We start from the raw sequence: 56,973 nt of genomic DNA, 5'->3' as shown, positions 1-56,973 counted from the left end.
GCCGATATTCGACGGATCCCTTATTACGGGAAGCGTTTGTAGCCAGGGCATGACCGATCTTTAGACCGGTCCTCTTACAGTCTGTACACGGGAGGCTTCCACAATGCTTCCACTTTCCGCAGCAGAAACCAGAATTTGGTCTAGACAGACCCATGACCAGCATCGGCCAGTTCCAGCTATCTGTGAAATTGTGCATAGAGGCTTGACGTAGACCAAAGGCGACATTCCACTCAAGGCGTGGAGGCTCTCGCCGAATCACACTATCCAGCTCTTTTTCGGGCGGCTGACACGAGCGCGGCGTCCGGGCAGCAGCGGCTGCTCGTCGCGACCGCGCTCCGGCTCGTCGCCCTGCTGACCGCCGCCGTCCTCGGCACGTTCACCTTCGAGGTGGGCCGGATCGACGCGGCGGCGATCATCGCGGCCGCCGGGCTCTGCGTCGGCCTCGTCGTCGAGGTGTACCTGCTCACCGAGCGTCCCGACCGGCAGTGGTACGAGTCGAGGGCGGCGGCGGAGTCCGCCAAAACGCTGGCGTGGCGGTACGCGGTGGCCGGGCAGCCGTTCGGCGCGGAGGACGTGGACGACCGCGCCGCCGAGTCGCTGCTGCTGCACCGGTTCGGGGTGATCCGCGGCAACCTGCACGCCCTCGTCGTCGACGCCGACGGCGGCGGCCTCCAGGTGACCGACGAGATGCGGCAGCTCCGGGGCCGTCCGCTGGACGTCCGCAGAAGCGCCTACCGGGCCGGCCGGATCGAGGACCAGTACCGCTGGTACACCCGCCGTTCCATGGAGCACGGCCGCAGCGTCGCGCGCTGGTCGGTGCTGCTGGCGACGCTGGAGGCGTGCGGGCTGGTCGCGGCCGTCCTCAACGCGGTGGGCATGCTCGCGCTCGACCTGCCGGGCATCGTCGGCGCCGTCGCCGCGGGCGGTCTCGCCTGGGTGCAGACCCGGCAGCACCAGCAGCTCGCCACCGCGTACGGCATCGCGGCGCAGGAACTCGCCGAGATCGCCTCGCGGATCGAGTGGCCGGAATCGGAACCGGAGTGGGCGCACTTCGTCGACGAGGTCGAAGAGGCCATCTCGCGGGAACACACCCTCTGGTGGGCGTCCCATGTGTAGGCCGGCGGCGGCCGAGAGGAAGGCAGGAACACGATGCGGATCGCCATCACCGGACACCGCGACCTCGACGAGCGCACCACCGCCCTCGTGGACGCCGCGATCCGCCGCCTGCTGCGGGACCACGGCACGCGGGACATCGTGGGCGTGTCGTGCCTGGCCGCCGGCGCCGACCAGATCTTCGCCCGCGCCGTCCTGGAGCTCGGCGGGCGCCTGGAGGTCATCGTGCCCGCCACCGGCTACGCCGCCGTGCTCGGCGCCCGCGCGCGGCGCGGCTTCGAGGAGCTGAAGGCACGCGCCTGGAAGGTGCTGCCGCTGAAGCACTCCACGCCGGGCCCCGGCCCCTACCGTGACGCCGGGCTGGCGATGCTGGCCCGCGTCGACCACCTCATCGCCGTCTGGGACGGCGCCCCCGCGCGCGGACGCGGCGGCACGGCGGAGATCGTCGAGTTCGCCCGGAGGCGTGACCTGGCCGTGCACGTGGTCTGGCCTGACGGGGCGAGGCGGCTCGGCGCCTCAGGCGTGTCGTGAAGTAGCACGTCAGACGCTGTCGACGGCTTGGAGGAGGCCCCAGACGAAGTGGGCCGCGAACGTGCCGTCGGGGGTGGTCAGGGTGGCGTGCCAGCGGCTCGGGGCGTCGCCGTCCTGGTGGGCGACGGTTCCGAAGCGGGCGTTGAGGTCGCCGACGACGCAGGTCCAGGGGACGAGGTCGTCGACGGTGTCGAGGCGCGGCACGGGGACGCCGTCGTCGCGGACGAGCCATTCGTGCGCGACCGATCCGTCCGGGGCCATCATGATCTCGAAGCGCAGGCCCGGCCACAGCGGCAGCGGCGTCCACCAGGCGATCTCGCAGGTCACGTCGCCGATCCGGCGCTGCTCGACGGAGGTGGGCGGGCCGAGGACGGTCTCGTAGCGGCGCCGCCCGCGCGGGAACGTCCGCGACCGGAGGATGCGCTGCCAGCGGGCGTTGACCTCCCGCATCTCGGTGCGGGACGCGTCCAGCGCGCGCATCGCGTCCTCGACGAGGCCCGGCTGGTAGTCGGCCATCCGGCGGAGCAGCACGAGCTGGAACTCCCGGCGCGCGAATCCCTTCACCGGCGTCACGCTACCCGCCGCCCCCGACAGCCGCGGTTCCGCTATTCGTCGTCGATGAAGCCGAGGCCGTGCGCTTCCTCGGCGTCGGGGGTGAAGGGCTCTTCGGGGTCGTAGTCGGACGGGCGCGGCCGCTCGGGGCCGTCCGGGCCGACGCGGACGACGTACTCGAAGCGGATCACGCGGAAGCGGCGTCCGAGCACGGTCAGCTCGGCGCGCCGCGTCCCGTCGCGGAGCAGGCCGGCGGCGGCGCGGTACTCGGCGAGGACGTCCGGCGACGACGGCAGCATCATCGGCACGATCGTGTCGAAGTAGGTGGCCAGGTGGTCGCGGACGTTGGCGGGGCTGTGCAGGAACGGGCCGTGCGGCGGCCACGTCCCGCTCTCCTTCTCGGCGGCGGCGAACCGGACGGCGAGCCGGGCGACGCGGGGGTGGGTGGTGAGCGCGCGGCGGGCGTCGCGGGTGACCTCGGCCGGGACGACCGGCCCCTCGGGGACCTTCTCCCACCGTTCGCCGAGCAGTTCGGACGACCCGGGCGCGTGCGCGGGAGGCAGCAGCCCGTGGTCGAACCGGCCGGCGTCGCGCCGCGTGCGGGGCTCGGGCAGGTCGTCGGGGTCGGTGGGGCGCGGCGGCTCCGGGCCGTCCACCCCGAAGCGGCAGAACCGGTCGGCGCGGACGATGCGGAACGAGCGCCCGGCGACGGTCACCTCGTTGGGACGGCCGAGTTCGAGGAGCGCCGCCCCGTCCCGGTACTGCTCGCGGTCGGCGGCGGAGACGGCGGACGTCCGGGCCATGTTGCGGAACCACCAGGCGAGGGAGTCGCGGGCGTCCTGCGGCGTCATCCGCTCCATCCCGGACATCATCCAGCCGGCGGCGACGCGTTCCATCACGCCGTACGTCGGCCCGTACCAGAGCACGAGCGGATGGGTCCGCTGCGCCCGCACCTCGCCGAGCCACGCCGACGACGACGCGGCCGACAGTGAAGGGGGCAGGTCACCAGCGAGAGCCGCACCATCACTTCCTGTCATACGTCCCATCGTCACAGGGCGCGGGGGGTCGGCGCTCGCGATTCGGCGATTACGCGGGTCAGCACGTGCGGGCACCGAAGGCGTCGGCGGGCATGGCCGAGCGGCTGCGGGGCCGATCATGACGGCGAGCGGAGGCACGGCGGGCCGACGCGGTTCCCGTTATGGCGATTCTCTGTCATTCTCTGGGTTCTTCCGGACGGATCGACTGCGCGTGCCGGAACACGTTCAGCGGATCCCAGTCGCTTTTGACGTCCTGAAGTCTCGCGTAGGAATCCTTGTAGTAGAGCGTCTCCCACGACTGCCCCGACTGGTTCCACCGCTCGTCGTTCAGGTCGACGTCCGGGTATCCGATGTAGCAGCCGTCCGTGATGTCGCCGCCCGCGACGGGCACTCCCCCAGTGTTCGCGAACGTGGCCTTGTAGGTGTCGCGGATCCACGCGATGTGCGTGTCCTCGTTGACGTCCCCTTTCGTCCAGTAGACCTGGTATTGCGTCTTGAGAATGGAGTCGCGCTGCCGCGCCGCCGTATCGTGCAGGGGGCTGTTGACGGCGCTGCCGTACGAGTCGACCTGGATCAGCGCCTGCTTGTTGACGTAGTCGGTGTACTTCTCGTTGCCGAGGTACGCCCACATCGCGTCGATCTGCCGCCCGGTGAACGGTCTCCGCAGGTAGGCCGACTTGTATTTCCCGCAGCGGTTCTCCCCGCTCGCGTTCAGCGCCTGCGTCGCCGTCAGCCACGGCATCACCCGCGGAATGTCCAGGTGGACGAAATGCTCGCCCATCGCCGTCCTCATCGGCGTCGCGGCGGGGCCGATCCGTCCGTCGACGGCGGCGATGAAATCGGTCATGGCCTGCTGGCCGTCGGGGTCGTCCACGTCCACCTGCGCCAGCATCCCGATCTGGCCGTTGCTGACGTGGTTGAGCTTGAGCATCGCGAACAGTTTCCCGGCCGCCGTGGAAGCGTCCTGATGGTCACGGAAGTACTCGCCGAACGCGGTCACCAGCGTGGCGAACTCGTCCTTGGTGAAGTCTTTCCAGTCCCAGGCCATCGCGGTGAGGAGCACCCGCGTCGGTGGCTCGGGCAGGCCGCGGAACCAGAACCGGGTGACCACCCCGAAGTTCCCCCCGCCGCCCCCTGTGTGCGCCCAAAGCAATTCACGCAGCCGGGTCTCTTTGTCGTCCCGCTTGGCGACGACCAGCCTCACGGTCTTGTCGGCCTTCACCACTGCCACTTCGACCGCGTACAGATAGTCGACGGTGAGCCCGTGCTGCCGTGACAGAAGCCCGAACCCGCCCGCCGGAATGTGCCCGCCGAGCCCGACCGAATAGCACGACCCGCCGGGCAGCGCCTTTCCGCTCGCCGGATACAGATGGCTGTAGACGTGCCAGTTCGTCGCCCCGGCCTGGACGCAGTAGGCCTGAATGGCGTCGTCGTAGTACATGCCGTACATCGGGCTCACGTCCAGGATCACCCGCACGTCCTCGCCGCAGACGAAGTTCTCGTAGCAGTGCCCGCCGGCCTTCACCGTGATCCGCGTCCGCTCCGGGTCCTGCGGGGGCTGGCGCACCGCGTCGGCGAGCGCCGCCGCCACCTCCTGGGGCGTCCGCACCAGCCGTACGTACTCCGGCTCGGCGATCCACCGCTGGTTGAACCCGCGGCTCACCGCCGGAAACCGCTTGTCGCCGGGACGGATCGTCGTGCTGGGCAGTGCCGAGATCTCGCTCATCCCATCGCCTCCGCGCCTCGAACCAGAACCGCGAAGAACCCTTCCCAACCACCCCAACAGGTAGTCGATCAGCAACACACAGTTATCGCCCCGGCGAGGTCCGGCAGCAGGAGCGCCGGGGCAGCGTCGTCATGGAGCGCCGTCCAGGCCCTTGATGAACTTGATGAAGGCGTTCAGGGCCCGGGTGTGCTCGTCGCGGACGCCCTCCGGGCTGAAATGCATGACGTCGTTGCGGATCACGCGGACGCGGTCGAGCTTGTCGACGAAGACCTGATGGTCGATGTCCGCCCACCCGCAGCGCTGGAAGAGCGCCGTGTCCTCAAAGATCTTCTTGTAGTCGCCGAACATCAGGTCGTCGGCGCCGTCGGTCTTGTGCGGATAGCGGGCCTTCTTCCGCATCTCGTCCAGCGTGCAGATCTTCCGGACCAGCCGCCTCAGCCGCTGCTCGATCTCGCTGAGCAGCACGAACGGGTTAGCCAGGCCGACGAACTGCTCGGCGAGGTCGGCGAGCGTGACGATGCCGACCAGCTGCCGGTCCTCGTCCTCCACGAACGCGAATCCGCCGGCCCAGATCCGCGACGCCTGCTTGAGCAGATCGTCATCGCATTTCAGCACCTCGGGGAGCGGATCGAGTGCGGACCTGAGGTCGCTCCGGCCGCGCGCCTTCGCGAGACGAATGGAGTCCCAGGTGATGGCGCCGCGCAGCCGGTCGTCCTGGAGGACGGCGAGCTGGGAGAAGTCGTCGCTCAGCATCATGGTCTCGGCCTGCGCCAACGCATCGTCGATATGCACGGACGTGACGCCGCGGGTCGCGCTCGGCAGCTCCCGCACCCGCAGCGACACCCGGACGGGCGCCTCGTCGTCCGCCTCGGTCACGGTCGTCGGGTGCTCCGGTTCGGCGGTCTCCGGCGCCGGCACGAGTTCGACCGTCCGCCCGGCGTCCCCAAGGTCCGGGACGGTGGAGAGCCCGTGCGAGGCCAGGTCGGACGTGATCTCTTCGACCACGGCGTCGCTGCGGACGGCGTACCCCCAGTGACCGAGCAGTTCGCGGACGCCGATCTCCACCGGTGCGGACGCCTGGCAGCGCTTGACGGCGTCCTTCAGGAATTCCGACGCGGCGCCGATCACGCCGTCACGTCCCGTCCCATGGCGCGTTTGATCAGCTGGACCAGTTCTTGCATCCGGTTCCCGAAGAAGGCGTCGAACTCGGAGAAGCGCACGTACTCGGGCTGGACGAAATGGGAAATCAGCGCGTCGTCCAGCCAGTTGGGCCGGATGCCCGTCTCCCGCTCCAGCATCTCCAGGCCCATGCGGGGCGCGTTCTTCCCGAGCGTCTTGGCCGCGCGGCCGGAGAGCAGCGTCTTGTTCACCACGCTGTCGCGACGCTGTGCGTCGATTCCGTGCTTGTCGCACCAGGCGGCGGGGAAGATCCGGTGGATGTCGACGGTGCCGTCCGCGACCTGGTCGCCGGTGATCGGCTTGTCGGTGTAGTACCAGTCGATGCACTCCCCTTGGAGCAGCAGCGCGAAGACGCCCTTGTAGGCGGCGCTGTTGCGGCTGTTCATGGTGAGCAGCCGCTGCCGGACGAAGTTGGCCTCCTGGATCGACTCCGGCTCGCGGCCGCCGTCCAGCCATGGCACGACCTGCTCGACGTCCCGCGGGAATCGGCTGTCGGCCGTCCCGCCGTACTGCTCGCCGAACACCCCGCACCAGTACCACTTGGCGAGCTTCTCGCGCGCCTCCGGCTCATCGGTCGCGCGCCCGAGGACGGTCCGGATCGCGGCGAGCGGCGGGAGTTGCGTCCGGTAGGGCAGGTCTTCGGCGCGGAAGACGCATTGGTCGGTGAGGAACTCGCCCGCCCAGTGCAGCGCGTCGGCGATCTTCGGGGCCCACTCCAGGTAGTCCGCGAGCTCCAGGTCGAGCAGGTCGCGCCGCTTGCAACTGGTCGGCACGTTCCGCTTGTTGTAAGTGGACGCGAGGCACACGGCCTGGAGGAAGTCGGTGTTCTGGAGACCGCCCAGCACCGGATAGGCGGCGGTCAGCTCGTCCCGGGTGGCCTTCCAGTGGTCGGGCAGATGGAACTCGCCATGCTCCCCGGTGTACTCCTCGTCGCCCGCGAAGGTGGCCGTGAGCAGCTCGAACACCGTGAGCTGGACGCCCTTCGTGTTCACCTTCTCGAAGACCGTGCAGACGGCGTCGCGCGGCGTGTCCTTCTCCAGCCTGATGAGCGGCACGGAGTAGCCCTGCACCTTCTCCAGCACCGCCACGCGGAATTCGATCCAGGCCGCTCGCCGTTCCGGGTCGCCCTCGGTATAACCCCATTGCCATTGCTCGATCTGCGAGCTGTCGAAGACGTACCAGAGCGGGAAGTAGCCCTTCTCGTATTCGAGGCCGGTTGTGGACAGATCAAGCCCGGCCCGCCGGCCCAGCGGCTTTATGATCTTGTCTTCGGGAAGGGACCGGATCGCCGATTCCCGATCGGCCTTGGGGTCGATCGCCGTCTCGATGTGGATGTAGTACCAGAGGTTCTTCGGGTCGTCCCGCTGGTCGACCGTGTCCACCGGGCGTCCCGCCTTGAGCGCCTGGTAAAGCGCGGTCATGCGCTGCTGCCCGTCCAGCAGCAACTGCTCCGGCTTGACGCCGTCCGCGGGCTGAACTCCCTGCAAGGGACGGGTCTTGAACTTCCCCCCTGGCCCGCCCGTGGCGAGAGTCATGACGACACCCATCGGATAGTCCATCGTCACGGTCGCCAGGATGGAAATGATGTGCTCGTCGTCCCACTTCCACTCCCGTTGGAAATCGGGTAGCTGGATGTGGCCGGCGGCGACGTCGTCGAGCATTTTCCCCAGCGGACGGCTGTCCAGTGCCATAGCCCGAACGGTACCGAGTCAGAACGGGTCAGTGCAGACTTTTGGGGCGCTTCAAGCGCCCAGGCGGTCGTATGCTGTCCGGCACGGGGTCAGTGCCGGGACGTTGGTGAAGAGGTGGCGCGGGGTGTCCAACCGGTGGTGGGGGCCACGGTCCGACTTCACCTGGGAAGAGGAGGCCCTCCAGCACGTCCGGGCGCAGATGCCCGGGACGGAGCCGTACCGGGCGTGGCAGACGTTCTCGTTCGCGGCGCAGTCGGGGCACGTCCCGCAGGTGGACCTGCTGATCGCGACCCGCGCAGGGCTGTTCCTGGTGGAGATCAAGAGCCATCCGGGACGGGCCGTCAACAGCGGCAGCACGTGGATCTTCCACGGCGACGACCGCACCCGCTCCTTCGAGAACCCCCTGTTCGCCACCGACCTGAAGTGCAAGCAGCTCCGCCAGCAGCTCGAATGGGCCCGCGACCAGCTCCCCGGCATGCGGAACCTCCGCATCCCGTTCATCCGCCCCGCCGTGTTCCTGTCGGCGCCCGACCTGCGCTGCCTGTTCGACGACTCCCAGAAGCTGAACGCCTACGGACGCGACGGCCTGGAAACCGACACCGGCCTCCCCGGCATCTGGACGGGCCTGCTCGGCGGCCCGCCCCGCAGCCGCCGCGACATCGTCGAGCCCGCGCTGTCCAGGCAGCTCCACAAGCTCCTCACCAAGGTCGGGATCTCGGGGCTGCGCAAGCACCGCAAGATCGGCCCGTTCGAGCTGGCGCCGCAGTACTTCGACGCGGGCCCCACCTGGGAGGACTATCTCGCCGAGAACACGGCGCTCCCGGACGACCAGCCGCGCCGCATCCGCATCTACCTGTCGGAGCTGCGCGCCGACCGGGAGGAGCGGGAGTCGACGCGCCGCGCCGCCCGCCGCGAATACCTCGCGTTGCAGGGCATCTCCCATGAGGGGATCGTCCAGGCGGAGCAGTTCAGCGACGAGCACGAGGCGGGCCCGGCGGTCATCTTCCGGCACGGCGCCGGCTGGACGCGCCTCGACCATTTCATCGCCGAACGCGGCGCGGACGTCCCCATCGAGACACGCGTCGAGATGGTCAGGCAGCTCGCCGAGGCCCTCGACCACGCGCACCGGCGGCACCTGTTCCACCGGGCACTGGCGGCCCGCAGCGTCTACGTCGAAATGGACGGCCACTATCCGCGCCTCCGCATCTGCGACTGGCAGGTGTCGGCGCGCCCGAACTCGGGCTCATCAGGACGGCCCACCGCCCTGGCCGCCCGGAGCACCCTCTCCGGCTCAAGCGGCGGCCCGTCGCTCGCCGCGCATCTCGAAGCGGCGTCCGGCCCCTACCTCGCGCCCGAGTTCGGCAACGGCGACGCGCAGGGCACGCCGCTCGACATGTTCGGGCTGGGCGCGCTGACCTACCTGATCCTCACGGCGCAGCCTCCGGCCCGGGACCGGGCGTCCCTCCAGGCCCGCCTGTCGGATCGGCAGTCGCTCGTCCCGTCGGCCGTGTCGGACGCCGTCACCCCGACGATGGACGGCCTCGTCGGCGGCGCCACCGCCGTCCAACCGGTGGACCGGCACGAGACGGTCCGGGAGTTCCTCGACTGGCTGGAGCAGGTCGAGGAGGAGATCACCGCGCCGGACGAGTCGGACGAGCCCGACCTGCTGGAGGCGGTGAAGGGCACGGTCGTCCAGGGCTGGGAGGTCGTCCGGATCCTCGGCAAGGGCTCGACGGCGAAGGCGCTGCTGGTCGAGCGGGACGGCCACGAGCAGGTACTCAAAGTCGCGTTGAACGAGGCGAGCCGCGAACGCCTGGAGCACGAGGCCGCGCAGCTCAGCCGCCTCGGGGGCGGACACATCGTCCGCTGGATCAACGGCCCGATCAAGATCGGCGAGCGGCACGTGCTCGTCCTGGAGCAGGCGGGACGGCAGACGCTGTCGCAGTTCCTCCGCAGCCAGGGCCGGTTGACGATCGACGACCTGCAGAACCTCGGCACCCATCTGTTCCGAGCGGTCGCCTACCTGGAAGAGGAAGGCGTCTGGCACCGCGACATCAAGCCCGACAACCTGGCCATCAGGGAGCTGCCGAAGAAGGGACGCCGCCTGGTCCTGTTCGACTTCTCCCTCGCGAACGCCGCCGCCCGCGACACCGGCGTCGGCACGCCCCCGTACCTGGACCCGTTCCTCGGCACCGAACGCCGCCCCGAGTACGACGACGCGGCCGAACGGTACGCGATGGCGGTGACGCTCCACGAGATGGCCGGCACCGAGCTTCCGTCGTGGGGGGACGGCGTCGCCGCCCCGAACCTCCTGGACACCACCGAGGAGGTTCCCCAGCTCGCCGAGGACAGTTTCGACCCGCTGCTCCGCGAACGTCTCGTCGCGTTCTTCCGCAAGGCGCTGCACCGCGACGTCGCGCACCGCCACGCGTCGCTGCGCGAGATGGAGTTCGCCTGGCTGGACGTGTTCCAGGGCCTGGACGAGACCCTGCCCCCGACCACCCCGCGGACCGTCCACACCCAGTCGGACGACCCGAAGTCGGCTCGCGAGCAGGCCGCGACGGCGGTCACGGCGGACACCCCGCTCGTCGCCGCGGGCCTCACGTCCCGCGCGCTGTCCATCGCGTTGCAGCAGCTTGAGGTGTCGACGGTCGGGGAGCTGAGCAAGGTCCCTTCGGCGCGGATCCAGCGGTTGCGCGGCGTGGGCCTCGGACCGCGCAACGAGCTGGTGAAGCGGGCCCGCGAGTGGCGGCAGCAGCTCGCGATCGCCGAGAAGGCCGGGGACGCCGGGCGCCCCGCCGCCGCGGACCCGCGGACGCTGGGCCTGGACGAGGTCGCCGAGCAGCTAGTCCCCAAGGACGTGGGACGCAACGGCACCGAGATCCGCGTCATCCGGGCCGTCCTCGGGCTCCCGGACGACGGCGAGCCCGCGCCCGTCCCGCAGTGGTCGTCACAGGCCGCGGTCGCGAAGGAACTGGACCTCAGCCAGCCGCACGTCAACCGCCTGCTCGGCAACGCCCGCAACCGCTGGGCGAAGAGCGTCCCGGCCGTCACCGCGCTTCGGGCCACGCTGCTGGACGTCCTGCAAGCGCACGGCCGCGTGATGGAGGCCCACCGCCTCGCCGCCGCCCTCCTCGCCGAGCGCGGCTCCGAGCTGGACGACCCCGCCGCCCGCCGCGCCCTCGCCAGCGCGTGCCTCCGCGCCGCCGTCGAGACCGAAGAGCATCTGGACAATCCGCGCCTCGCCCGCCGCCGCGCCGGCGACCGCGTCCTGGTCGCCTCCGTCGCGGAGGACGACCCGTCCGCCCCCACCGAGGAGGAACTGCTCGACTACGCCGCCGAACTCGGGCGCCACGCCGACGGCATCGTCGACCTGCCCGACTCCGCGCCCCTCCCCGGAACGGCACAGGTGCTGGACGCGCTGAACAGCGTCCCGCGCCCCGAGGGCATGCCGCCCCTGTCGGACCTGGACCTGGTGTCGCTCGCCGCGGACGCGTCCCGCAACGCCGCGATGACCGCGAGGCTGGAGCTGTATCCGCGCGACCTCGCGCCGCGCAAGGCGCTCCAGCTCGCCCAGGCGGCCAGCTACCTGGGCCCGCCCGGCCTCCTGCCCCACCAGCTGCGCGACCGCGTCCTCGCCCGCTTCCCCGAGATCGCGCACCTCCCCGACCCGGACGAGCTCCGCACCGTCCTGCGCCGCGAGCTGAACATCACCGTCAACGTGACACCCGGCCCGGACGGCGAGAACCGCTACGTCGTGCCGAGCCGCACCATGCTCACCCCGCTGAGCGGGCGCGGCAGGCCCGGCCGCACGACGAGGCTCGCCACGGCGTCGCCGAGCGCGGAGACCTGGGCGCGACTCGCCGGAGCCGCCGAGGAGGGCGGTTTCCTCGCCGTCAAGGCATGGATGGACGAGTCGACGTCCGTCCTCGGCGTCCTGACCACCATGCCGGAAATCACCCCGGTCAACGTCGCCCGGACATTCCTCACCACACTCCGCGCCATCGTCACCGAACGCGGCAGGCCCCGCTGGGAGACGGTGCTCGCCGCGGACTCCCCCGACGCGTCCCCCACCGCCCGCGCGGGCTTCGAGAAGCTCGTCGCGGAAGTCTGGGACCGCATACAGGACGAAATACGGAACGCCCCCGGGACAGTGCTGCTCCACGACGCCACCCCGCTCGCCCGCTACAAGGGCGGCATGGAACTGCTGACCCGCCTCAAGCTAGCCGCGCTCACCCCGGACGAGGGACCGCACGGCCTGTGGGTGTTCTGCCCGATGCCCGACCCCAACGCGGAAGCCGCACTGGACCACACGGTCGTCCGCGCCATGGGTGAGAATGAGCAGCTCGCCGTCCCCGGCGGGTTCGCGTTGCAAGACACGAGGAGCGCTTCATGATCGACCCGGACGCCCTGCTCAACGACTTGAAACCGCGGGTCAGGGCGCTGGAGAACGATCTACGCGAACGCGCCGCAGAACCCGAATTCGCCGGACCGCTCCACCTGGAGTGGACCACGGCCGTCCGCCGCAACCGCACAGCCGCCCAGTACCCGTCCTGGCTTGAGGACCAGATCACCCAATCCGCCGTCGCCTGGGTGCTGAACACGGTGTTCCTGCGCTTCTGCGAGGACAACCACCTCATCGACGACGTGTTCCTCTCCGGCCGCGGCGAACGCTTGGACCTCGCCAGGGAACGGCAGCAGCTCTATTTCGAGCAGCCGGACAATGCCAGCAAGACCGACCGCGAATGGATCGAAGAGGGCCTCGCCACGATGGCCAAGGCGTCCCCGGTCGCCGCCCGGCTCTTCGAACGCGACCACAACCCCATGTGGCGGATCACGCCGTCCCTTGAGGGAGCGAAAGCCCTCATCGACTTCTGGCGCCACTCCCGCCCGGCCCAGCCGGAGGACGAGACGGACGCGGCGACCGTGCCCGTTCACGACTTCACCGACCCGTCCTGGAACACCCGCTTCCTCGGCAACCTCTACCAGGACCTCTCCGAGCACGCGAAGAAGAAATACGCCCTGCTCCAGACCCCCGAATTCGTCGAAGAGTTCATCCTCGGCCTCACCCTGGACGAGGCCCTCAACGAGTTCGGACTCGACCCCGAACCCCCGGAAGCCTGCCCCGAAGAACTCGCCCTCCCCCGCGGCCTCCGAGTCATCGACCCGACCTGCGGCTCCGGCCACTTCCTCCTCGGTGCCTTCCACCACATCCTCGAACGCTGGCAGGCCCAAGCCCCCGCCGCCGACAAATGGGACCTCGTCACCCGCACGCTCTACTCAGTACACGGCGTCGACAAGAACCCCTTCGCGGTCGCCATCGCCCGCTTCCGCCTCCTGATCGCCGCCATGCAAGCAGGCGACATCAAGCGCCTGAAGGACACCCCGGACTTCGCCCTCAACATCGCCGTCGGCGACTCCCTCATCCACGGCCGAGGCGGCCCCGAACTCGACCAGGGCCGCTGGGAATTCACCGAAAACGGCGAACTCGCCGAGCCCGAACCCGTCTTCACCTACGCGACGGAAGACGTCGGCGACTACATCAAGACCGTGGACCTGCTCGGCGTCGGCAGCTACCACGTCGTAGTCGGCAACCCGCCCTACATCACCGTCAAGGACAAGACGGAGAACAAAAACTACCGCTACTACAAGAGCTGCTCCGGCTCGTACGCGCTCTCCGTGCCCTTCGCCGAACGCTTCTTCCAACTCGCCATCCGAGCCGGACAGGACCGCCGAGGCGCAGGCTACGTCGGCCAGATCACCGCCAACTCCTTCATGAAGCGCGAGTTCGGCAAGAAGCTCATCGAGGAATTCTTCCCGACCATCAGGCTCACCCACGTCATCGACACTTCCGGCGCCTACATCCCCGGCCACGGCACCCCCACAGTCATCCTCATCGGCCGCCGCGCATATCCGCGTGCCGAGCCGATCCGCGCCGCTCTCGGGATTCGCGGGGAGCCCACACAGCCCGTTGACCCCGCCCTGGGTCATGTTTGGCGGGCGATCGTCGATACGATCAACCGCCCGGGCACTGATGATGAATGGGTAACTGTCACTGATTTGAGCCGGGAAGATCTTAGTAGGTACCCCTGGAGTCTGACCGGCGGTGGCGCCAGCCTCCTGAAGAAGAAACTCGAGAGCGCCTCCAGTGCAACCCTTCGTACAATTACAGACAGTGTAGGCTTCAATCTCGTGACCAGAGAGGATGACGCCTTTATCCTCGGCTCAGGACCCCTCTGGCGACTGGGCGTAAGCGAGGCTCACAGCCGGGTACTAACTGAAGGCCAGGCAGTTCGCGACTGGTCGTTTAACGGCGGCATCGAATCAATATTTCCATACAACCCAACTACCTTCAGAGCTGAAATAACGCACAACGAGTACAAGATTCTGTGGCCAAACCAGGCACCGCTAGGCGCCAGAAAGGCCCTCTCAGGAACTCAAGAAGAACAAGGTCTTGAGTGGTTTGAGTATTCAAGCTTCTCCGCCGACCGCAGTGGAGCCAAGCTTCTGATCTCTTTCCCCTTCGTGTCGACGCATCCTCATTTTTCACTTCGCAGAGATGATCGAGCCTTTATTCGCACCGCGCCTGTCATTAAGCTGAACGATCAGGCAACCGAAGAGTTGCATCTTGAGCTACTTGGCACTCTAAACAGCTCGACAGCATGCTTCTGGCTCAAGCAGGTCAGCCACAATAAAGGTGCCCAGGGAGTAAACGAAGGCTTCAAGTCACAAGAATGGGAGCGCTTCTACGAGTTCACCGCAACAAAACTCAAAGAATTCCCACTACCCGATGAAATGCCACTTTCCCTGTCTAGGGAACTAGATAGTCTAGCAGACGATGCCACGGACCGCGATCCGGCAATTGTTGTCATGTCGGAACTGCCCACCGCATGGAAACTCACACGAGCTAATTCAACCCAAGATTCCATCCGGCAGCAAATGATTGCACTCCAGGAAGAGTTGGACTGGAAGGTCTATCGGCTCTATGGGCTCCTGGCTGAGGAGGAGGCGGCGGAGCTGGTTGCTGAGCCGGGGGCGGTGCCTGGGGTGAAGCTGGGTGAGCGGGCGTTCGAGATTGTGCTGGCGCGGAAGATGGCGGCCGGTGAGGTCGAGACGCAGTGGTTTGCGCGGCATGGGTCTACGCCGATCACGGAGGTTCCGGGGCACTGGCCGGAGGAGTATCGGCGGGTGGTGGAGAAGCGGATCGAGACGATCGAGAAGCTTTCGCAGACCATTGGGCTGATCGAGCGGCCGGAGTACAAGCGGCGGTGGGCGTCGGAGCCTTGGGAGAAGAAGGAGAAGGACGCGCTTCGGGGGTGGTTGCTGGATCGGTGTGAGGATCGGGAGCTGTGGTTCGCTCCGGATGAGGCCGGTCAGGAGCGGCCGAGGATGGTGACGGTCGGGCGGTTGGCTGATCGGCTTCAGGACGATGCCGATTTTGTGTCGGTGGCTCGGTTGTATGCGGGTGAGGAGGTCGAGCTGATCGACGTGCTTACCGAGATTCTGGATGCGGAGCATGTGCCGTTCATTCCGGCGCTTCGGTACAAGGATGCTGGGTTGCGGAAGCGGGCGCAGTGGGAAGAGACCTGGCGGTTGCAGCGGGAAGAGGACGAGAACGAGGAGCGGCTCGACATCAAGGTTCCGCCGAAGTACACGAGTGCGGACTTCGTGAAGAACTCGTACTGGCGGAATCGGGGGAAGTTGGATGTGCCCAAGGAGAGGTTCATCTCGTATCCCGGGGCCAGTCCGGATGGGGACAAGACGTTGCTGCTCGGGTGGGCCGGGTGGGATCACGCTGAGCAGGCGCATGCGCTTGTGACGCTCATCGAGGAGCGGACTTCTCGGGATGGTTGGGAGCTTGAGCGGCTTATGCCGTTGCTGGCTGGGTTGGACGAAGTGTTGCCCTGGGTTAAGCAGTGGCACAGTGATGTTGACCCGGCGACTGGGTTGAGCCCGGCCGTCGCCTACGAGGGGTATCTCTCGCAGCAGGTGGAGCGGTACCCGGAGCTGTCTCGGGAGGAACTTGCCAAGTGGCGGCCTCCAAAGAAGGGCAAGAAAAAGTAGGCGGACGGCCAGGCTCATCGGCTCGTGATCTCCCGGAGGCGCTCGCGGAGGACGATGCCGTCGCTGGCCCTGATGAATATCTCGTCGCCCTTGACCGCCATCCAGATGGGGCGGCCGGGGTCGGCGATGATGCCGAAGGTGGGGAATTCCGCCCTCAGCTCGGCGAGGTAGGCGGCCGTGTCCTGCTGCCAGGTCCCGATGTCGGTGGGATTCAAGCGGGGGCTCCCAGGTAGCCCTTGATCATCACCAGGGCGTCGGTGATGCGCTCCGTCTCGGCGATGGGCTGCTGCCAGGACGTGAAGTACCAGTAGCGTCCGTCGTCGTCCTCGTGGGGGCGGCACGTGATCGTGTCGCCGGCGACTCCTCGGGCACCGCAGCAGGTCCGCGCGGTGGAGGTCGTGTTGCGGACGACCAAGCCTCCCGCCACCTGGTGGATCGTGAACCCGTGGGCCCTGAGGTGCATTCCCAGCATCTTCAGCCGGACGTACGACTCGACGGCCGACCCCTGCTCGCCCCGCTCCGGCTCCTGCTCCTTCTGTTGCTCCTGTTCATGCTCCGGGGTGCTCACCGCCGCCTCCTCATGGATTCGGCGAGGGCGATCCGCACGGACAGGCGCGTCTGCGCGTCGCAGAGGAGCCAGAGCTCGCCCTCATCCCGTGCCTGTACCTGGTCCAGGCACCCGTTGAGTAGTTGGTAATCGCTGAGCCAGCCGATGCGGCGTGCGGTAATTCCGTCGTCCATCTGCTCGCGGAACCATCCGGACATGAGGGGCATTCGTCCCACTCTCGTGGAATTGGTCGATATCATCCTCTTGTGCATCTCGGGAACCTCGTTGTGTGTCGTTGCGCCGAAAAGCTTGCATTCACACTCGCGGTCCGGGTTAAAGTGCGGTAGTGACCGTTCCACACTGACGGTCAATCTGAGCCAAGATCACGTTCACCACCCCCGTGGTTAACCCCTCCGGAGGCTCCAAATGGGCGACAATCGAGCACGCATCTTCTTCGGAAACGAGCTCCGCCGTATGCGTGACGGTGCTGGGCTCACGGGCAAGGAACTGGCGGATGCACTCGGATGCACGCCGCAATGGATCAGCACGATGGAGAGTGGCCGCAAGGTCTCCGAACAGAGCGCGCACGACCTCGACACGTACTTCAAGACGGACGGTCACTACCACCGCCTGTGGAAGCTCGCCAAGGAAATCGAGATCCAGTTCGTCCTCCCGCCCGGCTTCCCGGAGTACTTGGAGTACGAGAAGAAGGCATCGTCCTACCGTGTCTTCTGCGCACTGCTCGTCAACGGTCTCTTCCAGACCGAGGAGTACGCGGGAGCCGTCCTCACCAACACCGACGGAGCGAACGCAACAGAGTTCACAGCGAAGCGCATGGACAGGCAAGCCGTCCTGACCCGCGACAACCCGCCGCACGCCTGGCTTGTGTTGGACGAGTCAGTGCTACGACGAACAGTGGGAAGCCCCGACATCATGCGGGAGCAGCTCAATTACCTGCTCGCCGCCTCCGAGCGAATCAACACGATGATTCAAGTCATCCCCAACAACACCGGATACCACGCCGGACTCGGTGGGAGCTTCACCATCCTGAGTTTCGACGACGAAGCAGACCTCGCCTACACCGAGTCGGCTGGTGAAGGACTCCTGATCGAGAAACCTGCCAGAATCAGGCACAAGGTCGTAACCTGGGACCTGATCCGGGGCTATACGCTCCCTGTTGAGGAGTCAAGGGCCCTGATAAGGAAGGTGATGGAGGAGCTATGAATAACGTGCTCCGAACTAAGTGGCGTGCGAGCAGCCACAGCGGCCACAGCGGCGGCGACTGCGTTGAAGTAGCAGGTCTGTGGCGCAAGAGCAGCTACAGCGACCACAACGGCGGCGACTGCGTTGAAGTCGCGAACCTCTCTCCCTTGGTCGGGGTGCGGGACTCCAAGGATGCGGACGGGCCGAAGCTGACCTTCAGTGTTGCGGCCTGGTCGGCGTTCACTCGCGAGGTCAAGAACAGCGCTCACGACCTGGCCTGACGTCCCCCAACCAAAGCACCCCCCACGAGCCCTCGGCCGTCCAAGCATCAGGCCGGGGGCTCTTCCATGTCCGGACTACGGGACGGTGCCGCCCAGTTCTCCGTCCATCCCGGCCGGGACGGTCTGGACCTCGCGCGGCACCGTCCGCCACGTCCTTCCCACCGTGCGGGCCTGCTCCACCCACGCGTACGGGACGGTGTGCGCCGCCGCCGTCACGATCACTCGGTCGTACGGCGCGGCGTCCGGTGCCCCGAGTTCGCCGTCACCGGCGATGACCATTGCCCGGTCGCAGTATCCGGCCCGCACCAGCGACCGCCGCGCGCCCCCCGGCCAGCCACGCGTCGATTTTCCAGCGCGGCCATGCCTGGGCCGCAACTCAAGCGCCTCGATCATCCGCCGCATCAACCACGGCGCCGTAGAAGACGAGGTAGGGAATGATCCCCGATCTGGCCGCATCGGAATGACCCAAACCATACCTTCTGCGCTGGCAAGAATAAACGCCGCACGAGTCGACATGCTTAGTTATTGACCTAGCTTGTTTACCAAGTAACAATGATGGCGGTTCACCACTACGACGATGGGAGCGGCTGTGACGAGGCCGTGGGAGGCCGATCCGGCGGCGCGTTTCGCACGCCGGCTGGGCAAGTCCCCGCACGAGTTGGGCGACACCAACGAGGGCGCGACGTGTCCAGATTTGTGGGAGCTAACCAACGGGGACGTGGCGGCTATAGGCCGTGACCTCACCGAGGTGTACCGCGATCAGCTTCCGTCCGACGTCAGCGTCGGGCCGGACGAACGAATCGTCATCTTGCCGCGAAACATGGTGATCGCCGCGAAGTCGGACATTCCAGATGCTTGATCGGGTCCCATTCCTTCCCGCGGCATCGCTCGGCGCGACTGAGTACGTTGCCGAAGTCACGGCGCGTTCCGCCGAGATCGAGGACTTCTTCTGGAAGCTGGAACGCCGGCAGACCTTCCAAGAGCCAGGCGACGCCAGCTACCGAGCCTTCGCGCGCGGCGACTGGAGCGAGGCAGTGCGGATCAAAGATGAGGGACGCGACACCCTCCGCCAGCGGTTCGCAGAACAGGGTTTCGTGCTCCGCCGGATCCGGGTCGTCGAGTCCCCTGTCACGCCTTACCTTCAATGGGAAATACAGGCGTTGCGGGTCAGAGCCGAGGCGGGTGAGGAGATCCGCGTCTTGGACGCATCCGTGATCCGCGACCGTGAGGCCGACCGGCCGATGCCCGAGGTCATCATCCTCGGGACCAAGGTCCTCTACGAGGTGCTCTATGACGAGGCGGGGCTGCACAGCGGCGGCCGCCGGATCGCGAACCGGGCCGTCATCGACGCGTGCCGGGCCGAGATGGCCGCGCTCTGGGGCAAGGGCGAGGACATCACGTCCTACTTCGCCAGGGAGATAGCCCCGCTCCCTCCGCCACCCGCGCAACCCTGAGACGTGCCCCGAACGCGACTCGCCACAGGTGGCATCAGGCGCACCGGCCCCACCGTCCTGCTTATCCTTCTCATCGTGTTCGTAGTGGGACTGGCGGGCCTGTCTCCGGCCGCGCTCGACCTGTTCCGCGGTGACGCCAAGTCGTGGGAGCGACTGAGTTTCATCGGTCAGACCTATGGCGCGGCGTCGGCGTTGTTGTCGGCGTTCGCGCTCATCGGCATCGCCGCAACTCTCATCCTTCAGGCGCGCGACACCAAGGTGAGCCGTGAACAGGGCCGCCGGGCCCTGCACGTCGACCTGCTGAAAATGGCGTTGGAGAATCCGCTGTACCGGCGGGCCTGGGGATATCTCGACCCCGCCGACGACCCCGATATCGACCGTCAGAACCTCTACATCAACCTCATGCTCTCGGAGTGGCAGATGTCCTTCGAGCTCAAGATGCTGGACGAGCGCCACCTGCGCGTGCTCGCGAAGGGCCTGTTCCAAGGCGAAGGGGGAAGGCGATTCTGGATCGTTGCGCGGGAGCATCGAATCAGTACGTCCGCCACCCGGCGGGAGCGCCGCTTCCATCAGATCGTGGACGACGAATACCGCGCGGCGGAAGAGCAGGGCCCGCCCCGTCCGGACCCTGAACCACACCGCGATCCCGCGATCGTTCGCCATCGGGAACTTCTTGCGGGCATCATCCTGGGCGGCATCGGCGTCGTCATCGTCGGCCGCCTTCGCCGGATCGCGCCGCGAACACGCCGCCGCAACCGATAGGACGTTTAGGTTCAGCGCATCTGGGCCTCGATGCGGTGGCGGATTCGTGTCGCCGCGGGGTCGGTGAAGTCTGACAGTTCGTGCAGGGCGTCCGACCAGGAGCCGAGGGCCTCGTCGCGGCGGTCTCGCGCGGTCAGAGTGACGGCCAGGTTGTCCAGCGCGAGTGCCAGCGGCCAGCGGTTGTCGCCGTGGCCGCGGAGGATGTCGACGGCCCGGCGGTGGCACGTCTCGGACTCCTCCAGCAGGGCGAGGTCCCGGGCGGCCTCGCCGGCGCCGTCCCAGGCGAGGGCCTCCCGCACCCGGTCGCCGATCGGTCCCTGAAGTTCGATCGCCCGGCGGCAAGCCTGGAGAGCGCTGTCCGGGTCACCCGCCGCCCGCTGCGCTCTGGCCAGTTCCAGGAGCCAGTACCCCTCCCAGGTCGGATTGCCGTACCGCCGGGCGATCTCCACGGCCCGGCCCGCCGCGTCCAGCGCCCCCGGCACATCGGCGCGGCCCCGCCGCACCATGCTGAGCAGCCGAAGCGCGTTGCCCTCCCCGCCGCGCTCCGCACGCTCGCTGAACAGTGCTAGGGCGCGCCGGACCATCGGCTCCGCCCCATCGAGGTCGCCCAGCTCGACGCGGGCCTCTCCGACGTTGGCCGCGAGGACGGCCTCCCAGTGCGCGTCGTGCAGAGCGCGGTAGACGTCCATCCCGCGCTCGAACATCTCCAGCGCCTCCCGCAGGCGTCGGCTCCGCAGATGGACGAGGCCCAGGGCGTTCAGCGACAGCGCCTCTCCCTCCCGGTCACCGGACTCGCGGCGGATCAGGAGCGCGGCGGTGTGCGACTCCGCACCGCGCTCCAGTTCGTGCGACTGGGTGTAGGCCATGCCGAGGCTCTCCAGCAGTTCCGCCTCGCCCTGCCTGTCCCCGGCGCTGCGCGCGGCTTCCAGGCCGATCCGGCTGGTCGTCACCCAGTCCTCGAACGGATTGAACCGCATGTAGATGTTGCGCAGCACCACCGACAGCTTCCACGCGTGCTCGGGCAGCTCGTTGTCCGCCGCGTTCCGCGTCGCCGCGACCAGGTTGGCGCGCTCCCGCTCGTACCAGCGGACCGCGCCGTCGTAGGAGTCGAACTCCAGCGGCTCGACGCCCTCCTCCGCCCGTGGCAGGGAGACATTCCTCTCCTGCGGGTTGATCCAGGTCTGTGCCGCGTCGGCCGTGTAGATGTACCAGGTCAGCATCCGCCGCACCGCCCGGTTCCGGTCGTCCCCCCGGTCCTTCCGCCTGGATCTGTCCATCGCGTAACTCCGCAGCAACTCGTGGAACTGGAAGCGTCCTCCCGGCCCCGGTTCGATCAGATGGGCGCTGGTCAGCGCGTCCAGCGAGCGCCGCGCCTCGCGTCGCCCCGCCCCGGCGAGCGCCGCCGCCGCGCCCGCGCCGAACTCCGGTCCGGGATGCAGAGACAAGGCCCTGAACAAGGCCGCCGCCTCCGCCGGCAGGGCTCGGTACGACCACGTGAACACGGCCCGGATGGCGTCCGCGTCGTCCGCCTCGTCCGGCTCGTCCCCGCGTGCGGGCGGATCCAGCAGGCCGGACTCACTCCGCAGCTCCGCGATCAGCTCGCCGAGCGGTGTCCACGGACGGGCCACGACGCGCTCCGCGGCGACGCGGAGGGCCAGCGGGAGGCGGGCGCACACGTGCGCGAGCTCGGCGAACCGCGCCTGCTCGTCCAGGCGGGACGCGAGGCCGGCCTCGCGCAGCAGCGCGATCGCGTCCCGCTCCGGCAGGAGCCGCAGCGTGATCCGGCGGGCCCCGTCCCTGGCGACCAGGCCCGGCAGCGTCCCGCGACCGGTCGCGACGACCGCGCAGCCGGGAGCGCCGGGCAGCAGCGGCCGCACCTGCGCCGGGGTCGCCACGTTGTCCAGCACGATCAGCATCCGGCGCCCGGCGAGCAGCGACCGGTACAGCGCCGCGCCCTGGTCCACCTCACCGGGGATCGCCTGCCGGGCGACGCCGAGCGCGGTCAGGAAGCCTTCCAGGACGCGCAGCGGGGTGACCGGCTCCCCCGGGTCGTGCCCGCGAAGGTTCACGTACAGCTGGCCATCGGGGAAGCGGTCCTGCCGCGCGTGCGCCCAATGCACCACGAGCGACGTCTTGCCCACTCCGGCGGTGCCGACGACCAGCATGATCGGGTTTTGGTGGTCACCGTCGAGCCCCTGGTCGAGCAGGCGCAGCTCCGCTGATCTGTTGACGAAACCGTGCACGTCGCCCGGTAGCTGTCTGGGCAGTGGAGCGGCACGGGCTCGGTGGACATGAACGCCGCCGCTGATGTCCCGCGCCTGGACGACGTTCCCGACGGTGGCGGCGGACAACTCGGCGCGGGCGTCCTCCCCGGACATCGGTCACCCGGTGAGCGCGTTCCGGCGGGGTGGTGGCAGGTCGGCCACCCTGCGCCGGAAGAACGACTCCATGGTCTCGGCACCGCGGAACAGTTCGCTGGTCAGCTCCGTGGCGTCGGCGACCAGTTCGGGCGCCGAGAACCGGACGGCTCCGTCCAGCGCGCCGGACTCGTCGTAGCAGACCCGGTACAGCGTGGACGCGCCGAGCGTGACCAGCTCCGGGAGCGGCCCGGACCGCTCGTACCGCGCGACCGCCTCGGCGTCGGCCACCCGGATGTCCTCCCCGCACTCGGCCCGCAGCCTGAGCAGGTGCAGCTCCCACTGCAGGTAGGGCGTGAGCGGCTCCTGCACCACCCGCAGCCGGAAGAGGCGGATACGTTTCCGCGCGGCCTCCGCCATGGAATCTTCCAACCATTCTCGTTCGTCTTCCGCCAGCCGCAGAGCGGTGCTCCACTCACCGCGCGCGAAGGCGTCCCAGCTCGGGAAGCCTGGCTCGATGAAATGCTGGGAACGTTCGAGCTTCCAGGACGCCTCGCCCTCGATCGTCCATTGTCGCGCCCGGAAGTCACGGCGATATTCCTCGAGGGACAGCCGTTCTCCGAGTGAATCGTCGAGACGCGTGAGATCAGGCATCGGGGATGTCGTGTTTTGCGGCGATGAGGGTGCTGCGCGGGATGATCACGATCCGCTCGTCCGCTGCGACAGCGGCGTCCTCCGGAAGTCTGGGCAGGTAGGCGCGGGTGAGGTCCCTGCCGATCACCGCGACGTCGCCGTTGTCGAGTTCCCAGATATCCGGGCATCCGTCGCGTCCGTTGGTGTTTCCCAGCTCCTGCGCCGATTTCCCAAGACGCCGGCGGAACGACGCCGAGACATCGGCTTCCCATGATCGATTCATGACAGCCAATCCACAGACAGAGACATCGACGTAAAAAACCTATGCGGATACAGACTTGATGTCAAGGAACTTACATCAATACATTGTCGGTTGATGCCGCATCAAAGGACAACTGATCGGCAACTGACAGGCACGGTCCAAAGTGACGCAAAACAAGATCGAATGGAGGTTGTACAGGCCCATTTTGGGACCATCATCGGCCAGGCCGCTCAAGCCTGGCCAAACCCGTGCAGATCGCCGAGCGCCAGTGGCCCGCGCCAGGGGCTCCGATAGCCTTGCCACCGTTGAAACGGGTCGTTTCGAGGTTTTCGCGGTCGGAGTGGGAGCGGGGCAAGGATGGCGGTTCAGCTGCTTCGGGACCTGATCGACATCCCCGAGCGGGTGCTCGCCGGGGATTTCGTCCTCATGCTGGCCAAGGGCGTCGAGGCGGACTCGACCGTCCGGGACTACGTGGTCACCGACCAGTTGAAGGGATGCTTCGACCAGGCCCTCGGCATCATCCAGTCGACCGTGGAAGGGCGGCAGTCGCGGGCCGTGTACCTGGACGGGTCGTTCGGGTCCGGTAAGAGCCACTTCATGGCCGTGCTGCACGCGCTCCTGCGCGGAGAGCCCGAGGCGCTGCAGAAGGACGGGCTGAAGGACGTCGTCCGGGGTCATCGGGATTGGCTGAAGGGCCGCAGGTTCCTGCTCGTCCCGTTCCACATGATCGAGGCGGTGTCGCTGGAGTCGGCGGTGCTGGGCGGCTACGTCCGGCATGTGCGGGAGCTGCGTCCGGACGCGCCGCTGCCCGCCGTCTACCGGGACGAGGGGCTGCTCGCCGATGCGCGGGAGCTGCGGGCGACGCTGGGCGACAAGGCGTTCGTCGCGGGCATGTCCACCGGGACGGAGGAGGAGCAGGAGTGGGACGCCGTCGGCTGGACGAGCGAGCAGCTCGACGCGGCCCTCGCCGCGCCGCCCGGTGACGGCGAGCGCAGGCGGCTGGTCGGGGACCTCGTCGCGACGCACTTCAAGCGGTACGCCGACGCCGTCAGCGGGACCGACTCCTTCATCGAGCTCGACCGCGGGCTGGCCGAGATCAGCAGGCACGCGAAGAACGTCCTCGGCTACGACGCGATCGTGCTGCTGCTGGACGAGCTGGTGCTGTGGCTGTCCGGCTACATCGGCAACATCGAGCGGGTGCAGGCCGAGGCGCAGAAGGTGTCGAAGCTGGTGGAGTCGGCCGAGCACGACCGGCCCGCGCCGATCGTCAGCTTCGTCCCCCGGCAGCGGGACCTGCGGGAACTGGTCGGGCGGGACGTCGCCGGGGCCACCACGGCGAGCCTGTTCGACACGCTGAAGTACTGGGACGGCCGGTTCGACACCATCAAGCTGGAAGACCGCAACCTGCCCGCCGTGGTGAAGGCCCGGCTGCTCCGCCCGAAGAACGAGGAGGCGGAGAAGGCGCTGGACACGGCGTTCGAGCGGGTCGCCAACGCCCGGTCGGAGGTGTGGGAGGCGCTGCTGGACGCGCAGGGCGGCGCGTCCGACGCGGAGGCGTTCCGCGCGACGTACCCGTTCAGCCCGGCGTTCGTGCACGCGATGGTCGACATCTCGTCGGCGCTGCAACGGCAGCGGACCGCGCTGAAGCTGATGCAACAGCTCCTCGTCGACTATCGCGACGTCCTGCCGGTGGGGCAGCTCATGCCGATCGGCGCGATCTACGACGTGCTCGCGCGGGGCGCCGACCGTCCGTTCACCGACAAACTGCGCGGCGAGTTCCAGCAGGCCAAGGACTTCTACACCGGCCGCCTGCTCCCCTACCTGCTGGACAAGCACGGGCTGACGCCCGAGCAGGTCGCGGACCTGCCGTCCCGGCACGCGTTCCGCGCGGACGACCTCGTCGTCAAGACGCTGCTGCTCGCGGCACTGGTGCCGAACGTGCCCGCGCTGCGCGCCCTAACCGCCGGACGGCTCGCCGCGCTCAACCACGGCTCGATCGTCACGATGCTCCCCGGGCAGGACCGGGTGATGGTGGGCAAGACGCTCCGGGACCTGGCCGGCGAGTTCGGCCAGTTCCAGGTGTCCGGCGGGGACGACCCGACGGTCGAGGTGTCGCTGATCCGCGTCGACACGGCGGGCCTGCTGCGCAGCGTCGTCAACGTCGATGACGACGCCGCCAAGCGGCGCCTCGTCAAGGCGATGCTGTGGAAAGAGTTCGGCGCGCAGGACAAGGGCGAGTTTGTCACATCCCGTCCGATCGTGTGGAAAGGCACCGAACGGGTCGTCGAACTGGTCTTCGGCAACGTACGGGACCGTGAGCGGCTCCCCGATGAGCAGTTCGAGCCTGAGATGCCGGGCGCGCTGCGCATGGTGGTGGACTATCCGTTCGACGAGGGTGACAAAGGCCCGGCCGAAGATCGGCGGCGGCTTCAGTCACTTCAGGAGAAACCTGACCCGCCGCTGACGCTCGCGTGGGTACCGTCATTCCTGTCCCGGGCCCGGCTCGTGGAGCTGGGCGATCTGATCCGCATCAACTACCTGCTGGAACGCGCCGACCGGCTGGACGAGCTGACCGCCACTCTCAGCGCAAGCGACCGCGAGCACGCGCGCAGCCAGTTCCGGAACCGGCAGGCGGCGATGAGCGACAAGCTCCGCACGGCGCTGCGCCGCGCCTACGGGCTCGCGAGCCCGGAGGACGCCGACCTCGGAGCCCGGTCCGAAGACCCGGTCATCGCGCTCGACTCCCGGCTCGAACTGCGCACCCCGGCGGGCGTCGAGTTCGGGGAGGCCCTTCAGCGCCTCGCCGGACAGCTCCTCGACCACGCCTACCCCAAGCATCCCGACTTCGACCCGACCGGCCGCCGCCAGGTGATCCGCAAGAGCGAGGTCACCACCGTGCTGCGGACCGTGGAAGAGGCGGTGCAGAACCGGGTCGGTCGGCTGGAAGTTCCCCGGACGGACCTGCCGGTGCTCAAGCGCGTCGCTCACCCAGCGCAGATCGCCACCGTGAGCGAAGTGTTCGTGGTGCGCGACGACTGGAAGATGCTGCTCGGGCGTAAGGCCGCGCAGAGTGGCCGTCCCGTTCAAGAGGTCACCGTTCGCGATGTACGGAAATGGATTCTGGACGAACAACCGGGGCTTCCGCCGCTCATGGTCGACCTGATCACCGCGTGCTACGCCCTGCAGGACAACCGCTCCTGGTTCCGGGGCGAACGGCAGATCGCCCCGCAGGAACCCGGCGAGATCCATTCCGACATGATGCTGCGCCGCCAGGAGTTGCCGAGCGAGGACGAATTCCAGCGCGCCGGCGACCGGGCCGAGGCGATCTTCAGCGTGGTGAAACAGCCGGTGAACACGGCGCGGGCCGTCCAGTCCATGGCGAGCGCGGTGCGCGGTCAGGCTGGTGACCTGGTCAGCGCCTGCGAAACCCTTGTCACGATCTTCACCGACAATCGTGACACCCTCGGGCTGGACGATGACTCGCCTCGCCTCGTGACCGCGAAGGCAACGGCCGCGCTGCTCAACCGGGTGGCGGCGGAGACGGACCCGACGAAGCTGCTCAAGAAGCTGGCCGCCGCCGAACTGCCCGGTGACGGGGAGGTCTACCGGGCCGTGCTGACGAGCGTCCGAGATCTCGTCGGCGCCCTCCCGGCCCTCCAGTGGCGCATCCTCGACCAGCTCCCGCCGCTCGCCGCGAGCTCCGGCCCCAAGCAGGAACGCGCGGCGGCGCTGCTGGAACGTCTGCACAACGCGACACGCCACGACGAATACACCGTCCCGCTCAAGGCCCTGATCCAGGAGATCGAGAGCCTCGCCGTCGACCTCATCATCGACATCGATCCGCCGCCGCCGCCACCGCCGCCGCCACCCGGCCGTCCGACGGTGACCAGGCGGATCGCGGCGCGCGAGGTCGCCAAGGTCGCCGAAGAGCTGTGCGAGAACGCGGACGCGAACCCCGAGGCCACGTTCGAGATCACCTGGCGGATCGTGGACGAATGAGCGAGCAGACCGCCGGACGGAACGTCGTGCCCGAGGCGAATCCGAGTGTCGTGGAGGGGGCGCTGCGGCATGCGCTGCGCAAGGCCGCCGCGCACCGCGAACGGTTCGGGCCGTCCACCGGGCAGGAGCGCGTGCTGCTGCTTCGCGCCGCGCCGGAATGGCGGCAGCCGTCGGACGAGGTGACCGCCACGGTCGACGGCGACGAGAAGGTCACGGCGGTCGTCCGGGCGTGCCGGACTGTGCTGTCCGTCCTCGAGGCACTGGACGAACCGAGGGACGCCGAGGCGTACCTGGTGGTTCTGACCCCGTGCGAAAGCGAAGAACTGGGTGACTCGGTGCTCGCGCGCGCGCTCGGCAACGAGGTTCGGACGATCAACAGGTGGGATCTGGTCGCGGACGCGTTCGGCGCGCGAAGGCTCGATCCGCGCCTCAGCGGCCGGGAGTACCGCTGGGTTGCCGAGGCGCTCATCGACGCGCAGCCCGGGACCGGCTGGAGGCACGTCAACGCGCCCGTCCTCCAGCTCGAAACGGTGCTGCGGCGGCTGACGGCGGCGCGGTTCGGCAAGGACGAGGACGAACGGCTCGACGCGGCGGCCCTGCTGGAGTGGAGCCGCGACGAGCTGCGCGTCGGCCGATTCGCGGCACTGCCCGCCGAGGAGCGCGCCGGTCTGGCGAGCTGGCTGGAGGCATCGGTCGGTCCGGTCGCCAGGGTGGTGTTCCGGCTGCTGGCAGGCGGGCAGGTGCAGGACGCGGTGCCGTTCGGGCTCGCGGCGGCGGAGCTGTACGCGGCGGCGGTCGGACGGAAGAAACCACTCGCCGAGGCCCGTGTCCGCGCCGAGGAGCGCTTCCTCGGCGGGTCGGCCCCGGACGAGGCGTCGCTGCGGGCGTTCGCCGAGGCGGCCGAATCGCTCGTGCTGCGGTGGAACGACAACGGCCACACGGCCGAGGCCAGGCTGGCGTGCTCCCGCGCCGAGGAGATCCTCGCCGAGCTGCGCGTCGGCGACCTGGCGGGCACGAGCAAGGTCCTCGACGCGGGCCTGGACGCCAGGCTGGCCGCGCTCGCGGGTGAGCTGGCGTCCGTCCTGCCCGCGCCGCGCGCCGGGGAGCTGGGCGAGGCGGAGGCGGCGCTGGACGCGCTGCTCGAACACCGCCGTCCGGGCGGTCGCGCGGACGAGGTCGAGGCGGCGGTGTGCGCCGTCCGGCTCGTCCGCTGGCTGGCGGCCCCGGAAGATCCGCCCGCCACCGTCGCCGAGGGCGCCACCAGGCACGTCCGCTCCTGGGGCTGGGTGGACAGGGCCGTGACGGTCGTGTTCAACGCCGACACGAGCCGCGTGCAGCGTGCGCGGGCGGCCTACGCCGGGCTCTTCCACGCCGTCAGGACCCGTCGGGCGGAACTGGACCACGCGTTCGCCGACCGGTTCGCCGCGTGGACGGCCGCGTCCGCCGACCCCGGACGGCTGCTGCTCGCCGAAACCCTCCTCGCGGGGACGGCCCGTCCCGTGGCCGAACGCGCCGCGCCGCTGATCATCGTCGTGGACGGGATGAGCGCCGCCGACGCGTGCGCGCTCGCCGAGGAGATCACCGCGTCCCGGACCTGGCGGGAGGTCGGCCGCGAGGCCGACGGGCGTGAGGCGGCACTCGCGACGATCCCGTCCACGACGGTCTTCTCCCGGGCCAGCCTGCTCTGCGGCGCCCTCACCTCCGGCGGGCAGTCCAAGGAGCGGACCGGCTTCGCGGCGATGTGGCGCGGGCGGCGCAGCGAACTGTTCCACAAGGCGGGTCTCGGCACCGGCCCGGGCGCACGGCTGTCGGACGACGTGCGCCGCGCCATCGAGGACGCGGGGACCGTCGTCGGCGTCGTCCTCAACACCGTCGACGACGCCCTCGCGGACGACTTCCGGGTCAACGCGCCGGCCTGGCGGCTCGACCAGATCGACTACCTCCCCGCGCTGCTCACCGAGGCGGCCGGAGTGCGCCGCCCCGTCGTCATCACCTCCGACCACGGGCACGTGCTCGACCATCGCGACGGCGTGCAGCCGGTGACCGCCGAGTCGGCCCGCTACCGCTCCGGCCCTCCCGGGGACGGCGAACTGGCCGTGCGCGGACCGCGCGTCCTCGCGACCGGGGGCGAGGTGACCGTGCCTTGGGACGAGCGCGTCCGCTACCTCCCCCGGCGCGCCGGGTACCACGGCGGCATCTCGCCCGCCGAAATGGTGATACCCGTGCTGGTGTTCGTCCCGCCCGGCGTGCCCGCCCCCAAGGGCTGGTTCGAATACGACACCGCCTCGCTGCACGAGCCGCCCTGGTGGAACCCGCTCCCGGCGGCCACCGTGACGCCGCCCGCGCCCCGGACGACCGCCGTCCAGGACGACGACGCCCTCTTCAGCGTCACCGAAGCCACGGTGGCCACGGCCGGGGTCGGGACCCAGATCGTGGCGTCCGCGCTGTTCGCCGCACAACGCCGTTTCGTGCGGAAGGCGCCGCCGGACGAGGAGGTCGCCGCGCTCGTCGACGGGCTCGTCGACGCGGGCGGGAAGCTGCCGACCGGGCAGGCCGCCGCGCTCGTCGGGCAGCCCGCGTTCCGGATGGCGGGCTACCTGTCCACGGTGGGGCGGCTCCTCAACGTCGACGGCTACCAGGTCATCGGCGAGAGTGACGGCGGCCGCACCGTGGAGCTGGACGTCCGGCTGCTCACGCTCCAGTTCCTGGAGGCCTGATGGACGTCACCGCAGTGAGCGCGGCACGGCGCCGGGAGGTGATCGACGCGCTGCGGCGCGGCACCGTCCCGCACGCCGGGCTGGACCTGTTCGCCGTGGGGCTGGAGCGATTCGAGAACGCGCTGGACGAGGAGCTGTCCACGGTCGCCGCGAAGGGTGCGGTGTTCAAGGCGGTCCGCGGGGAGTACGGCTCCGGCAAGACGTTCTTCGCGCGGTGGCTGGCCGAGCGGGCGAAACGGCGCGGGTTCGCCGTCACGGAGATCCAGGTCTCCGAGACCGAGACGCCGCTGCACCGGCTGGAGACGGTGTACCGGCGGCTGGTGGAGCGGCTCGCCACGTCGTCGCACCGGCCGAGCGCGCTGCGGGACGTCATCGACGGCTGGTTCTACACGCTGGAGGAGGACGTCCTCGCCGCGGGCTCGGTCCCGTCCGACGCGGACGGGATGCCCGACGCCCGCGCGCTCCAGCAAGGCGTCGACGAGCTGCTCGAAAAGCGGCTCGCGTCGGTCGCCCGGACGACGCCCGCGTTCGCCGCCGCGTTGCGCGCCTACCGCAGGGCGACTCTGTTCGGCGACGCCGCCGTCGCCGAGGGACTCATCGCCTGGATCGGCGGGCAGCCGAACGTGTCCGCGGCGGCGAAGCGGACCGCCGGGATCAAGGGCGACCTCGACCACTTCGGCGCCCTGGGGTTCCTGCAGGGACTGCTGGCCGTCCTGCGCGATTCCGGGCATCCGGGGCTGCTCGTCGTCCTGGACGAGATCGAGACGCTGCAGCGGGTGCGCGGCGACGTCCGGGAGAAGGGACTCAACGCGCTCCGCCAGCTCCTGGACGAGATGGACGGCGGCCGCTTCCCCGGCCTCTACCTGATGATCACCGGCACTCCGGCGTTCTTCGACGGCAACCAGGGCGTCCAGCGGCTCCCGCCCCTGGCGCAGCGGCTCACGACCGACTTCGGCGACCCGAGGTTCGACAACCCCCGCGCGGTGCAGATCCGGCTGACCGGGTTCGACCAGGAGAAACTCGTCCGGCTCGGCGGACGTATCCGCGACCTCTACGCCGTCGGCGCGCATCCGCGCGTCGCCTCGGTGGCCGACGACGCGTATGTCGGCGAGCTGGCGCGGGCCGTGACCGGTGAACTGGGCGGGCAGGTCGGCATCGCCCCGCGAATCTTCCTGCGCAAACTCGTCGAGCAGGTGCTCGATCGCGTCGACCAGTTCGACGAATTCGATCCGCGTCGCCATTATTCGCTCACGCTTTCGTCCGCTGAATTGTCACCGGTGGAGCGAAACGCCTGGCGGCAGCGCGCGGCCGACGCCGACGACGTCGAGCTCGACCCGCCATGAGCCCCGCGGGCCGAATGGGCGCGCTCCACCCGTCCCTCGCGCACCACATCATCAACAGTCTGGGCTGGACGAAACTGCGTCCCCTTCAGGACGAATCGCTCGCGCCGCTGCTGGACGGCGACGACGCACTCCTGCTCGCGCCGACGGCGGGCGGCAAGACGGAGGCCGCCCTCTTCCCGCTGCTGACGCTAATGGCCCAGGAATCCTGGGGTCCGGTGTCCCTGATTTACGTGGCCCCACTCAAAGCATTGCTCAACAATCTTTTGCCACGCCTGGAGACCTACACCGGCTGGCTTGGAATGCGGACCGGAATCTGGCACGGCGACGTCACCGGCGGACAGCGCGCACGCCTGCTGCGCGAGCCTCCCGAAGTTCTGCTGACCACACCGGAATCGCTCGAATCCATGTTGGTGAGCACAAAGGTGGATCACCGCCGCTGGTTCTCCGGCGTCCGCGCCGTCGTGGTGGACGAGGTGCACGCCTTCGCCGGCGACGACCGGGGCTGGCACCTGCTGGCCGTCCTGGAACGGCTGACGCGGCTGACGAACGGCCCGATCCAGCGTGTCGGGCTGTCGGCCACGGTCGGGAATCCGGAGTCGCTGCTGAGCTGGCTCCAGGGCTCCTATCGCCGCTCAGCGCACGTCATCGCGCCCGGGGTGGACGTTCCAGACCGTCCGAGCAGCCACCCGGCGTTCACGGACCCCGCGGGCCGACCGCCGCCCGGGGAGGTGCAACTCGACCACGTCGGATCCGTCGCCAACGCCGCCAAGGTCATCGCGGCCCTCCATCCCGGTGAGAAACGTCTCGTCTTCTGCGACTCGAAGCGGCTCGTGGAGGAACTCGGAGCCGCGCTGCGCGCCCGGGGCGTGACGACCTTCCTGTCCCACGCGTCGCTGTCGGCGGACGAACGGCGACGCTCCGAGCAGGCGTTCGCGGAGGCCCGCGACTGCGTCATCGTGTCGACCAGCACCCTCGAACTCGGCATCGACGTCGGCGACCTGGACCGCGTCCTCCAGATCAACGCGCCCGCGTCCGTCGCGTCCTTCCTCCAGCGCTTCGGCCGTGCTGGAAGGCGCACGGGGACCGTCCGGAACTGCCTTTTCCTCGCCCTGGACGAGCCGGGATTCCTGCACGCCGCCGGGCTCCTGCTCCTGTGGGGCCGGGGCTGGGTGGAGCCGGTCGTCCCGCCTCCCGAGCCCCGGCACATCGTCGCGCAGCAACTCCTCGCGCTCTGCCTCCAGGAGCGGCGGATCGGCTCCCACCTGTGGCGCGACTGGCTCGGCCGATTCGGTGACGGCGCCGAACCGATCGTCCGCCATCTGACCGAGCGCGGCTTCCTCGACTCCGACGGCGGCATGCTGTTCATCGGGCCGGAAGCCGAGAAACGCTTCGGCCACCGGCATTTCATGGAGCTGACAAGCTCGTTCACCGCCATGCCCGAATTCACGGTGATCAGCGGCCGGGACGAGATCGGCCGCACCGATCCCGCGCTGCTGACCGAGCGGATCGACGGGCCGCGCCTGCTCCTGCTGGCCGGCCGGTCCTGGCGGGTCACCTGGACCGACTGGAAACGCCGCCGCTGCTTCGTCGAACCCGCCGACGCCGGCGGCAAGGCCCGCTGGACGGTCCCGGCGCTGGACGGCATGTCGTTCGCCCTAGCCCGGGCCGTCCGCGAGGTGCTCCTCGGCGCGACGCCTCCCGTCCGGCTCACCCGGCGCGCGGAGCGGGTGCTCGCCAGCGTCCGAGAAGCGGCGATCGACACCGTCCACCCCGGTGGGACGGTTATCGCCCGGTCCGGTGACGATGTCCGCTGGTGGACGTGGGCCGGTCACCGGACCAACGCGACCTTGAAGGCGACGCTGAGCGAGTTGACCGACCCTGGGCAGCGCGTGGACGACTTCAGCATCCGGCTCCGCGCCGGCCTCACCGCCTCCCTGTGGAAGGCCGCGCGCGACGAGGGCCGTGAGCACCCGTGTCTTCCGTCGGCTGATGTGAGGGCGTTGGACGGGCTGAAGTTCAGTGACGCGCTTCCGGGGCGGCTGGCCGAGGCCACGCTGTCGGCGCGGCTGGCCGATCTGGGTGGTGCCGAGATCGTTCTGGGCGAGCTCTGGCGGGTCCGGCTCTGAACTTTCAGCAGACTTTTACAATGCCGATTCCCGGGCTTGGGGCGGGTCAGCCGAAGCGTTCGCGGAGGGCGGGGAGGAGGTCGGCCTCCGCCCAGGTCCGGAAGTCCTTCTGGTGGTCGGGGCCGGACTGGCAGAACGAGATGTGGGTGAAGCCCGCGTCGGCCCACTGCTGGACGGCCCGGACGTAGTCGTCCACGTTGTTGCCACAGGGGACTGACTCGGCCACGTCTTCGGGACGGACGGTCTTCGCGGCCGCCTCGAAATTGACGGGGCCCGGCAGCTCGGCCATCACCTTCCAGGCCGGGACGGAGAATCGCCAGATGCGGTGGGCGCGCCGCATGCACTCGTCATAGTCGTCGCCGTACGCGACGGGGATCTGCCCATAGACGGGTTTGCCCGCGCCGCCCTCCTTGCGGAAGAGGTCGACGACGGCGGCGACCGGCTGATCGGACACGAGGAGGTCGGCGTGGCGGGCCGCGAGCCGTCCGGCGCGCGGGCCGTAGGCGGCCATCCCGATCGGGACGGGCCGGTCCGGCAGGTCGTACAGCTTCGCGGAGTCGACGGTGAAGTGCCGGCCCCGGTAGTTGACGTAGTCGCCGCCGAACAGCGCCCTGATGATCTCGACGGCCTCCTCGAACATGTCGTGCCGGACGTCCACCGAGGGCCAGCCGCGCCCGACGACGTGCTCGTTGAGGTTCTCGCCCGCGCCGAGCCCGAGCGTGAAACGGCCGTCCGACAGGACGCCCATCGTGGCGGCCTTCTGCGCCACCACCGCCGGGTGGTAGCGCATGATCGGGCAGGTCACGAACGTCATCAGCGGGATGCGGTGGGTGGCCTGGGCGAGGGCGCCGAGCACCGACCAGGCGTAGGCGGAGTGGCCCTGGTCCTCCAGCCACGGGAAATAGTGGTCGGAGATGACCGAATAGCCGAAGCCCGCCTCCTCCGCCTCGACCAGGTCGGCGACGAGCTGCTTGGGCGGGGTCTGCTCGCAGAGCAGCGTGTATCCGAATTCCATGCCGGGTCGCATACCCGTCCGGCCGGTCCGAATCGTCAAAGCGGGGTCAGGGTCTCGCTCGCCAGGGCCCGTCTCGCGCCTGTTTTGGGGCCCGTGGGGCGCATGCGGTGGGCGTGTCACGGGGGCAGTGCGACCCGGCATGCCGGGCGTGGCGGGACCCCTTACTTGGCCACTGTGAGTGACATCTGCTATACGTAGAGCTACCTCGCTTCGACCTGGGGCGGGGGAAGGGACATCCGGTATCCACCTTGAGAACCGGGCGTGACAAGGGAGAAAAGGAACCACATGAAGTCCTTCAGCTACAGCGAGCTGGACAAGCTGGCCGGCGAGGTTCTGCCGGAGCGCGCCGTGCTGTCCACCCTCCTCGTCGGTGGCGGCGAAAACGACAACGGCAACCTCAACTTCAACCACAACAACGGTGGCGGCCACCACGGCGGCGGCACCACCGCGGTCGTGCCGAACTGCCAGGCCATCAACAACAACCCGCAGGGCGGACTCGTCGGCGCGCTGGGCCTCAGCTCCAACAACCCGACCTCCTCGTTCACCTGCGCGAGCAGCTCGGTGGTCTCGGGTCACTGATCCGGCACAGCGTGACTGCGGGCTTCTAGCCCGTATGGGAAGGGCTGGCGTTCTCCCGCCAGCCCTTCCCCCTCTTTCCGCTCCACCTCTTTTCCGCACCACGCGAAAGTGAACCGATGAGCGACTCGCACCCTCATACCTTCAGCTACGCGGACCTCGACCGGCTCACCCCCGAGGTCCTCCCCGGGCGGCTGCTGCTGTCGGCCGCCGTGCCGCTCGGCGGTGGCGGCGACGGAGGCGGGGACGGCAGCACCACGATCGTCTACGCCTGCCAGGCGACCTACTCCCCCGGCAACACCGGCCTCCTCGGGACTGGCCTGTTCGCCCAGGCGCCGTACTCCTCCCTGACCTGCGTCCCGGGCACCGTCGTCCAGCAGCACTGATGGGCGCCCCCAGCACACCGGCCGTGGACGGCGCGGAACCGCCCGCGGCCCTCACGCTGCCCGCGCTCGTCGACGGGGCCGAACTCGTCGGCGAGTTCAAGAACTCCGGATACCGCGAGCCGCCCCAGCTCGTCCGGCTCCCCAACGGCCAGCTCGTCCGGCTGCCGCCGCTGCTGTTCCTCGTCGTCAAGGCGCTGCGCGAGCACCGCCACCTCGCGGACGCCGACGTCGGGCAGGCCCTCGACCGGGTCGCCGACGCGGTCAGCGAGGAGGCGGGCGCGCGGCTGACCGGCGAGCAGATCGTCTACCTCGCCGACCGCAAGCTCGCCCCGCTCGGCGTCACCACCTACAGCGACGGGACGCCGCCGCCGGCCGCCAAGCCCGACCCGTTCCTGGCGCTGCGATGGCGTGTCGCGGTGTTCCCCGAGTCGTTCACCTGGTTCGTCGCCGGCCTGTTCAGCTGGCTGTTCCGGCCCGTGGTGCTGGCGCTGATGATCGTCGCGTTCGTGGTCGGCGAGGGCTGGCTGCTCACCACCGGGTCGGTGGCGGACGCGCTCTCCGCGACGATCCTCAACCCGGTCAGCATCCTGCTGATCATGGGGCTCGGGGTCGCGTCGGTCGCGTTCCACGAGGTCGGGCACGCCACCGCGTGCCGGTACGGCGGCGTCAGACCCGGCGTCATGGGCTGCGGTATCTACCTGGTCTGGCCGGCGTTCTACACCGACATCAACGAGTCGTACCGGCTCGGCCGCGGCGGACGGCTCCGCACCGACCTCGCCGGCGTCTACTTCAACGCGATCTTCATCGTCGGGCTGGCGCTGGCGTACCAGCAGACGGGGTTCGAGCCGCTGCTGGTCGCCGTCCTGTACGTCAACCTGCAGATGGTCCAGCAGCTCCTGCCGACGCTGCGGTTCGACGGGTACTACATCATGTCCGACCTGATCGGCATCCCCGACCTGTTCAGGTACATCGGGCCGATCCTGCGCCGGACCCTGCTGCGGCGGCCCGCCGACGCGCGGCTGGACGACCTCAAGCGCTGGCCGCAGATCTTCGTCACGCTGTGGGTGCTGACCGTGCTGCCGCTGCTGATCTTCCAGCTCGGCCTCATCATCAGCCAGGTCCCCACCCTGGTCGCCAAGGACTGGATGATGATGCGGGGGCTCGCGTACGAGGCCACGCACGGCGCCGGGGCGCTCGAACTGATCACCTCCGGGTTGCAGATCGTCCTGCTCGTCCTGCCGCTGGCGGGGGTGGCGCTGATCCTTTACGGGATGGGCCGCTGGGTGGTGGGGTGGGCCGTCCGGTACGTGCAGGGCCCCGCGACGAAGCCGATGCCGGACGCCTGATCACGTCTTCGCGGGGTCCTTGGCCGGCGCGGACGGGCCGTGCCATTCCAGGATCAGGACGGTGGCGTCGTCGTCCAGGCGTCCCTCGTGGTGTTCGAGGATGCTGTGGACGAGGCGCCGCAGCGTCTCGGGGACGGGCAGCCCGTCGGCCGCGCGTTTGACGATGAAGTCGACGAACCGCTGCATGCCGAACTCCCGCTTGTCCGGGTCGCGGGCCTCCACGATGCCGTCGCTGTAGAGCAGGATGCGGTCGCCGGGCTGGAGCTGCTCCGCGCACAGCTCGGGGACCACGCCGAGCCCGGTGCCGAGCGGGGTGCCCGGCCGGCAGTCCAGCGTGGTCACCCAGCGGCCCCCGCGGATGACCACCGGCTGGGGGTGGCCGTGCGTGATCCACGACAGGATGCCGGACCGGAGGTCGAGTTCCATCAGGACGGCGGTGACGAACCGTGCGCCGGCGTCCTGTTCGAGGAGGACCCGCTCGATCGTCTGCCCCGTCTCGACGAGGTCGGCGCCCTGGAGGCGGGCGTTCCGGCAGGCCGCGATGGCGAGGCTGGACGTCAGCCCGGCGGTGGTGTCGTGCCCCATGGCGTCGAAGATCCCGAGGTGCACGGTGGCGCCGGCCAGCGCGTAGTCGAAGGTGTCGCCGCCGAGCCGGTACGCCGGTTCGAGCGCGGCGCTGATGACGACCTGGTCGTTGGCGAAGGTCATCGGGGGCAGCAGCCGCCACTGCATCTCCGCCGACACCGTCATGTCCCTGGTGCGCACCAGCCGGGAGAGCGAGTCGCTGTACGGCCCCTTGCTGACGATCATCAGTGCGACCAGGCCGGCGAGGTACTCGGCGTCGTCCTTGGCGCGGTCGTCGTCCTTCCGGATCGTGACCCTGATGACGCCCATCCGCTCGGACCCGTCGAGGATGGGCAGCCAGTACTGGCAGGTCCCGTCGTCGAACACCTGGCCGGTCACCGGCTCGACGGTCTGGAAGGCCCGGCCCGCGATGGTCCCCTCGACCTTCAGCTCGGCGGTTTCCGGGCCCGGGTCCTGCCCGGCGTCCTCTCCCTTCCCGGTCAGCAGCCGCAGCACGGTCTGCTGAAGGTCCACCATGTAGATCACCGCGTCGTGCAGGCCGGCGTCCGCGGCATGCGTGGCCACCGCGCCCGGCAGCTGCTCCATGGACATGAAGTGGCTGGCCGCCACCAGCTCTCTCAGCATCGGCCGGCGTCCAGCGTCGTATGTTTCCTGTCGGGGTACATTCGGGACGCCATACCCGATGTCGGCCCGCCCATGTGCCGGAAGCCCAGGTCAGCTGCGCGACGGGGACGGCGCGGCGGGCAGCATCGCCGCGATCTCGGGCTTCAGCAGCTCGCGGACGGCCGCGTACCCGGCGCCGAAGTTCAGGTTGCCGCAGCCGTCGCTGCCGCCGGTGAGGTAGGCGAGCCGGAACTCGGTGGCCATGAAGAACGCGCTGAAGCGCGGCGGGCTCGTCTCCGAGCCCGGGGTCAGGGCCTTGCTGGGGAAGAAGTCGGAGCGTTTGAACCGGCCGTCGGAGTTGCACTGGTCCCAGCGGCGCTCGGTCGAGGCCGGGTTCTGGGCGACGAGGGAGCGGATGCGGGTCACGCCCGCGTCCGTCAGCGCCGTGGGACGGAACACGTCGGTGTTGGCGAGCCTGCGGCCGGTGCGCAGGTCGACGGTGACGACCTCGCCGCCTGGCGACCCGTCCGCCTGCTGGCACCAGTCGTTGAGCATGAAGTAGCGGACGGACACCAGCCGCGGGCCGCGCAGCCCGAGCGTCGTCTCCAACCCCAGCTTCATGGGCTTTCCCTGGCAGGGGGCCTCGGACGAGCGCGCGATCGCGATGAGGCGGTCGAGGGGGCCGCGCAGCTCGGCGTTGATCCGGCGTTGCAGGGCGGGGTCGTCCAGGCCGCTGACGGTCGGGAACCGGGCGTTCTGGATCTGGATCGGCGCCCGTCCGCCGGGGAGCGTGCGGTTTTCGGAGGTCAGGGTCACGACGGCGACGGGGTCGGGCCGCGGCTCCGTGCTGTCCCGCGCCACGTAGACGCCGCCCGCCGTCGTGGCCACGACGGCGACGCCGGCGGCGGCCATCGTGCCCTTGCCCGCGGCGGTGGCGAGGAAGCCCTTGCTCACGGACGTCCCGACGGCGCCCGCGCCGCCGTGCGCGCCCGCGGTACCGGCGCCCGCCGAGGCCGCGCCGCCGGCGGCGGTCGCGGACGCCGCCGAGGGGACCGTGAGCGCCGCGAGCGGGAACAGCGCGGCCAGCGCGACCGCGGCGGCGGCCAGCGCGCGGACGCCCCGCTGCTCCCAGTCGCTCCCGTAGGCGGCGACGGCCGCGGACTCCAGCAACGTCACGAACGACGCCGCGCCCATCGGCCGCTCCCCCGGGGTCTTCGCCATGCCCTGCAGGACGAGCGGGCGCAGCGGCTCCGGCACGTCCGCCGTGTCGACGGGCGCGGTGAGGTGCTGGTTCATCAGCACGGCCCGCTCGGCCGCCGTGAACGGGCGGCGTCCCGTCACGCACTCGAAGAACACGCAGGTCGCGGCGTACACGTCGGTGGCGGGCATGGACGGCTCACCGCGCCACTGCTCCGGCGCCATGTAGACGGGCGTCCCGGCGAACGAGCCGTGCCCGGCCAGGACGGCGACGCCGAAGTCGACCAGCTTGCTGAGCCCGTCCGCCTGCACCACGACGTTCGCGGGCTTGTAGTCGCGGTGGACGACGCCGACGGCGTGCGCTTCGGCGAGCCCGAGCAGTGAGCCCTTCAGCACGAGCAGCGCGGCCTCCGGCGCGAGCCTCCCGTGCTCGCGCAGCACCTCCTTGAGCGACGCGCCGTTGATCGCCTCCATCACGATCGCGGCGCCCTGCTCGCTCTCGGTGAAGCGGTAGAGGCGCGCCACGTACGGGCTGGTCAGCCTGCCGAGCATCTGCGCCTCGGACCGCAGCGCCGCGACCGCGCCCGGGTCGCCCTGGACGAGGTACTTGATCGCGACCGGTGTCCCGGACGCGGTGTGGCGGGCGAGGACGACCCGTCCCTGCGCGCCGCGTCCGAGCTCACGGTCCTCGGTGAACTCCGCCAGGCTCCAGTCCATCCCGCGCTCCCCGCACTTTCTCGTTCATGTTCCACAGGACGGTGACGCCGCCGCGTGAGGAAAGGTTCGCGGATAGTACGCCTTACCGCCAACCCCGTGCGGAGCCGGGCCCCGCGCGGGCGGAGCCGGGCCCCGCGCGCGGGCGGAGCCGGGCCCCGCCGCCGGGGGTGAGATGGGACACAGGGGCGGCGGCGGGCGCGCGGCTCAGGGAACGGTCGAACGCACAGGTCACGGCCCCGCTTTATCGCTTTCTGCCAAAAGCTCCAGAAAGCGCTGCCATGAATTGTCGGGGGGATTGTGCTAAACCCGTCGGAGGTTCGCCGACGCGGAAGGATCCCCATGGGTGCGGCGGAGGCTCTCGGCAACGTGATCGACACGGAGCGCTATCCGCTGACCGCGCCCGGCGGCGCCGGCTGGAACGCCGTCGTTTCCCGGACCCGGGACGAGCTGGCGAAATCGGGATGCCGCGTGCTGCCCGACTTCATTCGCCCGGCAATGCGGGACGCGCTGCGCGCGGAATGCGCGGCGGTCGCGCCGCGCGCGCATTACGACGTCGAAACCGTGAACGCGTACAACATCGACGTCCGCACCCCATTGCCGGAGGACCATCCGGGCCGGATCACGGTCGAGCGGGGGAACGCGTTCGTCGCGCGCGACCACATCCCGGCGGGCTCCATCGTCCAGGTGCTGTATTCGAGCGGGCTCTTCCAGCGGTTCGTGGCGGCCTGCTTCGGGCTGCCGCGCGTGCACGAGCTCGCCGACCCGCTGTCGGGGCTGTGCCTCAACGTCGTGAACCCGGGGATGGAGCATCCCTGGCATTTCGACACCAACGAGTTCACGGTGAGCCTGCTGACGCAGGAGTCCGAGGACGGCGGCGCCTTCGAGTACTGCCCGAACATCCGGTCGGCGGAGTCGGAGAACTTCGGCGACGTCCGCCGGGTGCTGACGGGGGCGGGCGACGATCTCGTCCACCGGCTCGCCCTTCGCCCCGGTGACCTGCAGCTTTTCAAGGGACGGTACGCGCTGCACCGGGTCGCCGCCGTCACCGGGACGACGGCGCGGCACACGGCGATCTTCGCCTACAGCGAGCGGCCGGGGGTCGTCGGGAGCGTCGCCCGCACGCGGCAGCTCTTCGGGCGCGTGCTGCCCGAGCACCTGGCGGCGCGGGGACGCGCCGTCCGGGGCGACCGGCTCCTCGACTGACCGCTGGACTGGAGGCACTCCTTGCGCGTCGACACGACCGGGAAGATCTCGCTCGGCCACATCTACACGCGGCCCGATCCGCGCGCCTACTTCGGCACGCTCCGCGGCCTCGACTACCACATCCCGGAACTGGCCAAACCGCACTTTCGCGGCCTCATCGCCGAATACCGGGAGGCGCACCGGGTCCCGGTCCCGACCGTTCTGGATATCGGCTGCTCCTATGGCATCAATGCGGCCCTGGTGAAATACGACGCCACCATGGACGACCTGTACGATCGCTACAGCGGCCGCGACGCCCACCGGCATACACGCGGAACGCTGCTCACCCGCGACCGGGAGTTGGTCCGTTCCGTTGATCGTGAAGACCAGGTGCGGTTCCTGGGCCTCGACGCCTCCGCCGAGGCCCTTTCCTATGCGCTCGAAGCCGGTTTCCTGGACGGCGCCGTCCACGCCGATCTGGAGAACGGAGATCCGACCGACCGGCAGCGCTCGCAACTCGCGGAGACCGACCTCGCCATCTCCACCGGCTGCCTCGGATACGTCACCGAGCGCACCATTTCCCGGATCGTCGCCGCGCACGGGGAACGGCGTCCGTGGATGGCGCATTTCGTGCTGCGGATGTTCCCGTTCGACGCGGTCGCCGAGACCCTCGCCGCCGCGGGCTACGAGACCGTCCGCCGCGACGGGCTGTTCAGGCAGCGGCGGTTCGCGACGCCGGAGGAGCGGTCGCTGGTCCTGGACCGCCTCGCGGACGTAGGCGTCGACCCGTCCGGCCTGGAGACCGGCGGCTGGTTCTACGCCCAGCTCTACATCTCACGTCCAAGCACCTGACAACGCACACGTACGAGGAACGAATTGAACGCCAGCGAAGAGATCTCGCCCCGCACGTTCGGCAACGAGGCGGACCTGCCGCGCGTGCCGCTGCCCACGCTCGACGCGACCTGCCGGCGGTTCATGGAATGGTGCGCGCCGCTGCTGACCGACGACGAGCGGGCCAGGACCGAGGCGGCGCTGGCAGACTTCGCCCGCCCGGACGGGCCAGGACGCAAGCTGCAAGCGGCGCTGGAACGCTACGACGCGTCCGAGGGCGTCCACAGCTGGCTCGACACGTTCTGGCCGTACCGGTACCTGGGCCGCCGCGACCGGATCGCGCTGAACGCGAACTTCTTCTTCCTGTTCGAGGAATCGCCCGAAGGCCAGGTGGAGCGCGCAGCCGGGCTCATCGCCGGCGCGCTGGACTACAAGCTCCGGCTGGACGACGAGACCGTCCCGCCGGTGGTGCAGCGCGGCCGCCCGCTGTCGATGGCGCAGAACAGGTTCCTGTTCTCGACGACGCGCATCCCGGGCGCACGGCAGGACACCGTCCGCGCGCCCTACACGGACGAGTGGCCCGGGCCGTCGCAGGCCCGCCACATCGTGGTGTTCTACCGCGGCAACCTGATCAGGATGGACGTCCTCGGCCCCGGCGGGCGCCCCCACACGCTGGACGAGCTGACCGCCGGCCTCGGCACGATCATGAAGGCGGAGGCCGCGCCCGAACCGTCCGCGGGACACCTCACCACCAAGGCGCGCGCCGAATGGGCGGCCGGCCGCGCGGCCCTCCTGGCCGCCGACCCCCGCAACGCGGACGCGCTCGACGACGTGGAGACGGCGCTGTTCTGCCTCTGCCTGGAGGACTTCACGCCCAAGAACACCCTCGACGCCTGCGACCACCTCCTGCACGGCGACAGCGGCAACCGCTGGTTCGACAAGGCGGTGTCGTTCATCGTCTTCGCGGACGGGACGGCCGGCATCAACGTCGAGCACTGCGGCCTGGACGGCACCACGATCCTCAGCTTCGTCGACGCGCTGCTCGGCACGCCGCCGGCGGTGGTCGCGCAACGGTCGGGCGCCAGCTCGCAGGGCCTCCCGGCCATCGAGCCGATCGAGTTCGTCCTGGACGACGCGCTGCGGCGCGACATCCGGGACGCCGCGTCCTCGTTCGCCGCGTACGGCGCCGCGACCGCCACCACGACGGTCTCGTTCGACGGTTTCGGCGCCGACGAGATCAAGCGGCTGAAGATGTCGCCGGACGCGTTCGTCCAGATGGCGTACCAGCTCGCCCACAGGCGCGCGAAGGGCCTCACCGGCGCCACCTACGAGTCGATCGCGACCCGCCAGTACCGGAACGGGCGCACCGAGGCCATGCGGGTCGTCACGCCCGAGGTGCTGCGCTTCGCCGAGGTAATGGAGGATCCCGGCGCCGGCTTCACGGCCCGCAGGGACGCGTTCCGCGCCGCCGCCGACGCGCACGTCAGGCGCGCGAAGGAGTGCCAGGCCGGGCAGGCCCCCGAACAGCACCTGTGGGAGCTGCAACTGATCCACGAGCGGCGCGGCGCGGAGCTCGGCGGGGCCGAGCCGCTGCCGCTGTTCGAGACGCCCGGCTGGCGCACGATGCGGGACGACTATCTGAGCACCAGCTCGGCGCCGTCCGCCCACATCCGGTACTTCGGGTTCGGGTCGACGAGCGAGCAGTGCGTCGGCGTCGCCTACGTCCTGCTCCCGGACCGCTTCAACGTCTACCTCAGCACGCCGCGCCCGGTGGCGGACGCGATGTTCGCGTTCGCCGACCGGCTGCGCGACGCCGTCCACGAACTCCGCGACCTGCTCGCCTGACCCGCGTCCCGCTAGGTCGTGGCGAGCGCCTCGGTGGGGCTGAGGCGGGACGCCCGGATCGCCGGGTAGAGCCCGGCCATCGCGCCGATGACGAGGGTGGCCGCGACGCCGCCCGCCACGGCCCACGCGGGGATGACGACCGGCCAGCCCTGGTACAGCGCGTAGATGCTCGTCACCAGCGCCCCGATCACCGCGCCGCCGATCCCGCCCAGCGCGGACAGCAGCAGCGACTCGGCGAGGAACTGGGTGCGGATCTGGCCGCGGGTCGCGCCGAGCGAGCGGCGCAGCCCGATCTCCGAGCGGCGCTCCAGCACCGAGATGACCATGGTGTTGGCCACCCCGACGCCGCCGACCAGCAGCGCCACCGCGCCGAGCCCGAGCAGCAGCCCGGTGAACGCCTCGCCCGCGGCCTTCCGCGCGGCGAGCGCGTCCGAGGGGCGGGACACCTCCACCTCGTTCGGCGCCTCCGGGTTCGCGGTCGCGCCGAGCACGTCCCGGACGTCCTCGACGCCCGCGTCCTGCGACCGGGTGTAGATCGTCGTCGGATGCCCGTCGAAGCCGAGCCTGGCCTGCGCGGCGGGCCAGCCGACCAGCGCGGCGGTGTCGATCTCGGGGGCGAGCGGCGCCTTGTCGAGGATGCCGACGACGGTGAACCAGCGGCCGCCGATGAGGACCTGCACGTCGGGGCCCGCGTGGCCGATCCCGAGCCGTTCCGCAGCGGCCGACCCGAGGACGGTCGCGGGGAAGCTGCCGGTCGCGGGGTTCAGCCAGGCGCCGCTGCGCAGGTCCGCGCCGATCGCGGCGCGCAGGTCGGTGCGGGCGGCGTAGGCGGCGATCCCCTTGGTCTCCGTCTCGGGCATCTTGCCGGTGCGGTAGACCTTCGCGTCGTCCAGCAGGGCGATGGCGGACACCTCCTGGACCGGTGCGATCCGTCCGACCATCGCCTCCGATTCGAGCGGGAGCTGCGCCTCCTCGCCGGTCAGGGTGCTGCCGGGCGAGACGGTCAGCAGGTTCGTGCCGAGCGCGGCGAGCGCCCGGTCGAGGTCGGCGCGCGACGACGAGGACACGCCGACGACCGCGACCATCGCCGCGATCCCGATCGCGATGCCGAGCGCCGACAGGAACGCCCGCATCGGACGGGTCCGCAGCCCGACCGCGCCGACCCTGACGACGTCGCCCGGCCACATCCTGGCCGGTTGGAGGGGCGCGGCTCGCGTCCCGGCGCGCGTCGGGGCCGTCACAGCGTCGCCTCTGCGAGCGCTGTGTCGTGGGCGGTGTCGTCCACGACGAGGCCGTCGCGCATCCGGACCTGGCGGGGCAGGCCGGCCGCGATCTCGCGGTCGTGGGTGATGACCACGACGGTGGTGCCGGCGTCGTGCAGCTCGCGGAGCAGCGCCATCACCCCGTCGCCGGACGCCGAGTCGAGCGCGCCGGTCGGCTCGTCCGCCAGGAGCAGCGCCGGCTCGCCCGCCACCGCCCGCGCGATCGCGACGCGCTGCCGCTCGCCGCCGGACAGCTCGTGCGGCTCGTGGTCCAGCCGGTGGCCGAGCCCGACCCGCTCCAGCGCCGCCGCGGCCTTCCGGCGCCGCACCGCCGGGCGGAGCCCGGTGTAGAGCAGGCCGTCCGCGACGTTGTCGATCGCCAGCGTGCCCGCGGCCAGATGGAAGTGCTGGAAGACGAACCCGATGCGGGTCGCCCGGAGCGCGGACAGCTTCGCGTCCGGGAGCCGTCCGACGTCGTGACCGTCGATGTGGACGGTGCCCGCCGTCGGCCGGTCCAGCGTGCCGAGGACGTTCAGCATCGTCGACTTGCCCGACCCGGAAGGACCGACGATCGCGACCAGCTCGCCCGCGCCGATGTGCAGCGACACCCCGGCCAGCGCGCGGACGCCGCCGGAGTACTCCTTCGTCACGTCCCGCAAAGTGATCATTTCGGTACCCCCACGAGGACGCCCTCCGCGATGCCCTGCCCGGAGACCTCGACCTTCCCGTCCGCGAACAGGCCCGTCTCGACCGGGACGTACGACGACGTCCCGCCGTTCACGACCTCCACGCCGAACCCGCCCTCCCGCAGCGCGACCAGCGCGGACACCGGGACGGTCAGCACGCTCTCGCGCTCCCCGGCGGTGAACGTGACGTCGACGGACGCGAGCGCGTACCCGGCGGCGGCCTTCTTCGCCTTCCCGGAGGCGAGCCAGATCGTGACCTCCACCTTCGTGGTCGGGTCCTCGTTCTGCTCGCCCGGCTCGATCACCGTCGTGACCTCGTCGATCTTCGCGGCGACGGTCTTGTCCTCCGGCAGCGTCACCTCGACGGCGGCGCCCTCCTTCGCCATCCGCTGGTCGGCGGTGTCGAGCTCGACCGTGACGGCCTTCGCCGTGCCCGTGTAGTCGAGGACCTTCTTGCCGGGCGCCGCCGGCTCGCCCGCGTTCGCCTGGACGGTGTCGACCCGGACGGGCCCGTCCGCGAACGCGACCCGTCCGAGGTCCACGATCCCGGTCTCCGCGACGCCGATGTCGTCCTGCCATTCCTGGACGGCGTCGGCGGTGTCGGCCGTGTACTCGTCGTCCACGGTGAAGCCGTCGTAGCCGAGCGCGCTGAGGTTCGCCTCGAACCGCTTCACGTCGGAGCCCTCCGTGCCGATCCGCAGCGGGCGGTACGACGGTTTCGAGCCGTACATCAGCACGACCGGGTCGCCGTCCACCTCGTACAGCGCGTGACCCCGGGTGATCTCGTCGCCGCTCTCGGGGAGGTTCGTCAGCGTGCCCTTCGCCTGGCTCGTCGCCGTATGCGCGGGGCCGTAGCCGAGCCGGCCGTCCTCGGTCCTGGTGTCCTTGAGCGTCTGCTTGGTCACCTTCGCGGTGGCGGGCGGCAGGCCGGTCGCCGCGCCCGCGCCTGAGCCGCCGCCGTCGCCGAACACCGCGACGGCGGCGACGCCGCCCGCCGCGACCAGCGCCGCGGCGGCGAGCGCGAGCCTCAGCCTGGGCCGGCGGCGGCGCACCCGATGGTCCCGCGCCTCCTTCGGCGGGGCGGGCTCCACGGTGACGCCGCCCGTCACTTCCGCCCGCCCTGGAGGACGTCCTGGCACTTCTGCTGCGCCGTTTCGAGGTCCGGGTCGTCCCCGACCGTGTTCTTGTCGATCATGATGCCGCGCTGGCCGGGCTTCGGGTCGGGGAACTTCTCGACGCCGTTCTGCCGCATGCACTCGGCGAACTTGCGGCCCCGCTCCTGCTCCTTCGGATCCGGCGCCCCGGTGGCGTTGGCCTGCGGGTTGTACTTCCGGCACGCCTCCATGGCCTTGTCGACGGTCGCCTTGGGCACGTCCTTGATCTTGAGCTGGATGCCCTGGCCCGGCTTGGGGTCGTCCATCTGGACGCCGTTCTCGCGCATGCACTGCGCGAACTTCACGCCCATCTCGTCCTGGCTCAGCTTCTCGCCGCCGCCCCCGGCCGCGGCGGTCTGCTTCGCGCCGCCGACCGACGCCACCCCGCCCGAGTCGCCGTCGTCGCCGCCGCACCCGGTCAGGGCCAGGGTCAGCGCGAACGGCAGCGCCGCCAGTATCCGCAGTCGCATGTCATGTGCTCCTCGTCTCGGCGGCCGGAGCGGTTCCGGCCGGACGATGAGCGATGCAACCCGCCCGCACGTTTCCCCCTCGTTTCCCCGGGTCCGGGCGCGATCACTAACGGAAACGAAACAGCCCGTCGGGCACCATCGCGAGTGGTAGAGGTGTGGAAGGAGGGCCCATGCGGGTGCTGGTGGTAGAGGACGAACGGCTCCTCGCCGACGCGATCGCCGAATGGCTGCGGGACGGCGCGCACGCCGTCGACCTCGCCTACGACGGGGCGGCGGCGCTGGAACGCGTCGGCGTCAACGACTACGACGTGGTCGTCCTCGACCGCGACCTCCCGCTCGTGCACGGCGACGACGTCTGCCGCGAGATCGTGAGCGGCGAGACGACGGCGCGGGTCCTGATGCTGACCGCCGCCGCGGAGATCACCGACCGGGTCGACGGCCTCGGGCTCGGCGCGGACGACTACCTGACCAAGCCGTTCGCGTTCCCCGAGCTGGCCGCCCGCGTGCACGCGCTGGCCCGCCGGTGCCGTCCCGCCGCGCCGCCGACGCTGCGCCGCGCCGGCATCACCCTCGACCCGGCGCGCCGGGAGGTGTTCCGGGACGGGCGCTACGTCCCGCTCGCGAAGAAGGAGTTCGCCGTCCTCGCCGAGCTGCTGCTCGCGGACGGCGCCGTCGTGTCCGCCGAGCAGCTGCTGGAGAAGGCGTGGGACGAGCACGCCGACCCGTTCACCGGGGCCGTCCGGCTCACCGTCCTCAAGCTGCGCCGCAAGCTCGCCGACCCGCCCGTCGTCGAGACCGTCAAGGGAGCGGGGTACCGGATCCCATGAGGCTGTCGCTGCGCGCCCGCCTGACCCTCACCTACGGCGGCCTGTTCTTCGTCGCCGGGGTGGTCCTCCTCGGCGTCACCTACGCGCTGTTCGACCAGCAGTTCTCCCGCTCGGGCGGAAAGGTCATCGCCACCACCCGCATGAACCAGTCCCCGGGCACGATCGCCCCGACGGGCACGAGCACGCCGACGGGCACGAAAACGCCGCAGGGCCAGCGCGTCCTGGGCGACGACCTCGCGCTCATGCCCGAGACCGAACGGCTGATGCAGAAGCAGCGCGAGGAGCTGCACCACGCGGCCGTCACGTCGCTGGTCACGCAGGGGTCGATCGCGCTCGGCGTCGTCGGCGGGGCCGCGGCGGCCTTCGGCTGGCTCATCGCCGGACGGGTCCTGTCCCCGCTCCACCGCGTCACCGAGACCGCCCGCCGGATCGCCGGATCGCCCGCCGCCGACCGCGTCCTGCACGAGCGCATCGCCCTCGAAGGCCCCCGCGACGAGGTCAAGGAGCTCGCCGACACCTTCGACACGATGGTCGAACGGCTGGACCGGTCCTTCGACGGGCAGCGCCGGTTCGTCGCCAACGCGTCCCACGAGCTGCGCACCCCCCTCACCCTCGGCCGCGCGCTGGTCGAGGTCGCGATGCACCGCGAGTCGGCGTCCCCGGACGTCCGGCAGCTCGGCGAGACCCTCCTGCAGATCAACTCGCGGCACGAGCGCCTGATCACCGGGCTGCTGCTGCTCGCCCGCTCGGAGAACGAGATCACCGCCCGGGCGCCCGTCGACCTTGCGGACATCGTGGGGCATGTGACGTCCCAGACCTCCCTGGAGGCCAAGGACGCCGGCATCACCGTCGAGACCGACGCCGCCGAGGCCATAACGGCCGGCGACGCCCTCCTCCTCGAACGGGTGGTGCAGAACCTCCTGGAGAACGGCCTGCGCCACAACACCGAGTCCGGCTGGGTCAGGGTGGTGAGCCGGACGCGGGACGACCAGGCCGTCCTTGAGGTGTCCAACTCCGGGCCCGCCGTCCCGCCCTACGAGATCCCCGCCCTTTTCGAGCCGTTCCGCCGACTGAACAACGACCGTGTCGTCACGGCCAAGGGCGCGGGTCTCGGCCTGTCGATCGTCCAGTCGATCGTGCGGGCGCACGGCGGCGCCGTGACCGCCGTCCCGCGCGAGACCGGCGGCCTCCATATCACCGTGTCCCTCCCGCCGGCGCCGTGACCCTCGTCAGCGCCGCGTCCCTCCCGTCCTGCTTTGTCCGGTTATAGAGCTTTGTTATGACCTGTTGGCATTACCCGGATTCGGCCACGGGTGGGACTTTGATTGCGTTCCCTTTGCCACTCACGCGGGGTTCCCAGCCCGGAGTTCCCCCGGCACCGGTAGGGACCGCTCGATGCGCAGCATCCCCGCAGCGGCAGTGCACCGCTCCAGCCAGGGGATGACGGCGCACTCGCTCGCGTGAGGGGTTGCACGGCATTTGCCGGGAGAAAAGGCGGAAGCCAATGACAACGCGTACCCGACCCGCCCGGGCGCGCAGGCGACTCGCGGTCGGTATCGCGGGGGTGGCTGCGGCCACCTTCGCGACGTCGACCGGTGTCGCCTCGGCAGGAGTCCTCCAGATCCAGCAGGAGGTCCAAGAGCAGAACCAGTGGTGCTGGGCCGCAAGCGGCCTGACGATCGCGAAGTTCCACGGGAAGGGCAACGTCAGCCAGAACGAGTTCTGCAACCTCGCACGGAACCGGCAGCAGGGCAGCCAGTGCCCGAACCAGCCCGGCTACCTGCAGTGGGACCAGACGGCCTTCCAGAAGCTCGGGCTGTCCCCCGGCACGGTCACCGGACCGCTGTCGTACCAGGCCGTGGTGACCGAGATCGACGCGAAGCGCCCGATCGAGACCGGCATCTACTGGACCGCGGGCGGCGGCCACGCCCAGGTGATCTACGGCTACACCGGCCAGACGCTCTCCTACGGCGACCCGTGGCCGTCCAGCCCCAGGTACGGGCAGATGAGCCACAGCAGCTACCAGAGCAACGGCCAGTTCCGCTGGGGCGAGGCCCTGTCCAAGGTTGGAGCCTGACATGCGAAACACTGCAAAAGTCACGGCCGCGGCCCTGATCGGTGGCACCGTCCTGCTGGGCGGCAACGCGGCGATGGCCGCGGGGCCGCCGTCGTCCGACGAGACCGCGGCGGCCAAGGTCGCGGCGTCCCCGGCGACGAAGCAGTGGCTCGGGTCGTTCTTCGTCAACCTCGACCAGCACCAGCAGGGTCAGACGACGACCCAGGTCTCCAAGGCCGCGGCGGCCGCGAAGGCGCCGCAGCTGCAGGGCGACGTCCAGCGCGTGTACTCGCTGAACCCGGCCTTCGTGAAGGGCACGCCGAACGCTCCCGTCGCGACGTTCGTCTACATGGCGGTCGGCGCGAAGTCGGCGACCGGGCAGCAGGCGACGGTCTGGCTGACGAAGCCCGGCAACAAGAGCTGGATCGTCTCCAACGTCATCTCCGGCAACGACGAGTCCGCGTACCCGGCGATGGCGAACGGCGGCACGGTGTTCACCGAGCCGCAGATCCGCGCCTGGTACCGGCTCAAGGACGGCCGCGTGACCGGCCTCAACGACGCCGCCAAGACGTCCGTCGGCGAAGGCATGACGGTCGGGTCGTACAAGAAGCTGGTCTCCACCAGGTACGCCGACAAGCTCCCCGGCTCCGCGTACCAGCGCTCCGGGAAGCTCGGCGGCGTCTCGCCCACCACCGGCGTCAGTGAACAGGCGCCGGACAGGGGCCCGGCGCCCGCGCTGATCGCACTCGGCGCCGGCGGCGCGATGGCCGCCGCCGCCGGTATCGCCGTGGCGCGGCGCCGCCGCCAGGGCAGCAGCTCCTAGCTAGCCGCCCGAATGCGGGTTCCGGGAACCGCCCCCCTTTCCGGAACCCGCCTCCCGGCCCGCGGTGACCGGTCCGACTACGACCGGTCCCGCGGTGACCGGGAGCACGGGATGCGCTTCCGGATGGTCCGCCCACCAGTCGCTGAAAACGGGTTGAGCCCGTACGAGGTCCATGTAGATGTCACTGAAGACGACGCGCAGCCGTCCCGCCGCCTGCTCGGCCTCGGGACGCCACACCAGCACGATGCGCTGCACGATCGGGTCGCCGGTGATGCGCCGGAACACGATCCCGTCCCGTGCGCTCGCGGTCGGCTGGTACAGGCCGATGGCGCGTCCCGACCGGATGAGGGAGGACGATATCTGCCAGTCGCTCGACCAGAACCGCACCCGGGGCTGGAACCCGGCGCCCGCGCACACCCCGCGCACGTAGGCGGGCCACGGGCCGTCGTCGAGCGGATCGTCGAGCCAGTCCTGGTCGGCGAGGTCCGCCAGGTCGACGGTGTCGTGCGCGGCGAGCGGGCTGGACGACGACACGCCCACGAGAATGGGCTCGCGCTCCACGATCACTAACCGTTCGAGCTCGTCGCGCGCGGGCCGCGGGACATGGTCGACCGGTTCCTGGAACAGGCCGACGTCGAGGGCGCCGGAGGCGAGGAGCGCGGGAATGCGCCCACCGCCCTGGTCGACGCGCAGCTGCAGCCGCGACGTCGGCGACAGCGCGCCGAGATGGTCGCTGAGTTGTGTCAGCGCCGGGCACGCCTGCACCCCGACGCGCAGCAGCGGCATGGCCGAGGGATCCCGGATCCGGTGCGCAAGGGCGGCGTTCAGGTCGTCGATGCTGGCCAGGGCCGCGCGGGCGCGGGTCGCGACCTCCGCCCCGACCGGGGTCGGCGTGACGCCCTCCGGCGACCGGACGAACAGCTGCACGCCCAGATGGCTTTCCACGCGGCGCAGCATCGTGCTGACCGCGGGTTGGGTGAGACCGAGCCGGGCGGCGGCCTTGCTGATGCTGCCCGTCGCGGCGATCGCTTCGATCATTCTGAGATGGTGGGGGCCGAGGTCCACGAGCGCGCTCCTGTACCGTTTTCGCCCCGTTGCCATGATCTCATCGCATGTTAACCCCGGACCGGTCCCCACCGATTGCAAATGCGTGCCAACCGAATCCGGCGGAGTTCGGCCGTCCCCGGCAGGCCCCGACAAGCCGCGCCGGTGCGGACGGCCCGGGCGAAGGCCTGCTCAGCGCCCCCGCGCCGCCCGCCTGCGCTCCTGTTGCCGCAGCTCACGGGGGCTGACGCCGAACCGCTGCCGGAAGGCGTGGCTGAGCGCGCTCGCCGAGGAGAACCCGGTCGCGTGCGCGAGGTCGGTGATGGTGACGTGCCGGTCGAGCGGATCGCGCAGCCGGTCCCGGACGAGCCGGAGCCGCTCCTCGCGGATCAGCTCCCGCGGCGTCGTCCCGGCCCGCTGCAGCGCGAGCTGGATCTGGCGCAGCGACCAGCCGAGCTCCTGGGCCATCGCGGCGCCGGTGAGGCCCGGGTCGGTGGCGTGCTCCCGGACATGGCGGCGCACGACCGCCTCCACCTCGGCGAGGTGACCCGGCGCGGGCGGCCGCTCGTGCTCCACGGCGCCGAAGTCCGCGACGAGGATGCACAGCAGCTCGGTGATGCGGTCGCAGGCGGCGTCGAACTGCCGCGCGGTGAGGAGGTCGCGCTCCTCGCCGACGGCCCTGACCATGTCGGCGACGACGCGGCCGAGCCCGGCGGACAGGTCGAGGCCGGTGGCGAGCGGCGCGGCCCGTGAGGCGGCGCGGCGCAGCCGGCCGTCGACCTCGTGGGCCGGGATCGTCAGCACGAGCGCGCGGGCCGGCCGGTGCGGGACGAGCCTGACGGGCGCGGTCAGCGAGACGAGCCCGCCCGTCCCGGGACGGAGCCGCGCCTGGGCGCCGTCCCTGAGCAGGATCATCTCGCCGCGCAGCGGCAGCAGGAACCCGTAGGCGCCGGTATCCGGATCGCGGCCTGGGACGGGTGCGGGGACAGGGCCCGGGACGGCGTCGCGGCGCGGCCGGTCGCCCGTCCTGAGGTGGTCGGCGCGGTCCGACCGGTAGAGGACGAGCCGGTAGGCGCCGCCGCTCCGCCGGACGGGCCCGCCGAGGAAGTCGTCCACGCAGGCTCCTCCGCCGATCCGGCCAGCGCACGCGAGCGTATAGGATCCGCAGCCCTTTATCAGGCGATTCCTGCGGAAAGTGATGCGACTCCGACGGCGCGTGATCATGAGATGCGTCCGGCGGCAAGTTTCCTTGCGCGCACGCACAAGCGCGCACGTGCATTCCCGTCCTACGGTGCCGAAACCGCGGCGTATCAATTCGCACCGCCCGGAAACCCACCCCACCCCGGCCATGAGGCGGTCATATCCGTCCGCCTCGTCCGAAACGTGTGCACCGAGGATCTGATGGAGCCATTCCTCTTGGCGACGGCGTTCGTCATCGTGGCCGGCGCCGGTGTCGCCGCTGCGGTCCTGCTCGTCCGCGAGCGGCGGGACGCGGCCGCCCTCCGCACGCGGAACGCCGCCCTGACCCGCGGCGTCGACCTGCGCGAGAAGGAGCTGCGGCACCTGGCGGACGTCCGGCTGCCCGAGCTCATGGAGTCGCTGACGAACCCGGGCATGGACGTCGCCGGACCCCTGCACGACCTCACCCGCGAGGCCCCCGCCTACGACAAGGCATTGCAGACCGTGATGGAGCTTTTCGCCGGGGCCGCCGAAGGCGTCCGCGAACGCTCCGACCAGGCCGCGAAGTCGACGCTGCGCGCGATGATGCGCGCCGTGCAGAGCCTCGCCAACGAGCAGCAGCTCGCCATCTCCACCATGCAGGAGCGCCACGACGACCCGGACGTGCTGGAGGGCCTGCTCCGCGTCGACCACATGAACGCGCAGCTCGGCCGGCGCGCCCAGGCCACCGCGGTGCTGTGCGGGTCGTGGCCCGGGCAGCAGCGGTCGGCGTCCTCGCTGACCGACGTGGTCCGCGGCGCGACGTCCCGGATCCGCGACTACCTGCGCGTCAACCTGGAGGGGACGATCGGCGGCGCGGTGACGAGCCGGGCGGTGGAGCCGGTCGTGCTGACGCTGGCGGAGCTGCTCGACAACGCGGCGCGGCACTCCCGTCCCGACACGACCGTCGAGGTCAACTTCCGGACCACGCACAACGGCGTCGCCATCATGATCGACGACGCGGGCGTGGCGATGGACGCCGAGGAGCTGCAGCGCGCGGCGGAGCTGCTGTCCGGCGAGACGTCCGTGGACGTCCACCGGCTCGGCGACCCGCCGCAGATCGGGTTCGCGGTGGCGGGCGTCCTCGCCGCCCGCTACGGGTTCCGCGTGTCGGTCGACTCCCGCTCCCCCTACGGCGGCGTGCGGGCCGTGGTGTTCGTGCCGAGCGCGCTGCTCACCACCGTCCCGGACGACCGGCTTCCCGAACCCGCGTCGCCCGCGCCGCCGTCGCCGTCGCCGTCCCGTCCGGACGAGAACGAGAGCACCGAACGGCCCGCCGCGACGGACGGGCCGTCCACCGCCGGGGGCCTGCCCAAGCGGAGCCGGGTCGCGACCGCCCGCCGCACCGGCGGGACGACCGGCGGCGCCGCGAAGGCCGCACCGGCCGGCGGGGCGGAACCGGCCGCCAGGCCGCCGCGGGAGACCGCCGCGGGTCTCGGCGCCTGGCAGCGCGGGACGCGGTCCGGCCGCGCCGCCGCACCGCCCGACCTCGACGGACGGGGCACCGACGCCCCCGCCGGCGAGGACGGGGACCAGCGGTCATGACAAAGGGGTTGAACCGCGCGATGGACGACGGCACGAACCGGCTCGGCTGGATGCTCGACGACGCGCTCCGCATGCCGGAGACGCGCTACGCCATCCTGCTGTCGGCCGACGGCCTGCTCATGGCCCACTCCGAGCGGATCGGCAGGGACGACGCGGAACGGCAGGCCGCCGGAATGTCGGGCCTCCAGTCGCTCGCCCGCGCGACCGCCGAGTTCTGCGGCGACCCGGGCACCACCTGGCGGCAGACGGTGAACGAGTTCGACGACGGGTACGTGTTCCTCGTCGCCGCCGGGCCGGGCGCGTACCTCGCGGTGTCGGCGACGCAGCACGTCGACATGGAGACGGTGTCGTTCCGGCTCCAGGAACTGGTGCAGCGGCTGGGCAAGGAGATGACCAGCCCGCCGCGGCCGGGCGCGGAGCATCCCGCATGACGCCCCGCCGGAACGAGCGGGCGCTGGTCCGCCCGCACGTCGTCACCGGCGGGCGGGCGCGCCCCTCCCGCAACGTGTTCGACGTCGTCACCCTCGTCGTCGCCACCGGCGACCTGCCGCGGACGGGTCTCACCCCCGAGCAGGTCCAGATCGTGGAGCTGTGCTTAGGCGGCGCGCTCTCGGTCGCGGAGATCTCCGGGCATCTCGGACTGCCCGTCGGGATCACCAGGGTGCTGCTGTCGGACCTCGTCGACAGCGGGCATCTCACCACCCGGGCCGGCGCACCCGGCGCCAGGCCCGCCCAGCAGCCCAAGGTCCGGCTCCTTCAGGAGGTGCTCGATGGACTCCGCGCTCGTCTCTGAGCCGCCGCCGCATCTGCCCGACACCGTCCGGACGTCCGTCAAGATCCTCATCGTGGGGCACTTCGCCGTCGGCAAGACCACCTACATCGGGACGCTGTCGGAGATCCGCCCGCTGCGCACCGAGGAGCGGATGACGCAGGCCGGCGCGACCGTCGACGACCTTGCCGGGATCAAGGACAAGACGACCACCACGGTCGCGATGGACTTCGGCCGCCTCACGCTGACCGACGAGATCGTCCTGTACCTGTTCGGGACGCCGGGCCAGGAACGCTTCACCCGGCTGTGGGAGGATCTGGCGCACGGCGCGCTCGGCGCGCTGATCCTGGTGGACCCCACCCGCTTGGAGCAGTCGTTCGCCGTCATGGACCTCGTGGAGAAGCAGGGCCTCCCGTACGCGGTGGCCGTCAACGACTTCGACGGCTCGCCGACCTACCCGGCGGACGAGGTGCGCGAGGCCCTGGACCTCGCGGCGGCCACCCCGCTGGTCACCTGCGACGCCCGCGATCGCAGGTCGTCCACCGAGGCGCTGATCTCGCTCGTCGACCACCTCCTCACCCTCGACACGGAGCAGCCGTGACCATCGCACCAGACCACGGGGACGCCGGGCCGGAGCCGGAGCGGAACATCGCGGAGGGACGACCCCCCGGAACGGCTCGGGTCACTGTGGGCGGACGACCCCACACACCCCCCGGAACGGCTCGGGTCACTGTGGGGGGACGACCCCCCGCACCCCCCGGAACGGCCCCGTTCCCGCTGTACGGGCCGGAGTTCACCAAGTCCCCGGAGCTCGTCTACGAGCGGATGCGCGCCGTCGGCGACCTCGTGCCCGTCGAGCTGGTCCCGGGCGTCCCCGCGACGCTGGTCCTGGGCTACGACGCGGCGCTGGAGATCCTGCGCGACCCCGACCGGTTCCCGCGCTGCAGCGAGGTGTGGGAGGCCGAGGTGGGCCCGGAATGCCCGGTGCTGCCGATGCTGCAGGCCCGGCCGAACGCGCTGTTCACCAACGGCGCCGTGCACGCCCGCTTCCGGTCAGTGATCGTCGACGGCCTCGCCCGCGTCCATCCGGCCGCGCTGCGCGGGTACGCCGAGAACGCCGCGGACGGCCTCATCGACGCGTTCGCCGACGACGGCAAGGCCGACCTCATCGCCCAGTACACCCGTCCGATCCCGCTGCTGGTGTTCACCGAGCTTTTCGGCTGCCCCCAGGAGATCGCCCGCCGGCTCGAACAGGGCAT

At 70.3% G+C, this 56,973-nt stretch carries 49 protein-coding genes (1 of these 49 cut by a window edge); 28 read left to right on the top strand and 21 right to left on the bottom strand.

Translation table 11 applies throughout. The annotated features are described in order from the left end of the window. The first annotated feature begins 237 nt into the window (after positions 1-237). Together ACH34T_RS21105 and ACH34T_RS21100 are read left to right on the top strand one after the other, a co-directional pair. Positions 238-1,116 (top strand): DUF4231 domain-containing protein, encoded by an 879-nt coding sequence (locus ACH34T_RS21105; protein ID WP_395993897.1) that lies wholly within the window; start codon positions 238-240, stop codon positions 1,114-1,116. Positions 1,117-1,149: 33 nt separating this feature from the next. Then, the gene (locus tag ACH34T_RS21100) at positions 1,150-1,644 is read left to right on the top strand and encodes a hypothetical protein (RefSeq protein WP_395993896.1); all 495 of its coding nucleotides are present in this window, start codon (positions 1,150-1,152) and stop codon (positions 1,642-1,644) included. 9 nt (positions 1,645-1,653) lie between these two features. On the opposite strand, the gene ACH34T_RS21095 is transcribed toward ACH34T_RS21100, so the two are convergent. From ACH34T_RS21095 to ACH34T_RS21075, 5 genes are all read right to left on the bottom strand, one after another. Beyond that, entirely contained in the window at positions 1,654-2,208 is a 555-nt protein-coding gene (locus ACH34T_RS21095) for a hypothetical protein (RefSeq protein ID WP_395993895.1), read from the bottom strand. Between the two features lie 41 nt (positions 2,209-2,249). Beyond that, positions 2,250-3,233, bottom strand: a complete 984-nt coding sequence (locus ACH34T_RS21090) for a DUF5954 family protein (protein WP_395993894.1) — start codon at positions 3,231-3,233, stop codon at positions 2,250-2,252. A 175-nt stretch (positions 3,234-3,408) separates the two neighbouring features. After that, on the bottom strand, positions 3,409-4,959 hold the full coding sequence (locus tag ACH34T_RS21085; protein WP_395993893.1) for an FAD-dependent oxidoreductase: 1,551 nt from the start codon (positions 4,957-4,959) through the stop codon (positions 3,409-3,411). Between the two features lie 129 nt (positions 4,960-5,088). Continuing rightward, on the bottom strand, positions 5,089-6,087 hold the full coding sequence (locus ACH34T_RS21080) for a CBS domain-containing protein (protein WP_395993892.1): 999 nt from the start codon (positions 6,085-6,087) through the stop codon (positions 5,089-5,091). After that, complete coding sequence (locus ACH34T_RS21075; RefSeq protein ID WP_395993891.1) at positions 6,084-7,829, bottom strand: DUF262 domain-containing protein; 1,746 nt, start codon at positions 7,827-7,829, stop codon at positions 6,084-6,086. Before ACH34T_RS21075 ends, ACH34T_RS21080 begins: the two co-directional genes overlap by 4 nt. Positions 7,830-7,953: 124 nt before the next feature. Between ACH34T_RS21075 and pglW the strand changes: the two genes are divergently transcribed. Both pglW and pglX read left to right on the top strand, forming a co-directional pair. Continuing rightward, positions 7,954-12,225 carry a BREX system serine/threonine kinase PglW gene (pglW, locus tag ACH34T_RS21070; RefSeq protein ID WP_395993890.1) on the top strand — a complete coding sequence of 1,424 codons (4,272 nt, stop codon included), beginning with the start codon at positions 7,954-7,956 and terminating at the stop codon, positions 12,223-12,225. Continuing rightward, on the top strand, positions 12,222-15,893 hold the full coding sequence (gene pglX, locus ACH34T_RS21065; protein ID WP_395993889.1) for a BREX-2 system adenine-specific DNA-methyltransferase PglX: 3,672 nt from the start codon (positions 12,222-12,224) through the stop codon (positions 15,891-15,893). Before pglW ends, pglX begins: the two co-directional genes overlap by 4 nt. Before the next feature lie 14 nt (positions 15,894-15,907). Here the strand turns inward: pglX and ACH34T_RS21060 are convergent, their stop codons facing one another. From ACH34T_RS21060 to ACH34T_RS21050, 3 genes are read right to left on the bottom strand one after another with little or no spacing between them, the layout of a single operon-like run. Further along, entirely contained in the window at positions 15,908-16,108 is a 201-nt protein-coding gene (locus ACH34T_RS21060; protein ID WP_395993888.1) for a hypothetical protein, read from the bottom strand. Beyond that, on the bottom strand, positions 16,105-16,461 hold the full coding sequence (locus ACH34T_RS21055) for a hypothetical protein (RefSeq protein ID WP_395993887.1): 357 nt from the start codon (positions 16,459-16,461) through the stop codon (positions 16,105-16,107). The genes ACH34T_RS21060 and ACH34T_RS21055 overlap by 4 nt, the downstream gene beginning before the upstream one ends. Continuing rightward, complete coding sequence (locus ACH34T_RS21050; protein ID WP_395993886.1) at positions 16,458-16,667, bottom strand: hypothetical protein; 210 nt, start codon at positions 16,665-16,667, stop codon at positions 16,458-16,460. Before ACH34T_RS21050 ends, ACH34T_RS21055 begins: the two co-directional genes overlap by 4 nt. Before the next feature lie 199 nt (positions 16,668-16,866). Here ACH34T_RS21050 and ACH34T_RS21045 point away from each other — a divergent pair, with 199 nt between their 5' ends. Both ACH34T_RS21045 and ACH34T_RS21040 read left to right on the top strand, forming a co-directional pair. Beyond that, positions 16,867-17,664 (top strand): helix-turn-helix domain-containing protein, encoded by a 798-nt coding sequence (locus ACH34T_RS21045; RefSeq protein WP_395993885.1) that lies wholly within the window; start codon positions 16,867-16,869, stop codon positions 17,662-17,664. Next, positions 17,661-17,924 carry a DUF397 domain-containing protein gene (locus ACH34T_RS21040; RefSeq protein WP_395993884.1) on the top strand — a complete coding sequence of 88 codons (264 nt, stop codon included), beginning with the start codon at positions 17,661-17,663 and terminating at the stop codon, positions 17,922-17,924. Before ACH34T_RS21045 ends, ACH34T_RS21040 begins: the two co-directional genes overlap by 4 nt. Before the next feature lie 75 nt (positions 17,925-17,999). On the opposite strand, the gene ACH34T_RS21035 is transcribed toward ACH34T_RS21040, so the two are convergent. Continuing rightward, on the bottom strand, positions 18,000-18,317 hold the full coding sequence (locus ACH34T_RS21035) for a hypothetical protein (RefSeq protein ID WP_395993883.1): 318 nt from the start codon (positions 18,315-18,317) through the stop codon (positions 18,000-18,002). 196 nt (positions 18,318-18,513) lie between these two features. Between ACH34T_RS21035 and ACH34T_RS21030 the strand changes: the two genes are divergently transcribed. The 3 genes from ACH34T_RS21030 (at position 18,514) to ACH34T_RS21020 (ending at position 20,140) form a co-directional block, all read left to right on the top strand. Then, complete coding sequence (locus tag ACH34T_RS21030; protein WP_395993882.1) at positions 18,514-18,783, top strand: hypothetical protein; 270 nt, start codon at positions 18,514-18,516, stop codon at positions 18,781-18,783. Continuing rightward, positions 18,776-19,378, top strand: coding sequence for a DUF6879 family protein (locus tag ACH34T_RS21025; RefSeq protein WP_395993881.1), 603 nt, complete (start codon positions 18,776-18,778; stop codon positions 19,376-19,378). Before ACH34T_RS21030 ends, ACH34T_RS21025 begins: the two co-directional genes overlap by 8 nt. Before the next feature lie 75 nt (positions 19,379-19,453). After that, complete coding sequence (locus tag ACH34T_RS21020; protein ID WP_395993880.1) at positions 19,454-20,140, top strand: DUF6082 family protein; 687 nt, start codon at positions 19,454-19,456, stop codon at positions 20,138-20,140. A gap of 11 nt (positions 20,141-20,151) precedes the next feature. Here ACH34T_RS21020 and ACH34T_RS21015 read toward each other — a convergent pair whose 3' ends face one another. Genes ACH34T_RS21015 through ACH34T_RS21005 form a run of 3 tightly spaced genes read right to left on the bottom strand, consistent with a single transcriptional unit; the run spans position 20,152 to position 23,413 of the window. Beyond that, the gene (locus ACH34T_RS21015) at positions 20,152-22,518 is read right to left on the bottom strand and encodes an ATP-binding protein (RefSeq protein WP_395993879.1); all 2,367 of its coding nucleotides are present in this window, start codon (positions 22,516-22,518) and stop codon (positions 20,152-20,154) included. Positions 22,519-22,521: 3 nt separating this feature from the next. Further along, a complete protein-coding gene (locus ACH34T_RS21010) occupies positions 22,522-23,151 on the bottom strand; it encodes a DUF6879 family protein (RefSeq protein WP_395993878.1) in 630 nt (209 codons plus the stop codon). Further along, positions 23,144-23,413, bottom strand: coding sequence for a hypothetical protein (locus ACH34T_RS21005; RefSeq protein ID WP_395993877.1), 270 nt, complete (start codon positions 23,411-23,413; stop codon positions 23,144-23,146). Before ACH34T_RS21005 ends, ACH34T_RS21010 begins: the two co-directional genes overlap by 8 nt. A 336-nt stretch (positions 23,414-23,749) precedes the next feature. Here ACH34T_RS21005 and ACH34T_RS21000 point away from each other — a divergent pair, with 336 nt between their 5' ends. From ACH34T_RS21000 to ACH34T_RS20985, 4 genes are read left to right on the top strand one after another with little or no spacing between them, the layout of a single operon-like run. After that, positions 23,750-27,391: a phage resistance protein gene (locus tag ACH34T_RS21000; protein ID WP_395993876.1), complete on the top strand. Its 3,642-nt coding sequence runs from the start codon at positions 23,750-23,752 to the stop codon at positions 27,389-27,391. Beyond that, on the top strand, positions 27,388-30,108 hold the full coding sequence (pglZ, locus tag ACH34T_RS20995; protein ID WP_395993875.1) for a BREX-2 system phosphatase PglZ: 2,721 nt from the start codon (positions 27,388-27,390) through the stop codon (positions 30,106-30,108). The genes ACH34T_RS21000 and pglZ overlap by 4 nt, the downstream gene beginning before the upstream one ends. Next, positions 30,108-31,451 (top strand): BREX system ATP-binding protein BrxD, encoded by a 1,344-nt coding sequence (gene brxD, locus ACH34T_RS20990; protein WP_395993874.1) that lies wholly within the window; start codon positions 30,108-30,110, stop codon positions 31,449-31,451. The genes pglZ and brxD overlap by 1 nt, the downstream gene beginning before the upstream one ends. A gap of 14 nt (positions 31,452-31,465) precedes the next feature. After that, a complete protein-coding gene (locus ACH34T_RS20985; protein ID WP_395993873.1) occupies positions 31,466-33,577 on the top strand; it encodes a DEAD/DEAH box helicase in 2,112 nt (703 codons plus the stop codon). A 46-nt stretch (positions 33,578-33,623) separates the two neighbouring features. On the opposite strand, the gene ACH34T_RS20980 is transcribed toward ACH34T_RS20985, so the two are convergent. After that, positions 33,624-34,592 (bottom strand): TIGR03557 family F420-dependent LLM class oxidoreductase, encoded by a 969-nt coding sequence (locus tag ACH34T_RS20980; RefSeq protein ID WP_395993872.1) that lies wholly within the window; start codon positions 34,590-34,592, stop codon positions 33,624-33,626. 285 nt (positions 34,593-34,877) lie between these two features. Between ACH34T_RS20980 and ACH34T_RS20975 the strand changes: the two genes are divergently transcribed. From ACH34T_RS20975 to ACH34T_RS20965, 3 genes are all read left to right on the top strand, one after another. Beyond that, positions 34,878-35,171, top strand: a complete 294-nt coding sequence (locus ACH34T_RS20975) for a hypothetical protein (RefSeq protein WP_395993871.1) — start codon at positions 34,878-34,880, stop codon at positions 35,169-35,171. Positions 35,172-35,287: 116 nt separating this feature from the next. Next, complete coding sequence (locus tag ACH34T_RS20970; protein WP_395993870.1) at positions 35,288-35,554, top strand: hypothetical protein; 267 nt, start codon at positions 35,288-35,290, stop codon at positions 35,552-35,554. Beyond that, entirely contained in the window at positions 35,554-36,900 is a 1,347-nt protein-coding gene (locus ACH34T_RS20965) for a hypothetical protein (RefSeq protein WP_395993869.1), read from the top strand. The genes ACH34T_RS20970 and ACH34T_RS20965 overlap by 1 nt, the downstream gene beginning before the upstream one ends. Here the strand turns inward: ACH34T_RS20965 and ACH34T_RS20960 are convergent, their stop codons facing one another. Together ACH34T_RS20960 and ACH34T_RS20955 are read right to left on the bottom strand one after the other, a co-directional pair. Then, a complete protein-coding gene (locus tag ACH34T_RS20960) occupies positions 36,901-38,109 on the bottom strand; it encodes a PP2C family protein-serine/threonine phosphatase (protein WP_395993868.1) in 1,209 nt (402 codons plus the stop codon). Between the two features lie 90 nt (positions 38,110-38,199). Continuing rightward, positions 38,200-40,002, bottom strand: a complete 1,803-nt coding sequence (locus ACH34T_RS20955) for a serine/threonine-protein kinase (protein WP_395993867.1) — start codon at positions 40,000-40,002, stop codon at positions 38,200-38,202. A 339-nt stretch (positions 40,003-40,341) separates the two neighbouring features. On the opposite strand from ACH34T_RS20955, the gene ACH34T_RS20950 reads away from it, so the two are divergent. From ACH34T_RS20950 to ACH34T_RS20940, 3 genes are read left to right on the top strand one after another with little or no spacing between them, the layout of a single operon-like run. Then, on the top strand, positions 40,342-41,205 hold the full coding sequence (locus tag ACH34T_RS20950; protein ID WP_395993866.1) for an arpA protein: 864 nt from the start codon (positions 40,342-40,344) through the stop codon (positions 41,203-41,205). A gap of 21 nt (positions 41,206-41,226) precedes the next feature. Further along, positions 41,227-42,036 (top strand): class I SAM-dependent methyltransferase, encoded by an 810-nt coding sequence (locus ACH34T_RS20945; protein ID WP_395993865.1) that lies wholly within the window; start codon positions 41,227-41,229, stop codon positions 42,034-42,036. 24 nt (positions 42,037-42,060) lie between these two features. Further along, complete coding sequence (locus ACH34T_RS20940; RefSeq protein WP_395993864.1) at positions 42,061-43,860, top strand: choline/carnitine O-acyltransferase; 1,800 nt, start codon at positions 42,061-42,063, stop codon at positions 43,858-43,860. 11 nt (positions 43,861-43,871) lie between these two features. Here the strand turns inward: ACH34T_RS20940 and ACH34T_RS20935 are convergent, their stop codons facing one another. The 4 genes from ACH34T_RS20935 to ACH34T_RS20920 are packed head-to-tail and all read right to left on the bottom strand — an operon-like array spanning position 43,872 to position 47,432. Beyond that, positions 43,872-45,047: an ABC transporter permease gene (locus tag ACH34T_RS20935; RefSeq protein ID WP_395994037.1), complete on the bottom strand. Its 1,176-nt coding sequence runs from the start codon at positions 45,045-45,047 to the stop codon at positions 43,872-43,874. A 50-nt stretch (positions 45,048-45,097) separates the two neighbouring features. Continuing rightward, complete coding sequence (locus ACH34T_RS20930; protein ID WP_395993863.1) at positions 45,098-45,790, bottom strand: ABC transporter ATP-binding protein; 693 nt, start codon at positions 45,788-45,790, stop codon at positions 45,098-45,100. Further along, complete coding sequence (locus tag ACH34T_RS20925) at positions 45,787-46,917, bottom strand: peptidoglycan-binding protein (protein ID WP_395993862.1); 1,131 nt, start codon at positions 46,915-46,917, stop codon at positions 45,787-45,789. Before ACH34T_RS20925 ends, ACH34T_RS20930 begins: the two co-directional genes overlap by 4 nt. After that, positions 46,914-47,432, bottom strand: coding sequence for a hypothetical protein (locus ACH34T_RS20920; RefSeq protein ID WP_395993861.1), 519 nt, complete (start codon positions 47,430-47,432; stop codon positions 46,914-46,916). The genes ACH34T_RS20925 and ACH34T_RS20920 overlap by 4 nt, the downstream gene beginning before the upstream one ends. Positions 47,433-47,602: 170 nt before the next feature. Between ACH34T_RS20920 and ACH34T_RS20915 the strand changes: the two genes are divergently transcribed. From ACH34T_RS20915 to ACH34T_RS20900, 4 genes are all read left to right on the top strand, one after another. After that, positions 47,603-48,259 carry a response regulator transcription factor gene (locus ACH34T_RS20915; protein WP_395993860.1) on the top strand — a complete coding sequence of 219 codons (657 nt, stop codon included), beginning with the start codon at positions 47,603-47,605 and terminating at the stop codon, positions 48,257-48,259. Next, the gene (locus ACH34T_RS20910) at positions 48,256-49,482 is read left to right on the top strand and encodes a sensor histidine kinase (RefSeq protein ID WP_395993859.1); all 1,227 of its coding nucleotides are present in this window, start codon (positions 48,256-48,258) and stop codon (positions 49,480-49,482) included. The genes ACH34T_RS20915 and ACH34T_RS20910 overlap by 4 nt, the downstream gene beginning before the upstream one ends. A gap of 281 nt (positions 49,483-49,763) precedes the next feature. Further along, a complete protein-coding gene (locus ACH34T_RS20905; RefSeq protein ID WP_395993858.1) occupies positions 49,764-50,336 on the top strand; it encodes a papain-like cysteine protease family protein in 573 nt (190 codons plus the stop codon). A gap of 1 nt (position 50,337) precedes the next feature. After that, positions 50,338-51,138 (top strand): hypothetical protein, encoded by an 801-nt coding sequence (locus ACH34T_RS20900; protein WP_395993857.1) that lies wholly within the window; start codon positions 50,338-50,340, stop codon positions 51,136-51,138. Here the strand turns inward: ACH34T_RS20900 and ACH34T_RS20895 are convergent, their stop codons facing one another. After that, entirely contained in the window at positions 51,139-52,176 is a 1,038-nt protein-coding gene (locus tag ACH34T_RS20895; RefSeq protein ID WP_395993856.1) for a LysR substrate-binding domain-containing protein, read from the bottom strand. 198 nt (positions 52,177-52,374) lie between these two features. Beyond that, entirely contained in the window at positions 52,375-53,298 is a 924-nt protein-coding gene (locus ACH34T_RS20890) for a helix-turn-helix domain-containing protein (protein ID WP_395993855.1), read from the bottom strand. A 285-nt stretch (positions 53,299-53,583) separates the two neighbouring features. On the opposite strand from ACH34T_RS20890, the gene ACH34T_RS20885 reads away from it, so the two are divergent. The 5 genes from ACH34T_RS20885 to ACH34T_RS20865 form a co-directional block, all read left to right on the top strand. Next, positions 53,584-54,945: an ATP-binding protein gene (locus ACH34T_RS20885; protein WP_395993854.1), complete on the top strand. Its 1,362-nt coding sequence runs from the start codon at positions 53,584-53,586 to the stop codon at positions 54,943-54,945. Continuing rightward, positions 54,942-55,376, top strand: coding sequence for a roadblock/LC7 domain-containing protein (locus ACH34T_RS20880; protein ID WP_395993853.1), 435 nt, complete (start codon positions 54,942-54,944; stop codon positions 55,374-55,376). The genes ACH34T_RS20885 and ACH34T_RS20880 overlap by 4 nt, the downstream gene beginning before the upstream one ends. Continuing rightward, entirely contained in the window at positions 55,373-55,738 is a 366-nt protein-coding gene (locus ACH34T_RS20875; protein WP_395993852.1) for a DUF742 domain-containing protein, read from the top strand. The genes ACH34T_RS20880 and ACH34T_RS20875 overlap by 4 nt, the downstream gene beginning before the upstream one ends. Then, the gene (locus ACH34T_RS20870; RefSeq protein WP_395993851.1) at positions 55,716-56,315 is read left to right on the top strand and encodes a GTP-binding protein; all 600 of its coding nucleotides are present in this window, start codon (positions 55,716-55,718) and stop codon (positions 56,313-56,315) included. Before ACH34T_RS20875 ends, ACH34T_RS20870 begins: the two co-directional genes overlap by 23 nt. Positions 56,316-56,446: 131 nt before the next feature. Next, a protein-coding gene (locus ACH34T_RS20865) for a cytochrome P450 (protein ID WP_395993850.1) crosses the window boundary here: on the top strand, positions 56,447-56,973 show its start. 688 nt of this gene lie beyond the right edge of the window; only the first 527 of its 1,215 coding nucleotides appear in the window; the start codon lies at positions 56,447-56,449; the stop codon falls past the right edge of the window.

The sequence above is a fragment of the Actinomadura sp. 9N215 genome (genome assembly GCF_044326345.1).
Taxonomy (GTDB): domain Bacteria; phylum Actinomycetota; class Actinomycetes; order Streptosporangiales; family Streptosporangiaceae; genus Spirillospora.
This window is presented reverse-complemented; position numbering and strand designations above follow the sequence as displayed.

Coding starts and splice junctions, on each gene's coding strand:
- ACH34T_RS21100 (WP_395993896.1), top strand. CDS start 1,150: ATGCGGATCGCCATCACCGGACACCGCGACCTCGACGAGCGCACCACC.
- ACH34T_RS21090 (WP_395993894.1), bottom strand. CDS start 3,233: ATGACAGGAAGTGATGGTGCGGCTCTCGCTGGTGACCTGCCCCCTTCA.
- ACH34T_RS21085 (WP_395993893.1), bottom strand. CDS start 4,959: ATGAGCGAGATCTCGGCACTGCCCAGCACGACGATCCGTCCCGGCGAC.
- ACH34T_RS21075 (WP_395993891.1), bottom strand. CDS start 7,829: ATGGCACTGGACAGCCGTCCGCTGGGGAAAATGCTCGACGACGTCGCC.
- pglX (WP_395993889.1), top strand. CDS start 12,222: ATGATCGACCCGGACGCCCTGCTCAACGACTTGAAACCGCGGGTCAGG.
- ACH34T_RS21050 (WP_395993886.1), bottom strand. CDS start 16,667: ATGCCCCTCATGTCCGGATGGTTCCGCGAGCAGATGGACGACGGAATT.
- ACH34T_RS21045 (WP_395993885.1), top strand. CDS start 16,867: ATGGGCGACAATCGAGCACGCATCTTCTTCGGAAACGAGCTCCGCCGT.
- ACH34T_RS21040 (WP_395993884.1), top strand. CDS start 17,661: ATGAATAACGTGCTCCGAACTAAGTGGCGTGCGAGCAGCCACAGCGGC.
- ACH34T_RS21035 (WP_395993883.1), bottom strand. CDS start 18,317: ATGATCGAGGCGCTTGAGTTGCGGCCCAGGCATGGCCGCGCTGGAAAA.
- ACH34T_RS21025 (WP_395993881.1), top strand. CDS start 18,776: ATGCTTGATCGGGTCCCATTCCTTCCCGCGGCATCGCTCGGCGCGACT.
- ACH34T_RS21015 (WP_395993879.1), bottom strand. CDS start 22,518: ATGTCCGGGGAGGACGCCCGCGCCGAGTTGTCCGCCGCCACCGTCGGG.
- ACH34T_RS21010 (WP_395993878.1), bottom strand. CDS start 23,151: ATGCCTGATCTCACGCGTCTCGACGATTCACTCGGAGAACGGCTGTCC.
- ACH34T_RS21005 (WP_395993877.1), bottom strand. CDS start 23,413: ATGAATCGATCATGGGAAGCCGATGTCTCGGCGTCGTTCCGCCGGCGT.
- ACH34T_RS21000 (WP_395993876.1), top strand. CDS start 23,750: ATGGCGGTTCAGCTGCTTCGGGACCTGATCGACATCCCCGAGCGGGTG.
- pglZ (WP_395993875.1), top strand. CDS start 27,388: ATGAGCGAGCAGACCGCCGGACGGAACGTCGTGCCCGAGGCGAATCCG.
- brxD (WP_395993874.1), top strand. CDS start 30,108: ATGGACGTCACCGCAGTGAGCGCGGCACGGCGCCGGGAGGTGATCGAC.
- ACH34T_RS20985 (WP_395993873.1), top strand. CDS start 31,466: ATGGGCGCGCTCCACCCGTCCCTCGCGCACCACATCATCAACAGTCTG.
- ACH34T_RS20980 (WP_395993872.1), bottom strand. CDS start 34,592: ATGGAATTCGGATACACGCTGCTCTGCGAGCAGACCCCGCCCAAGCAG.
- ACH34T_RS20975 (WP_395993871.1), top strand. CDS start 34,878: ATGAAGTCCTTCAGCTACAGCGAGCTGGACAAGCTGGCCGGCGAGGTT.
- ACH34T_RS20970 (WP_395993870.1), top strand. CDS start 35,288: ATGAGCGACTCGCACCCTCATACCTTCAGCTACGCGGACCTCGACCGG.
- ACH34T_RS20965 (WP_395993869.1), top strand. CDS start 35,554: ATGGGCGCCCCCAGCACACCGGCCGTGGACGGCGCGGAACCGCCCGCG.
- ACH34T_RS20960 (WP_395993868.1), bottom strand. CDS start 38,109: ATGCTGAGAGAGCTGGTGGCGGCCAGCCACTTCATGTCCATGGAGCAG.
- ACH34T_RS20955 (WP_395993867.1), bottom strand. CDS start 40,002: ATGGACTGGAGCCTGGCGGAGTTCACCGAGGACCGTGAGCTCGGACGC.
- ACH34T_RS20950 (WP_395993866.1), top strand. CDS start 40,342: ATGGGTGCGGCGGAGGCTCTCGGCAACGTGATCGACACGGAGCGCTAT.
- ACH34T_RS20935 (WP_395994037.1), bottom strand. CDS start 45,047: ATGTGGCCGGGCGACGTCGTCAGGGTCGGCGCGGTCGGGCTGCGGACC.
- ACH34T_RS20930 (WP_395993863.1), bottom strand. CDS start 45,790: ATGATCACTTTGCGGGACGTGACGAAGGAGTACTCCGGCGGCGTCCGC.
- ACH34T_RS20920 (WP_395993861.1), bottom strand. CDS start 47,432: ATGCGACTGCGGATACTGGCGGCGCTGCCGTTCGCGCTGACCCTGGCC.
- ACH34T_RS20915 (WP_395993860.1), top strand. CDS start 47,603: ATGCGGGTGCTGGTGGTAGAGGACGAACGGCTCCTCGCCGACGCGATC.
- ACH34T_RS20910 (WP_395993859.1), top strand. CDS start 48,256: ATGAGGCTGTCGCTGCGCGCCCGCCTGACCCTCACCTACGGCGGCCTG.
- ACH34T_RS20905 (WP_395993858.1), top strand. CDS start 49,764: ATGACAACGCGTACCCGACCCGCCCGGGCGCGCAGGCGACTCGCGGTC.
- ACH34T_RS20900 (WP_395993857.1), top strand. CDS start 50,338: ATGCGAAACACTGCAAAAGTCACGGCCGCGGCCCTGATCGGTGGCACC.
- ACH34T_RS20895 (WP_395993856.1), bottom strand. CDS start 52,176: ATGATCGAAGCGATCGCCGCGACGGGCAGCATCAGCAAGGCCGCCGCC.
- ACH34T_RS20885 (WP_395993854.1), top strand. CDS start 53,584: ATGGAGCCATTCCTCTTGGCGACGGCGTTCGTCATCGTGGCCGGCGCC.
- ACH34T_RS20880 (WP_395993853.1), top strand. CDS start 54,942: ATGACAAAGGGGTTGAACCGCGCGATGGACGACGGCACGAACCGGCTC.
- ACH34T_RS20875 (WP_395993852.1), top strand. CDS start 55,373: ATGACGCCCCGCCGGAACGAGCGGGCGCTGGTCCGCCCGCACGTCGTC.
- ACH34T_RS20870 (WP_395993851.1), top strand. CDS start 55,716: ATGGACTCCGCGCTCGTCTCTGAGCCGCCGCCGCATCTGCCCGACACC.